Raw genomic sequence first — 57,671 nt, forward strand, 5'->3', positions numbered from 1 at the left:
CATCTTCTACCTGGGCATCAACCTGGGCATGTTTCTGGCCGGACTGGCTGTGGGCTGGGCATCGGACTTTTTCGGCAGTTGGCAATGGCACCAGGGGCAACGGCTTTGGGTACGCAATTACCAGGCGGGTTTCCTGCTGGCCGGAGTCGGCATGTTGCTGGCATTGGCATTGCAATTGACGCTGGCCAGGCGTTGTCTGGGCAGGGTGGGACTTAAACCTGTGGCTGAGCACCCCCTTAGGCGCCAACAAGGGCCAGCCCCTCCTCTTACCGCCACAGAGCGGGACCGGCTTAAAGTGATCCTGGTCATGGGACTTTTTACGGTGATTTTCTGGGCCGGTTTTGAGCAGGCCGGTGGATTGATGAATCTCTTCGCCGATCGCTTTGTCGACCGGGAGATGGGGGGAACCGTCCTCAGTCCGGCCTATTTCCAGTCGCTTAATCCGTTGTTCATCATGATTTTTGCCCCTTTGCTGGCCGGCCTCTGGGCCGGTCTGGGCGCCAGGCAGCCCTCAGCGCCCATCAAGTTCGCCTTGGGGTTGATGCTCCTGGGGCTGGGCTTTGTTTTTATGCTGGCGGCGGTGATGGACCAGCGCCAGACCACCGATGGCCTGGCGAGTCCCTGGTATTTGGTTATGGCGTACCTGTTCCATACCCTGGGTGAGCTGTGTCTGTCACCTATCGGTCTGTCCATGGTTACCCGCCTGTCGCCGCTGAGGATGGCGTCTTTGCTGATGGGGACCTGGTATCTGTTTATGGCGGCGGCTAATAAGCTGGCCGGCAGTCTCGGCGCCTTGATCGGCTCTTCCCGGGGAGGGGAGGAACAGCAGATGCTGGATAATGCCCTGGCCATTTTTCTGGGATTGACGGTGGTGTCGCTTCTTGCAGCCGTGCTGCTGTTTTGGCTGACCGGGCCATTGTTGCGCTGGATGCACCCGGACAGGGCCTCCGACCCTTCCGCGCGGTCTGAGCCCATTCTGCAAAAGGTCAGCTAACCCATTAAATTATATTGTATACAATATAATCTGCTGCTAGTTTGAATATGCCAACAGGCAAAAACAACAAGATAAACTGCAACAAGAAGGAATTACCCATGAATAAGATAAGCCTCCTGTTGACGGGGCTGTTACTCAGTGCCGGTCTGGCTGTGGCCGATGACGGTCCCGGACAGCCACAAGGACCTCAGCTGTTGCGGGCCCAGGAACTGGCCGCAACAAACCGGCTGGCACCCAAACCGCCACGAACGCTGTCGCCGATAGAGTTTCAGCGACAACTACAGCAATCTGCCCGGCATACCCATCATTCGAGCCGGCAAATAGACTCCACGTCGTTGACCAGCCAACAGGTGCTGAAAAGCAATCAGCACGCTGCCGACAAACGCTTGTCGTTCAGTGCCACCACAGCAGGCTGCAGCAGTGCCGCTGAACTTCAGAACCTGGGCGGTGATGCGCTGGTGGAGGCCCTTCGGGCCGGCAATCTGACATCCTGTTTGTATGGCTTGTACGACACGCAGTGGGTCGGGACAGCGCTTTTCTCCGATGCCAATATGCTGGCCGTGGTACAGGCCATTAACAGCATCCTGCCAGGTTTTGACGGCAGTGATGCCAGCGGAGCAGGCGAGTTGGAAAAGCTGGTGACTTACTTGCGGGCCCTGCATTGGGCCGAGACCTCACTGGCTACGGGACGCAGCTACCCGGCAGCCTACCGCAGTGCCTTGGCGCAGGCGTTTACCAGCTATTTCGGTGGTGCCCATTTTGTACGCTTCGACGGCCTAGCCTCACGCAACTTTATGCTGCGCTATGAAATACTGATTTTAGTTAACAGCTCACAGACCGAGTCACTGCCCTACCTGCCACGTTTCGCAGAGGCAATCATTGGCTATGCCACTTCCGTGTCGCGCAATGATGACTGGGGCCTGGGCTATGAAGAGCGCGGTATGACCCAGTTGTTGACCCATTACTTCAATGCGGTCAATGGCGGGGGTGAGGATTTAAAGAATCTGCTGTTGAGTCAGCCGCAGATTATCGACAACTTGCAGGACTTTATACTGAATCAGGGGACCTGGCTGGTGGGTCATACCCGTGAGTATCAATGGTCCGATGCCATCACGGAACTGGCGCGCATGCTGAAGTTTTCCGGCCCCATTGCCCAACGGGTCAGGCCGGCTCTGCAAACACTGTTTTCCACTTACAGCTTTGAGGGAGCGGGAGCAAATGGTTGGATCAACGCCCAATCCATGGTGCTGTTTTACGATGCACAAAACTGTGATCTGTATGGTGATGTTTGTGATTTCGATCTGCAGGCGCATATTCTGTCGGGCCAGCACGCTTGCAGCTCTACCATCAAAATTCGTTTCCAGCAGCCTATTACTGATAACGACCTGGATAGTGCCTGCGCTGAGCTGGCCGACGAGGAGCAGTTATTTCACCACCTGTTTGGCACCAGTTCAGGGACGCCGGTGACCAACGACTACAATACCGACCTGGAAGTGGTGATCTTCAGTTCCTCCACCGACTACCAGAACTACGCCGGTAACTTCTTTGATATAGATACGGACAATGGTGGCATGTATCTGGAAGGGGATCCCAACACCCCCGGCAACCAAGCCCGCTTTATCGCTTTTCAGGCCACCTGGTTACAGCCTGAGTTTGTCGTATGGAATCTTCGTCATGAGTATATTCACTATCTTGACGGGCGTTTCAACAAATGGGGCAGCTACGAAGATCAGGCAGATAACTCTGTATGGTGGGCGGAGGGGCTGGCCGAATACTTGTCCATGGGGGACACCAATGCCAATGCCCTCGCTGTGGCTGCAGACAAAAGCTTTGCGTTAAGTGAGGTGTTCCAGACTACCTATGCCCACAAAGACATCTCCCGCACTTATCACTGGGGCTATCTGGCGGTGCGCTTCATGTTTGAAAACCAGCGTGGAGAAATTGACAACGCCCTGTTGCCGAGTTTTCGTGCCGCCAAATATCTGGTACCGGACACTGAGTGTCAGTTTGAGTGGGGCTGGCAGTGGAAACAAGATGCCATCGACAACAATTGGTATTGGTTATACGACGATAGTGACTGGGCGTCGGGCAACTGGGTATGGACCTGTGGCCAGCAGCAGCCCCAAGGCGGACCCTTGCCGGATTATACGCCCTACGACGACATCCTCCAGAATTGGAGCGATCGCTTCGATGGACAGTTCGACCAGTGGCTGGACTGTTTGCTGGCAGGACAAGGCCAGTGTGAGGGCGGTCCGGCGAGGGCAGGCGATTTGGACGGCAATGGTGCAGTGGACAGTCGGGATATTGAACTCTTTATCAGTCTGCTCCGCCAACGAATTGAACTGGGTCTGGAATACGATTTTAACCGGGACAACCGAATCAACCAGCGGGATGTCAGAGCCTTGATGGCTCTGTGCGACCAGCAAAACTGTGCCATAGCGCCATAGGACAAATCATGAAAAAATTCATTGCTTTACTGATCTTACTGGCCGGCACACAGGCTCAGGCCTCACTGCTAAGTTTTAGCCTGGACAAAAGCCAGTATGCACCGGGACAGACCATCACCGCTGAGCTGTACGTCAGTGACTTTGGCTCCCCCCTGGGCGGCTTCTTTGCCGAGTTGTTATATGACCCTGCACAACTGACGTTATTAGGTTGGGAATTTGGCACCGGATTGGATGGCAACAGCCTGCAATTCGCCAGTCACGATAGATCCCTGGGTAGTCTGATGATGGACGAGTATGCCGACCTTTTTGCCGACCAGAACTGGTTGGCCGGCTTACAGGGTACAAGGTTTATGCTGGCCAGGTTCAGCTTCCAGGCTATTGGTCAGGGGCAGCAAAGCCTTGCACTGGGGAGCTATTACCTGGGGCTGCTCAGCCATGACAATCAGTTGCTGGAGGTGGATGCCCCTGCCATCAGTTTTAAGGTCTCGGCACAGGCAGTTTCCGAGCCTGTCGGGCTGTGGCTGATGTTACCTGCAGGAATGTGGATATTGCGTCGCCGCCTTATCAGATGGCATCAGAAAGAATAGATATAGCTGCCGACAAGGCATGGCACTGAGTCATGCCTTGCTACTATGAACCTTTGCGTTCCTCCTGTTTCAGCACCATTTCAATGATCTCCTCGGCCGCCCCGAGAATGTGCTGGCGAAGCAATGCGCAGGCCTGTTCAATCTTACCCTGACTGCACAGTTTCAGCAGTTTGGCATGCTCTGCCTCCGCTTTGTTTGCCCCCCCTGCCAGCATGAGGTGCACACGAATATAGCGGTCAGCGTTGGTATTAAGATTCTGCACCAGCTCGAAAGTCAGTGGGCGGTTGGCAGCTTCGTACAGGCTCATGTGGAACTGACTGTTGAGGTTGCTCCAATCCCCCGACAGATCATTGGCATGATAGGCATCGGCCATTTTGTGCAGCAGCGCTTCACTCCTGGCTAAATGCGTTTGAGTGAGCTTTGGAATGGACTGGCGCAGCAGTTCACTTTCCAACAGGGCCCGCAACTCGAACAGTTCTGTTACCTGCTCGGCGGAGAGTTTGGTGGCAGTGGCGCCTTTGTGCGCCTCGAACACCACCAGGCCTTCTACTTCCAGTTGCATCAAGGCTTCGCGTACCGGGATCCGGCTGATATTCAGTTCTTCTGCCAGGGCCGCCTGACGTATCTGTTCCCCGGCCTTTATCGCGCCTGTGAGGATTTTTTCCCGGATGGCTTCGGCGGCTAATTGGGTCCGGGTCTTATGTTTTATTGCTGCCACTGTTTATCCTATTGTTATTTTTTTCCGTCGCGCTCGGCCTCCAGCAGTGCCGAAGGTGCATACTGCATCCGACTCAGCCGTACTATTCACCGGTGGAATTGGCATAGGAGAGCAAAGTGTATCAGCATGGCATCGAATTGATAAGCGGCCCAAACATAGCCTTGTCAAACAAAGCCTCTTGCAGAAGATTGCCTGAGCCCATTTAAATGCAGCCGAAAAAGCCGTATGTTGTGGCTGATTTTCCTTATTGGCAAGGGCTGGCATGAACGCACCGATCAGATTAACCCAATTCAGCCACGGCGCGGGCTGTGGCTGTAAGATTTCTCCCCAGGTTCTCGACCAGATTCTGCAGTCCCGGCTGGATATCCCAGTGGATCATAGGCTGCTGGTGGGCAACAGCAGCAAGGACGACGCCGCCGCTTTTGATATGGGCAACGGTATGGCGGTGCTCAGTACCACAGACTTTTTCATGCCTATCGTCGACGATCCCTTTGATTTTGGTCGCATCGCCGCCACCAATGCCATCAGCGATATCTATGCCATGGGCGGCACGCCGCTGATGGCCATTGCCATTCTGGGCTGGCCCATCAACAAGCTACCTGCCGAGGTCGCGCAGCAGGTGGTGGACGGCGGACGTAAGGCCTGCCTGGATGCCGGTATCATGCTGGCCGGAGGGCATAGCATCGATTCCCCCGAACCCATCTTCGGCCTGGCCGTAACCGGCCAGGTGCCCATCAGTCAGCTAAAGCAAAACAATAAAGCCAGCGCCGGCTGTCAGCTGTTTCTGACCAAGCCTTTGGGAGTGGGCGTGCTGACCACGGCGCAAAAGCAGGGCAAGCTGCGTGACGAACACGCTTCCCTGGCCACTGATATCATGTGCCAGCTCAACCGCATTGGCGCAGATTTGGCACGGATCAATGGGGTCAAGGCGGTCACCGATGTGACCGGTTTTGGCCTGTTGGGACACCTGCTGGAGGTCTGTGAAGGCAGTGATCTGCAGGCCAGGCTTGACTTCGAACTGGTGCCCAGACTGCAACCTGTGATGGACTATATCGCTCTGGGATCTGTGCCCGGTGGTACCAAGCGTAATTTTGACAGCTATGGTCACAAGGTGTCTGAACTGACCGATGAGCAACGATCATTGCTGTGCGATCCCCAGACCAGCGGCGGCCTGTTAATCGCCGCCGAACCACATGCCCTGGAGGAACTGCGTCATTTGTTTGAACAATACAATGTGGCCATGCAACCCATCGGCGAGTTGGCTGAGCGCAACACCGGCCCCTGGATTGAGGTCTGTTAGTGGACAATCCTGCACTGTACCGGCAGTTGTTTTTACAGGACACGCCCTTTATCGATTTGCGCGCCCCGGCCGAGTTTGCCAAAGGTGCTTTTCCCACTTCCGCCAGCCTGCCGCTGATGACCGATGATGAGCGGGCCAAGGTCGGCACCTGCTATAAACACCATGGCCAGCAGGCGGCTATTAACCTGGGCCACCGGTTGGTATCCGGCCCCATTAAAGATGCCAGGGTGCAGGTCTGGTCCGGGTTTGCCAGGGCCAACCCGCAGGGTTATCTGTATTGTTGGCGGGGCGGACTGCGCTCGCAGATCACCCAGCAGTGGCTGCAGGAAGCCGGTATCCATTACCCCCGGGTGCCGGGGGGATACAAGGCTCTGCGGCGATTTTTGATTGACGAGCTGGAGCGATTGATTTCGCAGCGGGATTTTGTATTGCTGGCCGGCCGCACCGGCAGCGGCAAGACCCAACTGCTTAATGCCCTGCCAGGCACCCTCGATCTGGAAGGCTTGGCTAATCACAGAGGCTCCAGCTTCGGTGCCCGTCTGGCCGGACAGCCCACTCAGATCGCCTTTGAAAATGCCCTGGCCATTGCATTACTGAAACTGGAAAGTACAGGACACCGGCAGATTCTGCTGGAGGACGAAAGCGCCCATATCGGCTCCCTGATGCTGCCCGCCAGTCTGCGGGACAAGATGCGCCAAGCACCGGTACTGATACTGGAGACGCCGCTTGCTGAACGAATAGCGGCAATTCACCGGGAGTATGTGCAGGAACGTCTGGCAGAATGCAGACGTCATGACAGAGAACAACCCTTCGCCCGATTCAGCCGGGTTCTGCAGGACAGCCTGTTCAGGATCAGAAAACGCCTGGGTGGCGAGGCTTACCAGCGTTTATCGGCATGTATGCAGGCCGCACTTGACTACCAGTCCCGCACCGGAGACGACACCTTGCATCTGAACTGGATCAGGGACCTGCTGGTGGACTATTACGATCCCATGTATGACTACCAACTGACACGCCGACCAAGAAATGTGCTGCGTCAGGGAAGCGGACAATCTATCCGTCAGGCTTGGAAAAGCGGCTGCGCTGTGCCCATAGAGATTAAATAGAGGCAAAACCGAGCTGCAGCGGATTGCACTCCCACCGACCTCCCCACTAGGCTGACGGGAACACTCTGTTTTGTTTGCTGCTATGAACCTGTACCCTCTTTTGGCTCTGTTTTTTTTCTGTACCTTGCTTTCGGGTTGTCAGTTAAATCCGGTACCGTCGATTCCCCTGGCAGGTCAGGAGCAAGCTGAAATGGGCATTATCCGCGGTCATAATGATCCTGCCCGTTACCAGTCACTGACCATGGACAATGGTTTGCAGGTCCTGCTGGTCAGCGACAATGCCCTGGACAAGGCCTATGCCTCCGTATCGGTTGCCGCAGGTTACTTTCAGGATCCACCTGAGATGCCGGGTCTGGCACACTTGTATGAGCATATGTTGTCAAAGGGCTCGGCAAAGTATCCCTCCCCTGGCGAGTACAAAGCCTTTCTAGCAGCTAACAGCGGCCGTTCCAATGCCTCAACTTCCGCTATCCGGACCAACTATTACTTTCAGGTTTCCGCCGCAGCTTTCCCAGCGGCTCTGGATCGATTCGCCTGGCAATTTATTGACCCGCTGCTGCCGGCCTCCCTGATCTACAGGGAACGTCAGGCAGTGGATGCCGAGTTCCGGCTCAAATTTTCAGACGCCTACCGTAGAAAGCGGGAGGTGGTTCGTCAGTACATAGACGGTGACCATCCTTACCGGAAATTCTCAACGGGAAACCTTACTACTCTCAGGGATCAGCCGGAATTGTCCCTAAGCGGTGCCATCAACGGGTTTGGACAGCAACATTACTGTGCCCAGAGAATGGCCCTGGTGCTGGCCGGGCCCTACCCGTTGTCCCGGCTTGCCAAAGAAGCGAAAGACAAATTCTCTGCCCTGCCAACCGGATGTGAACAGCAGGCCGGACTGGCCGGTACTCCCGATTACGGGTCCCATGGGGGCAAGCTTATTCAGATCAGGAGCCTCAGGGACCACAATCGGCTGACGCTGAGTTTTATCGTCGGCCTCACCGAGCCGTTAAGGCAGATGATGGCGACCGCCTACCTGGAGTGGCTGTTCGACAGTTACAATCCCAACGGTCTGGAGGCTTACCTGCAGCAACAAGGCATCATCAGCAGCATGAATGCCTCCCAGGCACTGCTCGACAGACAACATGAATTTTTCAACCTGGAGTTCAGGCTGACCAGCAAAGGTGGGGCACGACAGGATGAGCTAATTGCCGCGACGTTTGATTACCTGGACAGAATTCGTCAACAGACCAATCCGGCAGTCTCTTTCAGTCACTTTGCCACACTTCAGTTGGCCAGATTCAATCACACCAGTGCTCACCCGGAGGCAGATACAGTGCGCAGGCTGGCGGACAAAACGCTGTTTCGTCCCACACAGCATATTCTCACCGATGGGCAGACGCCCACCGGGTTTTACCCGCAGTTATTTGCCCGAATGGTTGAAGAAATGCAGCCGGATAGCCTTTTGCTGATCGCCGAGAATGACGATTTTAAGACAGACCGCCAGGAACCCATTTATGGCACGGGGTATGCCGAGCAGGCTATGCAAATTGCCCGTAGGGACAGTGCGCGCCCTTTGGCCTTGCCCGGGGCTTCGCCCTATGTTGTCGGCCGGACCCCACATCAGGCTTCTGAGTCCAAAGAGCATGAGAAAGGAGACAGGGCTTGCCAGACACACCGGCCCGGCACGGTCCCGGGGGATCCTTTTCGGTCAGTCAGTCTGTATCTGGATGTCGGTCCTTTGCCTCACGACTTTGCCATGCTTAATCCTTTGTTTGCCCAGCGCCTACGCAGACAGTTAAGGCCTGTCATTGAGGGAGCGGAACAGGCACTGATTGGCGTAGAGGTGGAGACGACACCCCAGGGACTGAGTGTTGGATTATCCGGACGGGAGGGCAATTGGTCCCTGCTATTCACTCATCTGCTTGCGGCGCTGGCAGCGCCCCAACTGGACGATGGGAGCCTGAGACAGACGCTCAGGAGTTACCGGGCAGAACTCGCAGGTTTCCAGCGCGACCGACTGAGTGACAGAACCTCGTACTGGTTGAACACTCTGCTGGGTCTGCAGCCGGACCATGCCGACAGGCTGGCCTACATGGATAGATTTGATGAACAACAGTACCGGATATTCGTCGACAGTTATTTGCGTCATGGGCGGGTACGGCTGTTCTACTATGGGGAGGTGGACACGCCGCTGTGTCAGGCGGTGTTGGCGCAGTTGCGTCACTATCTGCCCGACACGCCGGTAGAGACGGCGGTTACAGACGAGCGCTGGGTAGCTGGAGCCCTCCGCACTTTTTATCCGGTGTCGGTGTCAGGTCCGGACTCGGCAGCCCGTTTGATGTTGTTGCCCACGGATGATTCGGCGCAGTCTGCGGCCCTGGTCAGAATGATGGAAGCCCTGCTGGCCGCGCCGTTTTTTCATCAACTGCGTACTCAGGAGCAACTGGGATACTCAGTCAGTGTCCGGGCAAGGGAAAAATACGGCCAGCCCTATCTGAGTTATTATGTGCAATCCGATAAGAAGACCGCCGATGCTTTATTGGAACGAATCCGTCAGTTCAATCAATGGGCTGCGCAAACCATACGGAAGCTGGACAGCAGGACCTTTACCCAGGTGAAGTCGAGACTGGGTGATGTACTCAAGGAGCCCTATCTGAACAGCCACAGCGCCTCAGCCCGGCTGAGGCATCACTACCAGCAAGGCCGGCCGGCCGATTACCCGGACCAACTGGCCCTGGCTCTCAGGGAGATGGACAAGGCCTGGTTTGTCAGCCAGGGGCTGGATATGCTGGAGCAACCTTTGTTTGGGGTGCTGGCAACCCCGGGAGTGCGGACTGAGCCGACGCAGTCGGCCTCAGGGATGTTTGAGTAGCTTAATATCGGACTGATAAAACAGGGTCTTGGTAAACAGGATCTGTTGCCTGGCCTTGTCCAGGGTCAGCGCACTGTCACCGACGAAAGTGCCCCTCGGGGCCCTGAGCAGGACCTTGGTCGACTGCTCCTGCAGGGAATAGTATTGCAGTTCCTGATGCTGGTCATTTTCGCTCAGGTAGTAGATACCCTGGTCTGACACTGTCCAGGCATACCGAACCTGAAACTGCTCCTGGGTCAGTAGCTGAGTCAATTCGCCGGATATCAGTGACAATGCCCACAGACCGTCGCCCCAGGCACTGTATACCAGCTCTCCCCTCTCATTAAGAACCCCATAGCGGCCGCGGTTGTGGGTGAGTCTTTGTGGAGGACGGCCGTCAAGATAAAAGCGGTAGATATCCGCATGATCCTGCGTAAAGGCCGTCGTCAGGATACTTAGGCCGTCGGGCGCCCAGAAGGGTCTGTTATGGCCGGTAAAAGGACTCTCCAGCCTGGTGACCCTTTTGGTGGCAACTTCCACGACGAAGATATGGTCACCGCTGCCGTCCTCATCCGGCGCCAGAAAGGCAATGCGGGTTCCGTCCCTGGACCACTTGGGGTAGCGGGCTGAACGATTCAGGTGGGTCAGTTGCCGGCGGTTGTCACCGTTGGCATCGGCAATCCAGACTTCATAGGCACCGGTTTCATTGGACAGATAGGTGATCATACCCTGTGCGTCTGAGTAATCAGGATATTTGTGGTTATAGCCGGACTGCAGGACCGGAAAGGGACTGCTGTGGACCTGCTGGTCAAGGGGATAGGCGGCAATCTGATATTGTTCGGTTCTGTGCTGGAAAAACAGCCAGGGGCGGGTGCGGGCAAAATTGGGGTAGCTCATTCCGGCAATATCCAGGCGTCGACTGTGGCCGGTTTTCAAATCCAGCAGATATCCAAACCGGGTATCAGCACGCTGAACGCCGTAAACCAGTTCCTGGCCGTTTGGATGCCAACTCAGACCAACGATATCTTCCTCACCGCTGGTCAACTGTTTCTCAGCACCATTGGCTAACTCAACCAGGTAAATGTTCTCGTTGAACTGGTTAAAACGCCGGGTCACTGCCAGGTATTTTCCGTCTGGAGAAAAAGCCATGTCCCGCTCTTTGAAGCTGCAGGCAAGATCACAGGAAAATCGCACCGGACGCGCCTCAGGATTGGTCAAATCGAGCAGGTAGATACCCGACTGGCTTGCCTCTTCCTCATCGCCATAAAAAGCCAGGGTGCCATCATCGGCAGAGATATCGATATAGTGGTAGCCGCCTAGCAGGGGACAGTTGGCGACAAAGTTTTCCTGATAATTTTGCATGTCCATGCGCACCACATGGCATTGCTGCTGTTCTGTGTTTTTGCGGCTGAAGTACAAATACTGCCCGTTGCTGCTCCATACAGAATGTCCTTCGAGCGCCAGATCATAGGTCAGTCGAACCGCGTCCAGCTCAGGTTGCTGAAGATCCCGTTTAAACAGGTCCACCTGTCCGCCGGGACCAATCCATTTATAGACAATAAACCGGCCGTCGGGGGAAGCGGCAGGAAACAGCTCGAGGCCGGGTTCCGTAGTGATGGTTTGCAGTGTCCGTTTGTCGGGTTGGGCCTGGAGCCATGTCAACCAATAGCCGCCCAGCGCCGTGCCAAGCAGCACAATGGCGATGCCTATTACCCTCATCCTCAATCCCCCTGAGACCGGCCGGATGCCAGCCTCGGGACGGGATTCAAGGGCCCGGGGTGCGATCAGCAGCCGGTAACCGGTTTTCCGGATCGTCTCGATAAGTTCATCGCTGGTATCCTGCTTCAGGGCCTGGCGCAAATGCCAGATGGCATTAGTCAGAGCCTTTTCCCCCACGTACTCGTTTCCTTGCCAGACGTGTTCAATCAGTTCCTGTCGTGAGACGACGCGGGGATAATGACTGACCAGGTAGTTGAGTACCTCGATAAACTTGGGTTGCAGGCTTTGCTTTTCATCTTCCTGGTGGTAGATGGCGCACTCCGAAGGTTCGATCCTGCAGTTTCCGAGACTGTACGCTTGTTGCCGTTGCATTGGGCCCGCTTTTTGTTGGTTATCCTGGCTCAGGGGAGAGGGGAGGTAAAAAAACTGTAACGGATACTGGATCCGGGTTCAATGGAAAAGGCGCAGGCGCGCCATATTTCCATTTTCTGGAGAATTTCATAACTGGCTGAAATTAAAATAAAAAATTACGGATAGAGATGGAATAGAGATAGAAGTGGGTAAGAAACGACTCCCCTTGTATTGCTGCGGGCTTCTGATCTCCCTAAAAGAAGAGGTGTCAGACTATCATTGGCGTTCAAAGGGTAGTCGGTAACCACTCTTTACAGGGACAAAAACATGAATAAGAAAAAACTGGTTATTGCCATACAGGCCATTGTGCTGAGCAGCACGTCGGCCTGGGTTATGGCAGAGCAACAGGTCGACGTAAACCCCGCCTCCAACTCCTCTGACTCCCAGAGCAGTAAAAGCCAGGACGTGGAAAAGATCTCCGTCACAGGATCCCGAATCAAGCGGGACAGTTTTTCCATGGCCACCCCAATGATGTCGCTGGACAGCGAGGCGCTGGAAGACTCGGGGCTGGGGGAACTGGCGGAAATTCTGGTCGATGAAATACCTTCTATCAGTGCCGGAGTGAGCAATACCAACTCTCAATCCAGCGTACAGAATACCGGCCTGTCCACTATTGACCTGCGCGACCTGGGAACGGACAGGACCCTGACACTGATAGACGGGCGACGTGCAGTGTCCAACAGTTACAGTGGCAACTACATCAGCCTGAGTACGATACCCGCAGCGATGGTGGACAAAGTGGAGATTATCAGCGGTGGGGCCTCGGCCATATATGGTTCAGATGCCATTGCCGGGGTCGTCAACATTATCACCGAGTCAAACAAGACAGGGTTTGAGTTTGATATCAAGGGCGGGCAGGCCACAGAAGGCGGGGCCAAAGAATTCACCCTGGATACGGGGTATGGGACCAGCTTTAACGATGACCGTGGTTACCTCTATGTCGCGGCGTCCTGGAACCGTGAGTTCGGTTTGCATCCCACCGAGCGCGACCGGGCCAGGTATGAATCCAGTTATGACTACAACACCTCATTGCTCTGCAATGAGATGAACACGGTCGAAGGCGACCAGTGTATGCGGGATATCACCCCGGACGATTGGCGTGAACGCAGCGACAACACCCTGGGAGGGACTTTTGAAGGCAACGACTGGTTTTACCATCCGGAGAATGGTCTGACCGAAGGCTTTGTGGAGGAGCGGGATGGGCTGAACCTGGAGCTGTACGACATGCTCAAAGTGCCCATCGATAAACTTGCCACGGCCATCAAGGTGGATTACGACCTGTCGGATGATCTGCGTGCCCGGTTCCAAGTCCACTACAGTGACAACCATTCGGTTAATGACAAAGCCCCGGAAGGTCAGGACTACAACGACGACGAGCTGCGTGTTGATCCTGTTACCGGCGAATCCAGCCTGGTGATACCCGGTACCATTTCGCCGGACAATCCTTTTGTACCCGATGCCATAAGAGAATCCGCCGGCAGCAGTGTCAGCTGGGATCGCACCTTTGCTGAAGTAGGCAATATCGTCAATGACAACCAGCGCACCACCCTGCGCACCTTTGCAGGATTGCAGGGGATGGCCTTCGATAATGAATGGGAATGGGAGCTGTCAGTGGGTTACGGCAAGTTTAAGCAGGAACAGCGCCGCAGCAATGAGATAAGTATCGTCAAGTTACGTCAGGCCCTGGATGCAGAAGTTGCCGATGACGGCAGCATACAATGTTCAGATGCCCAGGCCAGGGCAGAGGGTTGCGTGCCGGTGAATATCTTTGGCTATAACAGCATTACCCCCGAAGCGGCGGACTATATCCGCGCCAACCCCTGGATCGATACGGATATTACCCAATTGAGCATTGGCGGCTATATGACAGGTGATCTGTTCGAGCTGCCCGCCGGGCCGGTGTCCACCGCCTTTGGTTTTGAATACCGCAAAGACACCCAGGAAGTGAACGTCGATGATGAGCTCAGGAACCTGGCCGTCACCTTCAACGATGTGCCTGACTTCAAAGGCGAGGTGAAAGTCAAAGAAGTCTTTGCCGAAGCGACCATGCCTTTATTGCGTGACGCCGCCATGGCGAAGAACCTGACGCTGGATCTGTCCTTGCGCCTGGCCGACTACAGCCAGAAAAACATCGATCTGATGTCAAGTTACCGGGCAGGCCTGATATGGGAGCCGGTAGAGGGATATGCAGTCCGGGCCAATTATGCCCGGGCCCAGCGAGCGCCGAATATTACCGAGTTGATATCGCCGCCCCGTGGAGACTATGACAGCTTCACCGACATCTGCGATGGAGTGACCCTGACCTCAGACGAGCCCGGTCACGAGGCGTGCCGCCAGGAGCCCGGCGTGATAGCAGGCATCAATGCGTCGGAAGACGGCGTTTTTGTAGATGAAAACAGCGGGTATTCACCCAATGCCGGCAATGAGGACCTGAAGGAGGAGACTGCAGATACCTACACGCTGGGGATTACCCTGGCACCGGCCATGCTGGAAGGATTCAGGCTGGCACTGGATTATTATGACATCACCATCAAAGACGCCATTACCTCCATTCCGAACCAGGACATACTCAGTGAGTGTTACAACTCCTCCGTACCCTTTGGCGGGGACAACCCCTTCTGCGCGGATATCACCCGGGACAGTGAGGGACAGATCACCGAGATCATCCAGCGCCAGTTCAACCTGAATGAGGAAGTGGCGCGAGGCTATGATCTGTCGTTGGCGTACGATTACGATCTCAACGACTTGGGCAGTCTGTCCTTCGGTGTGCAGATGAACCATGTGATCGAACGGTCTGCGTCTTTTGAAGGCAATGACGGACTGGAAACCAACGAGTTCAAGGGGGAGCTCACCAGCGGCATCTTCACCGATCGAGCCACGGCATCCGTTACCTGGCGCTATGATTCTTTGCGCATCCGCTGGAAAACCAAGTACAAGGGCTCCATGGTGGATGACTATGACAGGGTAGAGGAGTGGCAGGAGCTCAAGGCGGAAAACCAGGCACTGCTGGATGCCGGCGACCCGGACGCCATCGCCAACCCGGAGCAGCCTTACTACCTCTACTATGGTTCCTACGTCACTCATGATCTGTCGGTTTCCTACCAGTTGGAGCTGGAGCAGGACAGGGAACTGAAGCTTTACGGCGGGGTGCGTAATCTCTTTAACAACCTGGGTCCCTGGGTGCCCAATACCGGAGACAATCTGGAGACCGGCGCAGGTAACTTCCACAGCGCCTACGGCGGCGGGATTGGGCGCTTTGTCTATCTGGGCGCCGAGGTCCTGTTTTGACGCAGCCGACCGGGTGACCCTTGTCACCCGGTAACAAGGAACCCTTATGAGAAGTATGCTGTTATGGGCTGGGGCAATTTTGCTGGCCGCCTGTTCAGATCCGCAACCCGGTGAGCTCTTTGACGGACCCTATGTGTTTGCCGAAGATGACCAATGGCAGGCGCTGTGGGTCTGTCAGGGCCAGGTTAAGAGCTACAGTTTTCCGCCGCCAGAGGACACCCTGCACATCGAAAAATGTGGCCTGGGCGCTTCACTGCCGGAGGAACAGGCAAGCCGCCCGGATCTGCAATACCAGAATGCCTCCAGGATTGCCGCCATCAGCGATATACATGGCCAGTTCGGGTTGCTGGACCAGTTGCTTAAGGCCCACAGGATTGTGGACGAAAATGGCCGTTGGCACTTTTCAGACGGGCACCTGGTGGTGGTGGGCGATGTATTTGACCGGGGCCCCCAGGTGACCGAAAGTCTGTGGTATTTATATCGGCTCGATTCCCAGGCCAGAAAGGCCGGGGGCAGGGTTCATCTGCTGCTGGGCAATCATGAGGTCATGGTGCTCAATGGAGACCTGCGTTATCTGCATGATAAGTATCAGGAGATAGAAACGCTGCTGGGTAAGACTCAGGCCGAGCTATATGGCGATGGCATGGTGTTGGGGGCATGGTTGAGAACTCGCAACGTGCTGGTGAAGATAAACGACATGCTGTTTGCGCACGGGGGCCTGCATCCCAAACTGGCTGAAGACGGGCTCACCTTAGAACAGATCAATGATGAATTTACTGCACATCTGGTGGAACAGGAGGACTCGCTGCGCCAGGGCCTGGCCCGGTATCTGCACAAGTCAGACGGGCCCATCTGGTACCGGGGGTACTTCGAACCGCCTCAGGCCAGCGAGGCGGAGATAGATCTTTTGCTGGCCCATTTTGGTGTCAAACACCTGGTGGTGGGCCATACCACCCAGGAACAGGTCAGCGGATTTTTTGACAATCAGATTATCGCCGTTGACAGCGGCATAAAGCGGGGCAGGAGCGGGGAGATACTGCTGGTCGGCCCCGATGGTTTGTACAGGGGGCTGCTGGACGGCAGCAAAGTGTCACTTTGATGCCGCTCCAACTTCGCCAGGCAACTGGCGCGGCTTAATCGTAAAAACTCACTTTGCCCATGGTCACATTCGGTATCCCTTCGGCCGGGTTGCTGAAACTGACCTGCCCGCCGGCGACACATTCGTTGGCCAGCACGGCGAACAGCACGGCTTCTTTGGCGTCGGGATGGATACCAAGGTCTTCGGTGGAATGAATGCGCACCTCTGGCAACTGCTCGCGGATATTGTCCATCAGCAGGGGATTGTGCCAGCCGCCGCCGCTGGCATACAGATGATAGTCCTGCAGCTTCCCCTCGCATTGTCTGAGGGCCCCTACAATAGTATCGGCTGAAAAACGATTCAGGGTTGCCATCACATCCTGGTCCGTCAGAGCCTGGGTGTGGCTGCGGCGTTGTGCCTGGTGCAGATAGTCCAGGTTAAACAGCTCTGGTCCCGTGGTTTTGGGCAGTTTCCTGGCAAAAAACGCATGGTCCTTCAGGGCCTCCAGCAGGGGCAGGTTGGTCCTGCCGGCACGGGCTATGGCTGCGTCCCTGTCATAGGTCAGAGACGGGAATTGCTGCTGGACAAAGGCGTCCATCAGAGTATTGCCGGGGCCCACATCGGAACTGAATACCTCACCGGCCTGCATTGAGGCGGGCAGGTAGGTAAAGTTGGCTATGCCGCCCATATTCAGCAAGACCCGGTTCTGCGACTGGCTGGAAAAAATCAGATAGTCCCCATAGACGGCCAGGGGCGCCCCTTCGCCGCCAGCGGCAATATGCTTCTGGCGAAAATCACTCAGGGTGATAATTCCGGCCTGGCAGGCAAGATGATCGCCGTCACCTATCTGCAGGGTGCCATTGGGATAGTCGTCCAGTCCATGTTGTGATCGTGGCGCATGGAAAATGGTCTGACCGTGACTGGCCACCAGATCCACCTCTTCAGCGGGGATGCGCCACCGTTTCAGGGCGTCTTTTACCATCTGGCCATGCAGCCTGCCTATCCAGGGGTTGAGCAGACAGACCTGCTGCAGGTCGACCTCACGCCTGGAAAATACCGAGCGAATCCGTTGCCGGTAAATCTCATCGTAATCCGTGGTGGTAAATTCCAACAGCTCTATCCGGCTGGTGGTGCCCGCCCCCGTTATCCGGCACAGGGCGATATCCAGGCCGTCCAGCGAGGTTCCGCTCATCAGGCCGATGATCAGGCGACTGGAGTTATCGGCCAGTTGATGAAGCTTGCGGATATGTGAGTGCATATAGTTGATTGGTAAGAAAACGCTGTGGGCATTATGCCTCATGTGTCAGGCAAGTACAGGGCACCCCTGATGACTTTCAACTATGCTGAACGAGCGGATACCTGAGGATGCAAACCAGTTTGGACACCGAAACTCGACAGATTAAGCGCTGGATAGCCTCTTTTTTACTTTTGTTGTTCGGGTACAACCCGCCTGTTTTTGCCAATGAGATGTTGTTCTGTCATGAAGCGGAGCATTATCCCCCATACATCGAGTTTAAGGACGGCCAGGCTACCAAGGGGATCCTGATTAAACTGATCAGCCAGGCTGCCAGTCAGACGGGTATCAATGCCAAATTTGTCGCCAGACATTGGCTCAAATGCCAGGAATTGGTCAGGCAGGGACGCATGCAAGCCTTATTTGCGATGATTCAGACCCCGGAGCGCAGTCAGATTTTCCAGTTTCCTGGGCGGGAAAATGGCAGTCAGCCTTATCTGATGCTGTCAGAGTACCCCCTGGTGGTCAGAAGGAATGGACCCTTGCATCTGGATAATCGCCTATCCAGCCTGGTCACCGAGCAGGGGCTGGATGCACAGGAATATGCCAAATACCGCCGATATGGGCTGGGCGCGCCCTCAGGTTATGTGGTGCACGATCAGATGAAGCAGTGGGATGTCCTGGCGGATCTCAACTGGCCGGCGGTCAAAGGCCTGCAGATGGTCGCCCTGGGAAAGCTTGACGGCTACAGTCTGGATCGGCGAATCGGCCGGGCCCTGGTTGCCCAACTGGAGCTGGGTGACCAACTGGTCATGAGCCAGGCCCCTGTCCTGTCGTCGCGCTGGCATGTCCCCTTCAATCGCCAGACCTATCAGAAGCATCCGGCGTTAATTCAACGCTTCTGGCAGGAAGTGGACAGGGCCAGGGCGGCGCAGCAGTTGTCGGCGGCTGATCAGTGAGTCAGGCTGCCACCCGACACCAGTTGTTGATGGCTGATAAAGGGCCGGTTGAGGGCCTTGCCATTTAGTTCGATGGTGGTTGAATCCTCCTCGCGCTTAAGAATTGTCAGCTTGGCCGCTGGATAATAGTCCTGATCCAGATGCAGGATCAGCTTGTCAAATACCGGTTCAAACACCGCATACTCAGGATTGCCGGGCGTAACGGGATACAGGCCCATCATACTGAACACCAGCCAGGCCGACAGGGTGCCGGCGTCATCATTGCCGGGCAGACCCGCCGGCTGGTTGCCATAATGAGCTGCAATCAGTTGTCTGACCCTATCCGCCGTGCGGTTGGCCTGCCCATCCAGGTAGTGATAGAGGAAGGGGTAGGTGATATCCGGCTCATTGGCCATATCGAAATTGTTCGTCTCAAAGGTCGCCTCAAGCTGCTCCAGGAAGCTGTTTTCTCCACCCAGCAGTTCAATCAGGCCAGCAATATCATGGGGTACATAGAACCGGTAATTCCAGGCATTGCCTTCAATATAGCCAGGCGCCGGCTCGAAGTTTCTGCCCTTTTGAGGGTCAAAAGAGCTCAGCCACTGACCATCGCGTTTTTTCGGGCGCAGCATACCGGAGGAAGGATCAAACAGCTTCTGATAGCCCAGTGATCTGGCACTGAACAGCTTATGATCCTGCTCTTTGCCCAGGGTCTTTGCCAGTTGCGCCAAACCGTAGTCCGCCAGGTAGTATTCCAGACTGGTGGAAACGCTGCCGTCATAGGGGCCTTCATCGTCCACCGGCACATAGCCCAGCTTCAGATAATCGGCATTTTCCGGGCGCAACGGATTATCCTGCTCCTGCAGGGCGGCTTTTCTCATCAGTTGATAAGCACTGTCCACATCGAAATCCCTGAGCCCACGCAGATAGGTGTCCGCAATCATCACTGTACCGGGATCCCCCACCATCACCTGGGTTTCCATGCCGTACAGTTCCCACTTGGGCAGCCAGCCGCTCTCCCTGCCATGGGCCACAGCCGAGCGGACCATTTGGGTCTGCAGACCGGGATATAGCAGGCTAAGGAGGGGATGCAGATTACGGTGGGTGTCCCACAGCGAAAACACGCTGTAGCGCTCTTCGACTTTGCTGTTGCCGATCTGATGAGAGCCGGCCACAGGGTAATCGCCGTTCACATCGCTAATCAGGCTGGGATGGATCAGGCTGTGGTAAAGGGCTGTATAGAACAGCGTCTTGTTTTCTTCTGTTCCTTCCACTTCAGCTTTGGACAGCAGTTTGTCCCAGGCTGAGACGGAGTTCCTGCGGGTCTGGTCAAAGTCGAAATCCGGCTGCTCCGCCATCAGGTTGGCCCTGGCGTTTTCGATACTGACAAAGGAAATCCCCACTTTTACCTCAATACTCTCATCCTTGCGGGTATCGAAACTGAACCAGGCACCGATCTCGTCCCCGGCCATTTCCTGGCGGTAGTTGGGATAAGGCTTGATGGTGTTGTTATAGCCAATCCAGTCAGCTTCCACATTGCGGTAAGGGGGCATTTTTTTCCATACGCCGCTTTGCCTGGCCGGTCGGCTGAAACGGGCGACAAAATATACCGGACGCACATCTTCTGCCTGATAGCAGAAGGTGCCAAGGGTGCGCATACCTTCCACTTCCTGATCCGAGACCACTTTGAGCATGCCGCCGGTTTCATTGGTCAGCCCCAGGCCCAGATTAAGCAGGATATGGGACTGGTCCCTGGTAAAGGTAAATCGGCTCAGACCTGTCCTCGCGGTGCTGGTCAGCTCCGCCGTAATGCCGTATTTGTCCAGTTTGCTGTGGTAATACCCGGGGCTTGCCCGTTCATCCGAATAGGTGCTGCCATAGCGGCTGGCATCCAGTTCCAGCTTGCCTGCGGTGGGCATCAGCAGTAACACACCGGCCTCTGGGCAACCGACACCGCTTAAGTTAAGGTGAGAGAAACCGGTCAGATAGCGGTTTTCATGGATATAGACCCGCGAGTTCCAGGCTGCATCTTTCTCGAATTTATTCAGCTCGCCCCCATAGGCCACATTAAAGGGCGACACTGACGCCATGCCGTGGGGATACTGGGCGCCGGGGTGGGTAGCACCAAAATTGGATGTGCCGATAAAGGGGTTTACATATTGGCTCGGGCCACTCGCCAGTGCAGCAATGCTGAGCAGGCTCAGCGATAACAATAGCAGTCGTTTCATGGTGTCGGGCTCATTGTAAATTCCAGTTTGCCACCGGCCATCAACTGCTGGTGGCTGAGGGTAAAGCCCGTCACCGGCTGGCCGTTAAAGCGCACCTGGCTCACATACACATTCTGTGGACTCTGGTGATGGGCGATAATCTCAAGACGCCGGCCATTCTCCAGTGCCAGGGTCGCCCTGTCCACCTGGGGGCTGCCCAGCACGTAGAGCCCTGAGACAGGATCCACAGGATAAAATCCCAGCGCACTGAACAGGTACCAGGCCGACATCTGCCCGGCGTCTTCATTGCCGGACAGCCCATCCGCAGCGGTGTGATAGAGCTCGTCCATAACCTGCCGCACCAGTTTCTGCGTCTTGTGACCCTGGTCCACATACTGGTAGAGATAAGGCACATGATGGCTGGGCTCGTTGCCATGCACATACTGGCCGATGGTGCCTGAAATCCACTCGGGCATCACCTCCACGGACTGGGCGGTGTTGAACAAAGCATCCAGTTTCTCCGTCAACCCCTGCTTCCCCCCATGCAGGGCAATCAAACCCGGTATATCATGGGGCACGAAGAAGCTGTACTGCCAGGCATTGGCTTCGCAATAGTCCTCGGGATGGTAGGCATCGGCATCAAAAGGTTCCCGGAAGTGACCGCGGTGGTCCAGGGCACGCATAAAACCCGTCTGTGGATCAAAATGACGACGGTAATTGCGTGAACGGGCCAGGAAGGCCTGATAGAGATCTTCGCGGCCCAGGGCTTGTGCCAGACGGGCAACAGCCCAGTCATCAAAGGCGTACTCCAGGGTCAGGCTGACGTTCCAGTTGCGTTCCTCAAAAGGCACATAGCCAAGCTTCTGATAGCTGGCCAGGCCAAACGCACTCTGTGTGGCGCTTTGCAACGCGGCATCAAGAATCACCTCCCCCGGGACACTCAACTGGCCTTTCAGAAAGGCATCCACCAGCACCGGCACCGAGTGATAACCCATCATCATATCCGTTTCATTACCCTGGAATATCCACACCGGCAGGCGGCCAGCCACCTGGTAGTGGTCTATCAGACTCACCATCATTTCACTGTTCCGGGCTGGATCGATCAGGGTTTTCCAGGGATGCAGGGCACGAAAGGTATCCCACAATGAAAAGAACTCGTAGCGTGGTGAGCCGGTTGTTTGGTGGATCTCGCCATCCGGGCCCTTATATCGGCCGTCCACATCTGAATAGAGCCGGGGGGCCAGGGCGCTGTGATACAGGGCGGTGTAGAACTGACGTAGGTTGTCCTCGCCGGCCTGCACCTGAATCTTGCCCAGTTCCTGTTGCCAGAGTTCCCGGGCCTGCTGATGCTTTTTATCAAACCCCATGTCAGGGTCTTCGGCATTCAGGTTCAGTCTGGCATTGTCTATGCTCACCGAACTGATGGCGGTATGTACCAGCACAGAACTATCCTGGGTCAGATCGAAGCTGAACTCGGCTGCCAGCTCGATGCCGCTGGCCTGATCGGCCGCCAATGGCTTGCCGTCCAGTTCCAGATGATGGGACTCAATGGGGTGGGAGAAACGACTGACAAAGTACACGCGCTGATCCTTGGCCCAGCCGCTGGACTTACGATAGCCGCCGATGGTGCGTGAATCCAGAATTTCCAGATGGGTGGCGGTAGTCTCGTCCCAGTTGCGGCTGTAGCCCAGATCCAGCCTGACAATGCCGGTCTCCTGGGGCCCGTCAAAGCGGTAGCGCTGCAGGCCGCTGCGTTTGCCCGCGGTCAGTTCCACATTGATCTGGTAGTCATCCAGATAAACCTGGTAGTAGCCGGGGGACGCCTGTTCGTTCGCATGGCTGAAGCTCGACACAATTGTGCCCCGGGCCGGGCCGCCTTCTGTCTGCTGCCGTCGGTAAGGGCGGGTCAGGGGCATAAAGGAGATATCATACAGATCCCCTGCGCCTGTCCCGGATAAGTGGGTGTGGCTGAAACCGGCAATAATATTGTCCGGGTAAAAATAGCCGGCAATCCAGTCCCAGCCGCCACGGCCGTTGTCCGGGCTCAGTTGCACCATGCCATAAGGTACGGTGGCGCCCGGATAGGTTTTACCCTTGCCGTCGGTACCGATAAAAGGATCCACATAGGCAAGGGGATCCAGCTTTTGTTTCTGAACGGCGGTTTGATCGGGCTGACCGGAACAGGCCGACAGCAACAGCACCACCATTAAGGGCCATGGTCGATAGGCTGTGTTTGAAAACCTCATGTTGGCCTCACTTAAGGGCCGGATGACCCAGGTCGCGCAACACTTCCATGCAGGCACCCAGGGTATGGTAGTCACATTTGGCACCCGCGGCGCTTTTCTGGTCACTGGTCTTACTGTTATCCCGGCTCAGCAGGCGAAACCAGGCACCGTACTGGTGATCCACCATGTGCTGCCAGCTGTATTGCCACAGGGCCTGGTACTGCTCAAGGTATTTGTCCTGTCCCGTCTGCCGGTACAGCATGGCTGCAGCGGCGAAGCTTTCGGCCTGAACCCAGAAATACTTGTCATCGTCACACCAGTTGCCATCCGGATCGAAGCCGTACACCAGCCCCCCATGCTGATGATCCCAGGCTTTGTCAAAGGCCCGATCAAACAGCTCCCCGGCCCTTTCGATCAACCAGTCCTGCGGCGCATGACGGTGAAGGATCAGCAGCAGTTTGCTCCATTCGGTCTGGTGACCGGGCTGAAACCCCCAGGGCCGGTACAGGTTCTTGGGATCGTCCTTGTTGTAGTCCCAGTCCGGCTGGAAATCCGTCTTATAATGCTCCCAGACTAGGCCCTGGGTGAAATTGGCCTGACGCACGGCGATATTCCGGGCCAGCAGGGCGGCACGTTGCAGGAACAGGTCATTGTCCGTGACCTCGAAAGCCGCCAGCATGGCTTCGCATAAGTGCATATTGGCATTTTGTCCCCGGTAGGGGCTTAGGACCCCGGCCGCACTGATTTCGTCTGCGTACAGACCGTATTCTGCCTGCCAGAAACGGCTTTCCAGCAGTTCATAGGTATCCAGCAGGGGTTGGTCGCTGTCAATCAGTCCTGCCTTGCGCACGGCGGCATAGGCCAGCAATACAAAGGCGTAACCGTAAGCCTGTTGAGTGGTATCCAGAGGCTGGTGATTGTTCAGGGTCCAGGCATAGGTCCGGCTGTCCGCCTGCCAGTGTACCTGTTCCAGATAGGCCAGGCCGTGGCGGGCAATCCGGCGATAGTCCTCCCGGTCATACAGCATGGCCGCCTGCGCATAGTTGACTATGATGCGGGTACTGGACACCAGTTGCTTGAAATGGGTGTCGAACAGACTGCCGTCATCCAGGTAGTTCTGATGGTAGCCGCCGCTTTCATCCACTACCCGGTCGGTATAAAAATCCAGGATGGACTGGCAATGCTGAATAAGAAAATCGCGGTTATAAAAATTCATTTCAGGCTCCGGAACAGATCAGAAGGAAAGGCGTTCAGGTCATGACCATCAGCCTGAAGAGCGTCCCTGACGGCCGGCAGATCGGGCAGGGCGGGAAAGGCCCCTGGCCGGGTCACGGCAATGGCGCCGCATTGGGCGGCAAAGGCCAGCAAGGTCTTCAGGGTGGCCGGATCATCGAGGGTGGCTGGCGGACTGGTCATGCAGCTCAGGGCATACAGCAGGCCGCCGATAAAGGCATCTCCGCCTGCCGTAGTATCTGCCACCTTAACGGCAGGCGGCTGCAAACTGCCCCTGCCCTGGGTACTGATAAAATCGATACGGTTGGCACCGTCCGTCACCATCAGCAATCGGCAACCGGACGCCAGGCATTGCTGCAGATAGGCGTCTTCATGACCCTGGGCCAGATAATCGAGTTCATCCCTGGAGAATTTCACCAGATGGGCCCGACGGACCAGTTGGTTGACCCGCTGCCGGTCAGCCGCACCCTCTGGCCAAAGGTTATGGCGAAGATTTACATCGAAGCTGACCAGGGCGCCCCGTCCTCTTGCCATCTCAACCAATTGCCCTGTGGTCCTGGCAATCTCAGGGGTGGTGAGGGTGTTACTGCAGATATGCAGCAAGTCGTCTTTATCAAACCATTGGTCCTGCAGTTGCTCGCTGTTAAACAGCAGATCGGCTGTCTCATGCCGATGAAAGGCAAAGCTGCGATCGCCCTGTTCGTCCAGCATGACAAAGGCCAGGGCCGTCTTGGCACTGGGATGCTTGAGCAACAGTCGTGTATCGACCCCATAGGCCTTCAGGGCCTGTTCGAGAAAATCCCCAAAGGGATCGTTGCCCACCTGGCCGATAAACTGCGCCTTGCCGCCCAGTCTGGCCACTGCAACGGCGGCATTGGCCGGGGCGCCGCCCGGATACTGACGAAATTCGGGTAAGGTCAGTGGGCCCTGCCGGGTCTGACCGATATTGAGGAAGTCGATCAGGGCTTCGCCAAAGCAGAGTATGTTTTTCATAGGCTGACGGGCACCTCCATCTGCCGGGCAGGACGCTTCGAGCCCACCAGGGCATACCAGCCGATATACAGATAGGCCAGCATGGGCACGATAAAGCTGAACTGCACCGAAACACTGTCAGCTACCAGCCCCTGAATCAGCGGCAGAATCGCCCCGCCGACAATGGCCTGGCATAACAGGCCTGATCCCCGGCCCGTCAAAGGACCCAGCCCCCGAATGGCCAGGGTAAAAATGGTGGGGAACATAATGGAATTGAAAAAGCCGACCCCAATCACCGACCACATGGCCAGTTCGCCGCTGCTGTTGATGGTGGTAATCAGCAGTACGATGGCCATCAGGGCATTGGTGGCCAGCACATAGATAGGCGCTATCATACGGGTCAGGGCCGCACCGACAAAACGACCGACCATGGCGCCGCCCCAGTAATAGGAGACCATCTGGCTGGCCTGATGCTCGTTGAGACCGGCAATATGGGGTTGGGCAAAATAGTTGACCAGAAAGCTGCCGATGGACACTTCTGCCCCCACGTAGAGGAAAATCCCCAAGGCACCGAATACCAGGGCCTTGTGACTCCAGATACTGTCGTTGGCGTGCACGTCCGGGGTGTCATGGTGTTCGATGACGGGCAGCTTGAGGAACAAAAACCCCACCGCGGTGACCAGCATGGCGCCGGCCAGGATCAGGTAGGGCAACTGCACCGCCCTGGCCCCGACTGCTTCGCCTCCCTGCAGGGCGCCGAAAATCAATGCCGCACCAAACAAGGGCGCCAGGGTATGACCCAGTGAATTGATCGCCTGGGCCAGGTTCAGGCGGCTGGCGGCAGTGCGTTCAGGCCCGAGGATGGCCACATAAGGGTTGGCGGATACCTGCAATATGGTCACCCCGGCTGCGAGGATAAAAAGCCCCAGCAGAAACAGCCCGTACAGGGCGATTTCCGCCGCCGGATAAAAGATTGCGCAACCCAGCGCGATAGTGCACAAACCTGTGATGATACCGCGGATATAGCCGATTCTTTCGATTAGCTTACCGGCAAAGGGCGAGACGATAAAATAGGCGCCGAAGAAACAAAACTGCACCAGCATGGCCTGGGTATAAGTCAGGGAAAAGGCCGCCTTAAGATGCGGGATCAGGATATCGTTAAGGGCGGTGATAAAGCCCCAGATAAAGAACAGGCTGGTCATGGCGGCAAAGGCGAAGTGGCTGGCGTTGCCAGCACTTCTGAGCGGGGGGTGGTTTGGAACGGTAGCCATCGGGATCACCTCACTGAATGTTTGGGTCTAGGGACAGGGAGTAGGGGTAGGCCGAAGCTTCTGCCGCCCAGTCTTTGTCGGGGTTGTCCTGCATCTGGAACTCTAGTTGTCCGCCTGACTGAATCTCGTCATGGGACAGCCAGCTTCGCTCAAGAGGCTGGCCGTTCAGCCAGGCCTGCCGGATATAGGGGCTGTGTGGTCCGTTATCCCGGGCGTGGATCACAAAGCGCTCACCTCCTGGCAGATTGAGAGTCACTTTGTCAAACAACGGACTGCCAATCACGTACTGATCCGTGCCCGGCGTCACCGGATAGAAGCCCATGGCGCTGAACACATACCAGGCTGAAGTCTGGCCGTTGTCCTCATCGCCGCAATAGCCGTCCGGCGTAGCCGAATAGAGCTTGTCCATCACTTCGCGCACCTTGGCCTGTGCCTTCCAGGGCTGGCCGGCATGGTTATACAGGTAAATCATATGCTGGATGGGCTGATTGCCGTGGGCATAGTTGCCCATATCGACGATCTGCATCTCGCGGATCTCGTGGATGGTAAAGCCGTAATAGGAGTCGTCAAACAAAGGCGGCATGTCGAAAACCTGATCCAGCTTGTCGATAAAGGCCTGATTGCCGCCCATCAGTTGCTTAAGCCCTTCGACGTCGTGGAACACCGACCAGGTGTAATGCAGGGCATTGCCTTCGGTAAAGGCATCCCCCCACTTGAGCGGGTTAAACGGCGACTGAAAACTGCCGTCCCGGTTGCGGCCGCGCATCCAGCCGGTTTGTGGATCGAAGAGTTTGCGGTAGTTGAGGCTGCGCTGGTAAAACATCTGCGCATCCTCGTCCTTACCCAGGGCCCTGGCCAGCTTATACAGGTTAAAGTCAGCAAAGGCATATTCCAGGCTGCGGGCGGCATTTTCATGGATACCCACGTCGTAGGGCACATAACCCAGCTCGTTGTAGTAATCCACCCCTTCCCGGCCCACAGAGGTCATAGGCCGGCCCTCATCGACTTCGGCATTCTTCTTAACGGCCTCATAGAGGGTTTCTATATCGAAGCCGCGAATGCCTTTGAGGTAAGCATCGGCAATATTGATAGCCGAGTTGGAGCCCACCATCACATTGCGGTGGCCCGGGCTGGCCCATTCCGGCAGCCAGCCGGATTCCTGATAGGTATTGGCCAGCCCCTGCATTATCCGGCTGTCCAGTTCCGGGTACATCAGGGTGAAAAAGGGGAACACGGCGCGAAAGGTGTCCCAGAAGCCGTTGTCGGTAAACATATAACCTGGCAGCACCTCACCATTGTAAGGGCTGTAGTGGAGTAACTGGCCATCGGCATCGTATTCATAAAACTTACGGGGGAACAGCAGCACCCGGTACAAAGCCGAGTAGAAGGTGCGCACATTGTCCAGGTTGCTGTCTTCCACCCGGATGCGGGCGAGCTCCTGCTGCCAGCTTTGTCTGGCCTGATCCCGGGTAGTGTCGAAACTGTCCTCACCGATTTCACGCTGCAGGTTCAACTCGGCCTGCGCCGGGCTGATAAAAGACGAGGCCACTTTCACATGCACCTGTTCGCCGCGGCGGGTTTTAAAGCCGATGACCGCGCCCACATGGTCCCCCTGACTGTAGTGACTGTTTTCCTGCAGGGACCAGTCTTCATGCCAGGTGTGGGTCAGGTCAAAATCCTTGTCGAATTCAAGGACAAAGTAGTTATGGAAATTGTCCGGCACCCCACCATGGTTGTTGCGGGCATAGCCGATAATTTTGCGCTGCTCTGGCAGTATTCTGACCATGGACCCCTTATCAAAGGCGTCCAGCAGGATATAGGCCTGGTCGCTGTCGGGAAAGGTAAAGCGAAACTGGGCGGCCCGTTCGGTGGGGGTGACCTCCACGCGGGTATCATAGTCGGCCAGGTAAACTGAGTAATAATGGGGGGACACCTGTTCGGCCTTATGGGAGAACCAGGAAGCACGATCTTCTTCCTGGAATTTAAGCTCACCGGTCACCGCCATCAGTGAAAAGGCGCCATAGTCATTAAGCCAGGGACTGGGCTGGTGAGTCTGCTTGATACCCCGGATCTTGTCGTCGTCGTACTTATAGGTCCAGCCATCACCCATGGGAGCGGTCATTGGCGTCCAGAAATGCATGGCCCAGGGGGTGGCGATGGCAGGATAGGTGTTGCCGTTCGACAAACTGAACTTGGAGTCTGTGCCCATCAGGGGATTAACATACTGAACCAGATCTTCTGCGACCAGGTTGACCCGCCCTGCGTCCGGCGCAGGCATCTGACTGGTGCAGGCCGTCAGACTGATCAGTATTGCTGAGGCACAACAGGTTGCTGATTTCATGCTTGGTCTCGGTTTGATGGGGACTTGTTAACGCCAGGTTATATTGCCAGCCGTCCCGATTAACAACTGGCAGGACTGTAATCGATTACATTTGTCTAGTCCACCCAATTTGGACGAATTTCCTCCCGTCAAGATGTAAGTGAGGGTTAAATGGTCGGTTTTTGTGCAAAAGTGCAGGTAATGAAAACGGTTACATTAAGGCTTGCTATTGTTCTAGTTGGATGAAATCATAGGTAAAAGGTATCCTGCTAGCGGTATCAGATCGCTGACCACTCAGCCACAGGGGAAAACTGCGAAACATGACAAATATCAAGAAGGTAAGTGAACTGGCCGGCGTATCTACCGCCACTGTTTCCCGTACCCTCAAATCCCCTGGTCTGGTCACGGAAAAAACCCGCGACAAAGTGATGAAAGCGGTCAAGGAAGCCGGTTATCGGCCCAACTGGCTGGCCACCAGCGTGAAGACGGGCAAGTCCAACTCCATCGTGGTGCTGGTGCCGAACCTGGTGAACCCTTTCTTTATGCGGATTATCGAAGGTATTGAGCAGGCAGCTCAGGAGAGAGGCTACTCAGTGCTGCTGGGGGATACCCAGGGTAAAAGCCAGCGTGAGAACGAATACGCCAGTATGGTGCTGACCAACCGGGCTGACGGCCTGATTCAACTGGATCACTCTTTTCCTTTTTCAGACAATGATGCCGAACTGGCTGAGACCATTCCCATGGTCAGTGTCTGTGAACGTATCGCTAACCGCAAATACCCTTTTATCGAATTAGACAACTACGCTGCCAGCCGGGCCCTGGCACACCATCTGATTAGCTACGGCCATAGCCGTTTCGGCATCATCGCCGGGCAGATCGAGAGCCAGATTTACCGGGACCGGCTGGCCGGCATCAAGAGTGTGTTGCACGAAGAGGGCATTGCCTTTGACGACAGCATGCTGGTGGGCGGCAGCTACCGCATTGAGACGGGGGTGGAAGGCGCACGGCAACTGGCCGGGCGGGAGCAGCCACCCACGGCAGTCATCTGCTTCAATGATGATATCGCTATCGGCGCCCTGCACGAATTCAAACGTCTGGGCCTGACAGTACCGGGTGATATCTCTGTTACCGGCTTCGACAATGTCAGGGTCTCGGCTTATATGGATCCGCCCCTGACCACCATCGATCAGCCTGCCTATGAGATGGGGCGGCGTGCATTTGAAGTCTTGTTGCAGATGATCAGCCGCCAACCCCTCAACCGTACCCGGGAAATCCTGCCCTTTACCCTGGTGGAACGGCAAAGCAGCGGTCCGGCGAAAAGCTGACTGAGTGGCGGACATCCGCTGAAAAAGGCAGAATTTTAACAAATGGCTGCTTCGAATAATCCTTACTAACTCATTGTTCTATAGTTGTTTTTTCCTGAATAACCATTCCTGCTGGTTAAAAAGTTGTAAGCAATCGTCCTGATGTCATTGACACCCTGTGCCGGGAGAGCTAGTATTTTTCCACTAAATGTAATCGATTACATTTTGTGGGTAATCGATTTAGCAGGGAATTGCTTAACAATAAGAAAGTAAATTACTGAATTATAAGGGTTAGATATCCTTGTGGTTGGTTTTGTGTTTACGATTACATTAACGCAAGTGGAGAAGCCAATGGCGACCAGGAACACAACAAGAAAAACCTTTGCATCAAGAGGTTTCACGCGATCGCTGCTCTGTCTTTCCGTGCTCAGCGCCATGGGGCTGGCCCAGGCCCAGGAAGCAGAACAACCGTCAGACACCCAACCAGGGGACACTGAAGTCATTGAAGTGCGCGGCATACGGGCTTCAGCGGCAGAGAACCTGGCAGTAAAACGTCTGTCCAATGCCGTTGTTGACGCGATCACCGCCGAAGACATAGGTAAATTCCCGGATAAAAACGTTGCCGACTCACTGCAACGGGTACCAGGTGTGGTTATCCAGCGTGATGGGGGGGAGGGCGCCACCGTCAGCATTCGTGGCTTGTCATCCGATCTGACCTTTACCCAGCTAAACGGCAATTTTATTGCGTCTTCTCCCGGGGAGCCGTCCCGGTCATTCTCATATGCACTACTGCCCTCCACCATGATCGAGAAAGTGGAGGTCTTCAAGTCGTCAGAGGCAAGACTGGACGAGGGTGGAATCGGCGGTACGGTCTTAATGTACAGCCGCAAGCCGCTGAATATGGAGAAAAACTCAGGGATACTGAATCTTGAGTACACCAATTCGGACATTACCGACAAGAACGAACCCCAGTTCAGTGGTATCTACTCGTGGAAAAATGATGACGAGGATTTCGGTATGTTGCTGGGCTATACCCGCCAGGACCGTACCAATGGCTCGCAGAGTTCGCGGGTCAACATTATCAACAAGAATTTCCTCTATACCGAGCGGGTCGACAATCAGGTCGTTGAAGGCGGGGCTCAGGGCTATGCGCCGCAAAGTATGGTGCAGGAAATCTGGGAAGAGGAACGTGAACGGGAAGGCTTACAGTTTACCACGCAGTGGCGGGTAACGGATAACCTGGAAGTCGGCATGAACTATTTCCGTTTTACGCTCGGCCAGAACGCCGTCCTTAATCAGTTGGAATATCCGGAGTGGAACAATAACGATAATTTCTGGACAGATGTCAGGGTCGATGCCGAAGCCGAATATGTCACCGGCATCGACTATTCAGTAGGGGTATCGGGGAATCAGCGTGTGTCTCCCATTCCCCGGATCAATGGTGAATATATCATTGAGGAATCGACCTCAGACACGTTCGATTTCTACGCCGAATATGAAGGTTCCAACTATAAGGCCAAGCTGACATTCGGCCATACCGAAGCCGAAGGGGGGCCCTCGGAAAAGTACCGGGCCGCCTATTACGCCAATGAAGCCTCTCTTTACTACGGCTACGATCTGTCCGGCCATCGCATGACCACCTATATGGACCCCAATATGATCAATAACCTGGTAGCAGGTGTTGGTGGGGACGCCGATGTGGGCGCTACGGATTCCAGCTTTGTTACCGGCACCCAGGAAGAGAAGTATGCCAGCCTGGATGTGGATTACTTTCTGGATTGGGGCATAGTGGAAACCCTGCGCGTGGGTGCCAAATACCGTAACGGCAAGATTCATCGTGATACCCGCAATACTTTCTATCTGGCGCCGGACTTTGACATCCCTGCCGCCGAAGCTGACGGCGGTATCAACCTGGACGATGACTACTCCCGTAACGGCGGTATACCGGACATTACCAAGGTCGTCAGGTCCGAGTCCCTGGGCAACCTGTCTGATGTAATCAATACCAACCTCTTCCCGGCAGTGGACTGGCACAGGTACCAGCAACACCTGGTGGACAACTTTGTTAAATACACGCGTATAGAGCCGAACTATGTCTACAACGTAGAGGAAGAAATCGCCGCCGCCTATATCCAGGCCGACTATAGCTACAAGAACCTGCGCGGCAACCTGGGTCTGCGTTTTGTAAGCACCACCACCACCTCGGGATCGTCCGACAAGATCCTGTACAGGCTGGACTGGAAAGATGAAAACGGCGAGATGCTCCCCGAAGACGATCAGCGTGTAGAAGACTTTGTGTACATCGAAAAGGAAAATACCGAGAACAAGCTGCTGCCCAGCTTCAACCTGGTGTGGGATATCGACGAGAACTGGGTGTGGCGGGTAGCTGCCGCCAAGGTCATGGCCCGTCCCGAATACGGCGACCTGGGACAATTCCAGACTCTCACCTACACCTCCAATGAGTACTCGGCCGACCGTTCCGCCGCGGACGACTTCGATACGATCCGCGACTCGGAAGGCTGGACGGGGTCGGGCGGCAACTCTTCCCTTAAGCCTCTGGAGTCCACCCAGTTTGATACCTCGTTGGAGTATTACTACGGCGAAGGTTCCGGCTTTGGTATCGCCTTGTTCAAGAAGGACGTGGATAACTTCGTCGTTCCCCTGATCATCGACACCACCCGCAGCCTGCCGGAAGTGCAGTTCACCCTGCCCCATGCTGGCGACAAAGTGGTCAATGCCGGCGGTGACGACCTGCTGGTGCGTAACTTCAGTACGGTCGCCAACGGCACCGACGCCAGCTCCACCGGTACCGAAGTCTTCTGGCAGCACTTCTTCGACAACGGTTTTGGCCTGTATGCCAACTACACCCGCAACAACACCAATCAGGCCAATGTGGAACTGGACGGCGAGAAAGTCGGTGAGTCCCCGCTGATCGGCAGCTCCAAATACCAATGGAACCTGTCGGCCTTCTATGAGGACGACCTGTTCAGCGTGCGGGCATCCTACAACAAACGGGGTCCAAGCGTCGGCGGCTATGTGGCGTCCTGGGAAACCAATTTCTACACGGCGGCTTATGACCAGGTGGATGTAAATGCCAGCTACAACCTGACCGACAATCTGGTGCTGTCGGCCTCAGTGATCAACCTGACCAAATCGGACACTTATGTTCACCTGGGCAACGATACGGATAACCGCTTTATCCAGAATGCCTACAGCGGACGTCGTTTCTATTTTGGTGCCACCTACAGGTTTTAAGGACCAGCCCGCTTAAGGGGGCTGCCATAAAAGATTCAGAGGAATAACAATGAAATATCTAAACAACAAGTTATATGCAGTGGTTGTGCTGGCGTTGGGTGGCCTTTCCGGCTGTGGCGGAGCGGGCGATGCCGACCCCACCGATGTGCCCGTGCAGATCGATCATACTTCCGCCGATATCAGCGGTTCGGCAGTTAAAGGCACTCTGGCCAACGCGCTGGTTAGCGTGTCGCAGTTGAACGGCGCCGACATTACCATGAACTCTGCCGACAGGACGGACGCTGACGGCAGAATCAGCTTCGGTGTGGAAGCCCGGGAAGGCTTTGGCATCAACGGCATGTTCAAAGTCAATGTCACCGCCGATGCACAAACCAGCATGATTTGCGACGCGGTCAGTTGTGCCGGGGTCGGGATGGGTGACCCCCTCACCGGGGAACCCCTCCAAGGCACCCAGTTCACCACTTTGACTTATGTGCAGGTCCCTTACGCCAGCAGCTCTGACGGTGTTGCAGACGCCGGTTTCCAGGCCAATGCCCTGACCACAGTGGCTGCCGAACTGGTTGCTCAACAGGTGGCCGGCGGGCGGAACGTTTCGGTCCGACCCTTGTATGAGCTGGCCCTGTCAGATAATTCCCAAACCCTGCTCAAAGCCCTGGGAGTCGGCGCCAAGGCCAACGTATTCAGTACTGAACTGGTGAGCGCCGAATCCTACGAAAATTTTGTCACCGGCGAGGCTTGTGAAGATGTCCCTGTGGTGGACGAAGACGGCAATCCTGTCACAGACGCTGACGGCAACCCGGTTACCGAACAGCAGTGCCAGGACACCCTGGTGAGCAATGACGTCATCAAGCTGTCGCTGCTCAATGCGGCCTTCGCCAATATCGGCGAGGGTGAAACCTTCAGCGGCCTGATGAGTGACGTATCCGCTGCCATTGTTATAGCCCAGGAAGGGGATGTAACGGTACTGACACCGCTGCGCGAGCGCATGCTGGCGTCGGTGGCGGCAATGCCCTATCTGGATAAGCTGGCGGTCAGCGCCGAGGATATCATTGAGCTGTCCCTGGCATTCCTGGAAAGCGATACCAGTTCGGGTCCGGTCCGTGAAGTGACCACCGAGGCCAATCTGGCTTCGGCGGTGATTACCGGTCGTAACCGCATCAGCGATGCTGAGGCCGAAGCAATGGTCTTTGACGGGGATGTGAACACCAAATGGCTGGATCACAACGAGTGGAAAGGCGCGCCCAGTGTTGAAGACCCTTCCTGGTTGCAGGTACAGTTTGCCGAACCTCAGGCAGTCAACAGTCTGTTCATCACCAGTGCCAACGATGCGCCTGCCCGCGACCCGGAGAATTTCCAGTTACTGGCCTCCAATGACGGGGAGAATTGGATCACGCTGGCCGCATTTATCGGTGAAACCTTCGAGCAAAGATTCGAGCGTAAGGAATTTCGTTTCGTCAACGGCCTGGAGTTCAGCCACTACCGCCTGAATATTACCAAGAACAAGGGCGACGACACCCTGATGCAGATTGCCGAGGTGGAGTTCGTTGGTCCCATCTACACCAGCGCCGATCATACCGACCCGGTTGGCAGTGCCAATATCACCGCCCGTAATCGTATCGGCGATGCCGAGGCCGAGGCCATGGCATTTGACAATGACATCAATACCAAGTGGCTTGATCACAATGACTGGAAAGGCGCGCCGTCCGAGGAGGATCCTTCCTGGGTGCAGATCGACCTGCCCGAGCCCAGGGCTGTGGATACCCTGGTTATCACCAGCGCCAACGACGCCGATGCCCGGGATCCGGAAAATTTCAACCTGCAGGCTTCCAATGACGGGGAGAACTGGATCACTCTGTCACAGTGGATAGGCGAAAGCTTTGACGAGCGTTTCCAGCGCCGTCAGTTCAGTGTGACCAACAGTCTGGCCTTCAGCTCCTACAAGCTGAATATCACCAAGAACAAGGGGGACGATACCCTGATGCAGATCGCCGAGATCGGTCTGGTGGGGCCTAAGCTGCCTGATCTCAACCATGGACAAATGGCTGATACTGTTATCACCGCCCGTAATGCCATCAGTGACGCCGAAGCGGCCACCATGGCGTTTGACGGTGATTACGATACCAAGTGGCTGGACCACAACGACTGGAAAGGTGCGCCCTCTGAGGAAGATCCCTCCTGGGTTCAGGTTCAGTTTCCCACTCCTGTGGCCATCAATAAACTGGGGCTGGTCAGTGCCAATGACGCCGACGCCCGTGATCCGGAAAACTTTAATATTCAGGCCTCCAATGATGGCGAGAACTGGGTCAGCCTGGGCAGTTGGATCGGCGAAGGCTTTGAAGAGCGTTTTGAACGCCGGGTGTTCCCTTTCAGCAATGACCTGGGATTTAGCTACTACCGTTTGAACATCACCAAGAACAAGGGCGATGACACCCTGATGCAGGTGGCGGAAATCGAACTCATTGGTCCCCAATATGTGTCGGTGGACCATTCCTCCTCAGCCGGTGCGGCGTTCACCGCCCGTAATGCCATCAGCGATGCCGAAGCCGCAGCCATGGCCTTTGATGACGACGTCAATACCAAATGGCTGGATCACAACGACTGGAAAGGTGCGCCGTCCGAGGAGGATCCTTCCTGGGTGCAGATCGACCTGCCGCAGGCCCGAATTGTCAGCAGCATCGCCATTACCAGTGCCAACGATGCAGACGGCCGCGACCCGGAGAATTTCAATATTGAGGGATCCAACGACGGTGGCGTGACCTGGACAAGGCTGGGCAGCTGGATTGGCGAATCCTGGGACAACAGGTTCGAACGCAAGCTGTTTGAAATGGGTAACGGTTTTGCCTTCAACACCTACCGCATCAATATCACCAAGAACAAAGGTGACGATACCCTGATGCAGATAGCCGAGATTGAGCTCATAGGTCCGGATCTCTGACCGGGCAGGACGGCCGGTAACGATGCCGGCCGTCGCTCTTTGCTCTGTGCGTCCCGGATATTGGAAAGCGCGTATATTTAGGAGTAACTGCATGGCCGAGGTAGTCATCCAGGAAGACTTGGGACGACAACGGAATCAAATGATGACTGACAGGCTTTTCCTTGGCATCGACGGGGGCGGCAGCCACTGCCGGGCCAGTCTGTTCGACGGACAGGGCCGATGTCTGGGACAGGGACGGGGTGGGCCGGCCAATCCGGTTTATGGCCTGCAACAAACCCATGACTCCATTCTCCAGGCCACCCGCCAGGCTTTGCAACAGGCCTGCCTGGGCGACGATTGCCTGGGGCACCTGGAGGCAGGAGCCGGCCTCGCCGGTCTGCATTTGCCGGCGATGAAACGCAAGATGCAGCAATGGCAGCATCCTTTTGCCAGCCTGCATCTCACCACGGATCTGCATGCGGCGGCTCTGGGTGCCCATGCCGGTCTGGATGGAGGATTGATTATCCTGGGCACAGGATTCAGTGCCCTGGCCATGGTGGAAGGGCAACTGACCCAGATCGGCGGTTACGGTTTTCCAATCAATGCCAATGGCAGCGGCTCCTGGCTGGGCCTGGAGGCGGTCAAGGCGGCGCTGCTTCATCACGACAAGCTGGGGCCGGCCACCGGCCTGACAGACCGGCTGTTGACTGACTGCAATGCCACCCAACTGGCCGAGCAACTGATGCACGCCCAGGCCACCGATTTTGCCCGCTATGCACCGCTGGTTTTCGAACTGGCCGGGTTTGGCGATCAGGTTGCCAGCCTGCTGGTGCGCCAGGCGGCGGATTTTGTCGAGCGGGTGGTTCAGCGGCTCCTGTATCTGGGCGCAGCACCCGTGGCCATCACCGGGGGGCTCAGTCAGCCATTGAAGTCCTGGTTGAGTGAAGATTGTCAGGCCCATCTCTGTCCGGCACAGGCCGGCCCGGAGCAAGGTGCCGTCATGTTTGCCCGGCAACAAGTCCAAACACAGGGGAGTCGTGGATGAACAGCAGACGTTATTTTCTCAAACTGTCGGCCCTGGCCGGGGCGGCCGGTGTGTTGTTTCCAGGGCTGGCCCGTTCTTCCGGCGGGCTGAATAAACCCGTAGTGGTTTCCACCTGGGAACATGGTCTGGCCGCCAACCGTGCTGCCTGGCAGATATTGGCGTCGGACGGCCGGGCCCTGGATGCGGTGGAGCAGGGCGTCCGCGTGCCTGAGGCCGATCCAAGGGTTCGTACGGTGGGCCTGGGCGGTTATCCGGATGCCGCCGGTCAGGTCACCCTGGACGCCTGCATCATGGACGAAAACATGAATTGTGGATCTGTGGCCTGCCTGCACAATATCAAGCATCCCATCTCGGTGGCCCGCCTGGTAATGGAGAGAACGCCCCATGTCATGCTGGTGGGGGAAGGGGCCAGGCAGTTCGCCCTGGACCAGGGCTTTACCGAGGAAAACCTGCTGACCGCCGAGGCCGAGGCCGACTGGCGGCAGTGGCTCAAGGATCGCAAGGTTCAACCCATCAATATTGAAAACCACGACACCATCGGCATGCTGGCCTTGGACAGCGCCGGTAACCTGAGCGGCGCCTGCACCACCAGTGGCGCCGCCTACAAGTTGCCGGGGCGGGTGGGGGACTCCCCCCTGATCGGTGCGGGCCTGTATGTGGACAATGACATTGGCGCCGCCACCGCCACCGGTATGGGTGAGTTAATGATCAAGACCGTGGGCTGTCACCTGGTGGTGGAACTGATGCGCCAGGGCGCCAGTCCCCAGCAGGCCTGCCAACAGGCGGTGGAGCGCATCGCCGCCAAGCTGGGCGACTTTGCCCGCTTCCAGGTGGGCTTTCTGGCCCTGAATAAGCGCGGAGAGTCCGGTGCCTTTTGTATCCAGCCTGGATTTAACTATGCCGTCACCGACAATCAGGGTGAAAAACTGCTGGACGGTCAGAGTCTGCTGACGGAGCAGGCCGGATGAGACTGCTGGTATTGTGGTGCTGCCTGCTGACAGGCCTGGTCCGGGCTGACGAGCTGTCCATCCGTCCCAATCAACCGCCTTTTGCCCTGACTTTGCAGCAACTGGCACACTGGTCACCCGACTCGGAGCTGGCGGATCCAGGCAATGTGTCCCGGCACGCCCTCGCGAGCAGGTTGCCGGCGCCGCTGGCCGGTCAGAGCACAAAACAAAATCCGGCCAGGGTGCTGTATGCCCCCGATGGTATGAACAATTTTGCCAACTACCTGGACGTGCAGCCCGCCTTTAACCTCTACAACTTTACCCACTGGCCGCAAATCGACATTCTCAACTGGTTTGCCGGTACCGCCGAGCATACGGTGCAGATCCCGGCCAGGCCCTGGGTGGAGACGGCCCACCGCAACGGCGTCAAGGTCATAGGCTCTGTGTTTCTCGGTGTGGCGCGCTGGGGGGGCAATCCGGACACTGTGGCGGCCCTGCTCAGACAGGACAAGGACGGACGCTTTGTACTGGCGGACAAGCTGATTCAGATCGCCGACTATTACGGCTTCGATGGCTGGCTGATCAATCAGGAGACGGATTTGACCGCCGTCAAGGACGCCGCCAATCAACTGGTGGAGGAGCAGAACGATCTGGTCCGGGGCCGTGAGCTGGCCGCCGCTATGCTGCAGTTTTTACAGTATCTGACGGCCAATGCCCCCCAGGGCATGGAGATCCATTGGTACGATGCCATGGTGGATAGCGGCGAAGTGCGCTGGCAGAACCGGCTCAACGAGCAAAACAGCCGTTACCTGCAGGAGGGCAAGGTGAGAAGCAGCGACGCCGTCTTCCTTAACTACTGGTGGGACCAGGCCATGGTGGAGGCCTCAAGGGAGCAGGCCCTGGGACTCGGCCGTTCTCCTTATGAGGTTTATACCGGGGTCGATCTCTGGCCGAGTCGCAATGCCCAGCGCGCCTTCAGTCGCCGTCAGTGGCTGGACTGGTTGTTCAAGGACGGTCAGGCGCTCACTTCCATTGCCCTGTTTGCGCCCAATTTCAATTTTAATTTTGACGGTGAATCCCATACGCCGGCCTTCAGCAATTTCGACCAGGATCCCTGCCATGCGCGGGACTTTTATCGAACTGAGACCCGTCTGTTTGCCGGTGATGACCTGAATCTGGCTGAAAAGGATGCGAGAGGCTGGCAGGGGCTGGGCGCCTATCTGCCGGCCAGGACAACCCTGCTCAGACTGCCTTTTGTCACCCATTTCAATACGGGCCAGGGTAAGCAATGGGTGGAACAGGGCCAGAAGCAAGGTGGACCCTGGACCCAGATGGCCTGGCAGGACCCATTGCCCACCTGGCAGTTTGCCTGGACCGGGGAAGGCAAACTCGAACTGGATTACGACTTTGAACGGGTCTACCAGGGCGGCAGCGCATTGTCTGTGCAGGCCACAGCCGATACCAATGCGGTGGCACCCCTATTTGCCACGGACTTTGAGCCAGGTCCCGACAGTCAGTTGACCCTGACCTGGCAGGGGCAGGCGCAGGGAGTCTCGTTGGTGCTGACCATGTTAGATGGGCAGCAGCATGTCTTTTCCCTGTCGTCAGCTTCGGGGTGGAAACAACAGAATTTTTCCCTGCAGGGGCTGGCAGGGCAACGAATCAGGCAGATTGGCCTGAAAGTTGAAAAAGCGGCCCAGGCCAGGGCAGTGCAACTGGGCAGACTGGAGATCAGTCCATGAGGGCGCTGGAGATCTGCATCGGCGCCGATCAGGCCGACCATGCTTATAACGATGTGGCCGCCGCCCGAAAGGGAGGAGCATCCCGTATCGAGCTTTGTACCCAGATGGCGCAGGATGGTCTGACGCCGGATCAGGGGATCATTGGCGCAGCCAGGAAAGCCTGGGGGGAGGGCGCCGGGTTGCTGGTGATGATTCGCCCCAGGGCCGGAGATTTCGTCTACAGCCAGGGGGAAAAGTCGCAGATGGCCGACAGTATCCGCATGGCCGCCGACTGCGGGGCAGATGGGGTGGTGCTGGGCCTGCTCAGTCAGCAGGGTGAAGTGGATGTCCCGGCTCTGACTGAACTGGTTGGGCTTGCCCAATCCCTGTCACTTGAAGTGACCTTCCATCGTGCCTTCGATGCCATCGCCGAACCCCGGTCTGCCCTGGATATCTTGCTGAGTCTGGGCATTGAGCGACTGCTCAGCGCAGGCACCCCCTGGCAAAGCGGTCAGGGGGCGCAGTTCGGGCTGGCCAATCTGCGCCGCTGGCTGGCGCTGGCCGGCGATGATCTGGAACTGGTGGTGGGCGGCGGCGTGGGGCCGCACAACCTGCCTGCCATTACCACAGGACTCAACGGCACCTCAGGACATTACTCCCTGCATAGCCATAGTGCTGTACTTACCCAAGGGCGGGTCGACGCCGACAAAGTGGCCCACCTGGCCGGACTTTGCCGCCGTGCCTCCGGCACCGCCTGCTAATTAGAGACAAATCATTATTATGAGATCTGAACAAGCTCTGCCGCATGCGTTCCTGAATCTGAATGGCGACTGGCAATTCCGGCAGGCCGATGATCCCCGCTGGCACCCCGCCACCGTGCCGGGATGCAACTTTACCGACCTGCTGGCCAACGGGCTGATTGAGGATCCTTTCCAACGGGACAACGAAGCGCAACTGCAATGGATTGAGAAGTGTGACTGGCACTATCGCCGGGAATTCGAGGTGACAGCGGCCATGCTGGCCCTGGATGAGGTTGAACTGGTCTTCGAAGGACTGGATACCTTCTGTGATATCTATATTAACGGTCATTTGCTGGGCCGGGGACAGAATATGTTTGTGGGGCAGCGACTGGTCTGCAAGGACCAACTCAGGCCCGGCAACAACCTGCTGGAAGTCAGGTTTGACTCGCCCCTTCGCCAGGTCCTGCCGCTGCACCAGCACGCCGGTTTCACCTATCCGGCCGAGAATGACAAGACGCCAGAAAAGCTCAGCGTATTTTGTCGCAAAGCGCCCTGTCATTTCGGCTGGGACTGGGGACCCAAGTTTGTCACCAGCGGTATCTGGCGGGACTGTTATCTGCAGGCTGTGGACAAGGCGATAATTCGCGACGTGCATTTTGTCCAGCATCAGCTAAGTCCCGAAACGGCGCAGTTCAGCTTCTTGGTGAGTGTTCACCAACTTTCAGGCGCAGCAGTGTCGCTGGCAGTGGAATGTAAGCAGGCCCCCTGGCTCAACCGCCATGAGCAGCTCCAGAACAGCGGGGAGCACAGGCTGGATTTCAGCCTGGCCGATCCCCGGCTCTGGTGGCCAAACGGCCTGGGGGAAGCGGCCCTGTATGATTTTCGGTTCTGCCTGCTGGTCGACGATCGGCAGGTGGATGTCTGGCAGCGCAGCATCGGCCTGCGGACGCTGGAGGTGGTCAACCAGCCGGATGAAATGGGTGTGAGCTTTTATCTCAAGGTCAATGGTCATCCAATCTTTATGAAAGGGGCCAACTACATCCCCTCCGACAGTTTTATTCACCGGGTTGATGCCGGGCGGCTGGAGAGGGAGTTTGACGCGGTGCAGGCTGCCAATATGAATATGCTGCGGGTCTGGGGAGGCGGGGTCTACCAGGACGACTACTTCTACGATCTGGCCGACAAGAAGGGGATCCTGATCTGGCAGGACTTTATGTTTGCCTGCACCCTGTATCCGGCCGATGCGGCGTTTCTGGATAATGTGCGCCAGGAAGCCGAGTTCAATATAAGGCGACTGCGTAATCATCCCTGTCTGGCCTTGTGGTGCGGCAACAACGAAGTGGATATGGCCATCAAGCACTGGCAGTGGCAGGACAAATTTGGCTACGACGACGCTCTGTATACCCGCCTGAAGCAGGACTATATGGCGCTGTTTGATGGCTGCCTGCCCGGCAAGGTGGAAGAGCTGGACGGGCAGCGCTTCTACCTGCGCTCATCGCCCATCGCCTTCTGGGAAGAGGACGCCGATCATCTGGGCAACCATCATTTCTGGGGGGTCTGGCATGGCGAGCAGCCCTTCAGTGAATACCAGAAACGGGTGCCCCGTTTTATGAGCGAGTTTGGCTTCCAGTCCTTTCCCATGCCCGCCTCCCTGGCTCGTTTTACTGAACCGCAGGACTGGCAGCTGGACTCGCCCGTACTGGCGGTGCACCAGAAGCATCCCAGGGGCAACCGGTTGATTCAGTCCTATCTTGAACAGGAGTATCCCACTCCCAGGGACTTTGCCGGTCTTCTTTACCTTAGTCAGGTACAACAGGCGGAAGGCCTGAGGCTGGCCTTTGAAGCCCACCGGGCAGCCATGCCGTTTTGTATGGGCAGCCTGTATTGGCAACTAAATGACACCTGGCCGGCCGCGTCCTGGTCGGGCATCGATTATTACGGCCGCTGGAAAGCGCTGCATTACCAGGCCAGGCGCAGTTTTTCGCCACAACTTGTCCTGATCATGAAACAGGCCGAGTCGTTAGAGATTAAACTGGTCAGTGACTGCTTACATTTGTCCAATGGTCGGGTGAACCTGACCTTGCTGGATTTTGACGGGCAGATTCTGTGGCAGCAGGAGAAGGCCGTGATTGTACCAGCCAGCCAGAGCCATCAGGTCTGTCAACTGGATCCGGCGGAACTGGTTGCCGGCAAGGATCCCCGTCGACTGGTACTGCAGGCCCGATGGCTGGATCCAGGGGGTGAGTTGCTCAGCGAGAGCCTGTACTATTTCGTGCCAACCAAACAGCAGCGCCTGACCAAGGCCGGCATTGAACTGAGCAGACAGATTGAAGCCGGCAGGCTGACCCTGGATATGCAGTCCGATCAGCTGGTGCGCCAGGTCTATCTGGAGCTTCCCGACGTGCACGACCCACAGGTAAATTTTTCCGATAACTTCTTCGACCTTCTGCCCCACCAGCCCAGACGGATCACCCTGGCATTGCCGGGTATGAGTGCCAGCCAGATCGAAACATTGGCTGCGCAACTCAGCGTTCAGTCCATGTTCGATGTGGCCCTGGAGAGTCAGGCATGAACCTCAGCAGTATCGACCTGCTGGTTATCGTCCTGTACCTGGCCGGTACCCTGGGGCTGGGGCTGTATATTTCCCGTTTGGCCAGCCGGGATATGAACGCCTACTTCCTGGCCGGCAACAAGGTACCCTGGTGGGCGCTGGGGGTGTCCAATGCCTCGGGTATGTTTGATATCGCCGGTACCATGTGGCTGGTGTCCGTGTGTTTCGTCTATGGCCTGAAAAGCGCCTGGCTGCCCTGGGTCTGGCCCATCTTTAACCAGGTCTTCCTGATGATTTACCTGTCCGTCTGGCTGCGCCGCTCCAACGTGATGACCGGCGCCCAGTGGTTGCAGACCCGCTTCGGCAGCGGACGGGGCGCCGAGCTGTGCCAACTGGTGGTGGTGATTTTTGCCCTGGTCAGCGCGGTGGGCTTTATCGCCTATGCCTTTAAAGGCATAGGCAAGTTCGCGGCGATCTTCTTTCCCTGGCAATTGTCGCCGGACCTTTATGCGCTGATCATCTTTGCCATTACCACCTTGTATGTGATCAAAGGCGGCATGTATTCGGTGGTCTTCACCGAGGTGATGCAGTTTGTGATCATGACCATTGCCGCCCTGGCTGTGGGGGTGATCGCCATCAACCAGGTCAGCCCGGAACAGATCCAGGCCGCCACGCCCCCGGACTGGGATAAGCTGTGGTTCGGCTGGCAACTGGATCTGAACTGGCAGGGTCTGATCGACAGCGTCAATGACAAGATTCAATCAGACGGCATGGAGTTGTTCGGCCTGATGGTAATGATGATGCTGTTCAAAGGAGTGCTGTTCAGCATGGCCGGTCCCGTCCCCAACTACGATATGCAGCGGATCCTGGCGGCCCGTTCGCCAAAAGAAGCGGCCAAGATGAGTGGTCTGGTTTCCCTGGTGATGTTCTTTCCCCGATATATGATGGTGGCCGGCCTCACCGTACTGGCCCTGGTCTACCTGGGACCACAGATTCAGGCCGAAGGGGGCGGTTTCGACTTCGAGCAGATCCTGCCCTATGCCATCAACCAGTTTGTGCCGGTGGGGCTGACAGGTTTGCTGATCGCCGGTCTGCTGGCCGCCTTTATGTCGACCCTTGCCGCTTCGGTCAACGCCGCTCCGGTGTATTTCGTCAACGATATCTACAAGAAGTACCTGCGTCCCGATGCCGACAAACGCACCTATGTACGGGTCAGCTATCTGGTCTCCCTGTTGCTGGTGATAACCGGTATGGGGCTGGGACTGATGCTGTCCAGCATCAACGATATTATGCAGTGGATCTTCGGTGCCCTGTTCGGCGGTTATGCGGCGGCCAATCTGCTCAAGTGGCATTGGTGGCGTTTTAATGCCTACGGCTATTTCTGGGGCATGCTGGCGGGATTGATCGCCTCCCTCTGCCTGCCGTTACTGATGCCGGACACCCATCCGCTGTTTGCCTTTCCCTGGCTGTTGCTGGTGAGCCTGGCGGCCAGTGTGCTGGCCTCGTTGCTGACACCGGCGGAACCCGAGGCCGTATTGGGTCGTTTCTTTGCCCAGGTGCGCCCCTGGGGATGGTGGGGGCCCGTCCGTGCCAGGGTATTGGCCGACCAGCCCCATCTGGCGGCGGATATTCATCCTGCCCGCGACTGGACCAACATCGGCGTCGGTATCGTCTGGCAACTGTCGCTGGTGGCCATGCCCATCTATCTGGTTATCCAGCAGTGGCAAGGCTTCTTCTGCGCATTGCTGGTGACCCTGGTCACCTCCTGGATCCTGAAATTTAACTGGTTGAATAAGCTGAAAGAACAATGATGTATAAATCTCTCCTCTTGGGGCTGGCAAGTCTGGCCCTTTCCTGTGCCGGCTGTTCGGCCACACAGACGGTAACGTCTCCGGATCAGGATCCGCTGCAGTATGTGGATCCTTTCATCGGCACCGGCGGCCATGGCCATACCTTTCCCGGCGCCCTGGTGCCCTTTGGCATGGTGCAGCTCAGTCCCGACAATCCTTCACAGGGTTGGGACTGGACATCGGGTTACCATTATTCTGACGATACCCTGATCGGCTTCAGTCACACCCATCTGTCCGGCACCGGGGTGGGGGACATGCTGGACGTGCTCTTTATGCCTTTCAGAGGTGACTACCTGGCCCGGGAGCGGGACGAAAAAGGCCGCATATTTACCCGCTACGGCCATGACAGGGAAAGCGCCAGCCCCGGCTATTACCAGCTCTATCTGCCCCAGGAACAGGTCAATGCAGAGCTGACCGCCACGACCCGTACCGGTTTGCACCGGTACCGCTATGAGGGGCCGCAGGCGGCCAGGCTGCTGGTGGATCTGGGCTACGCACAGAACTATGACAAAGCCGTCGTGACCTTCTTGCGGGTGGAGGACAACCGGACCCTGAGCGGCTATCGCCTGTCTACCGGCTGGGCTAAATTCCAGCCCGTCTATTTTGTCGCCCGTTTCGATAAGCCTTTTACCCACCAGCTCTATCAGGAGGGCAAGGCAGTCAAAGGGGCAAAGTTGCAGGCGGAGCAGGGTCAGATCGTATTGGACTTTGCTGATGCCACACAGATAGAAGCCAGGGTTGGTTTGTCCTATGTCGGCATCGAGGGAGCAAGAGCCAACCTGATGGCGGAGGCGCAGAACCTGTCCTTCGATGAAGCAAGGGAACTGGCCGCCGGGGCCTGGCGCCAGCAATTGAATAAGTTTGCTGTGCGGGACCCGGACCAGCGCAACAAAACCAAGTTCTATACGGCCCTGTACCACAGCTTTGTGGCGCCGCAGATCTTCCATGACACAGACGGTGGCTTCTTCGGCGCCGACGGCAGCGTCCATGCCAATCCGGATTACGGGCGTTATTCGCTGTTTTCCCTCTGGGACACCTTCCGTGCCCTGCATCCCCTGTTGACCCTGAGCGATCCGCAGCGGGTGGATGACATGGTCAAGTCTCTGCTGGGCTTCTATGACGAAACCAGCCTGCTACCCACCTGGGATCTGATGTCCAACGAGACCGATGTGATGATCGGCTATCATGCGGTGCCCGTACTGGTGGATGCCTACCTCAAGGGGCTGACCAGCGCCGATCCTGAACATTTATTCGCGGCGGTAAAAGCGTCTGCCATGCAGGACGGCTTTGGTCTGGATCTGTACCGCCAGTACGGCTATATCCCATCTGAGCTTGAGGTGGAGGCGGTGTCCAAGACCCTCGAATATGCCTTCGACGACTGGGCCATTGCCCAACTGGCCAGCGCTCTTGATAAACCGGATGAATTTGCCTATTTCAGCCGCCGGGCCCAGAGCTATCGGACCTTGTTTGATGCCAGCACCGGCTTTATGCGTGGCAGGGATAAAGAAGGGAGTTGGGTCAGCCCCTTTAATCCCACCTATGTGGAGCACCGCAATACGGACTATACGGAGGCCAATGCCTGGCAATACAGCTTCTTTGTTCCCCAGGATGTACAAGGCCTGATCGGGCTGTTTGGCAGTGAGCAGAACTTTGTCGCCAAACTGGATGAGCTCTTTACCACCAGCTCCGAGATGCAGGGGGACGTGTCCCCTGATATATCCGGACTGATTGGCCAGTATGCCCACGGCAACGAGCCGGTGCATCATGTGGCGTACCTCTATGCCTTTACCGATGACCGCCACAAGATGGAGCAGCGCATCGCCGAAATCCGCGATAGCATGTATCTGGCCCAGCCGGACGGGCTGGCCGGCAATGACGATCTGGGACAGATGTCGGCCTGGTATGTGTTCAGCGCGCTGGGCTTTTATCCCATGAACCCCGTGGGGGGGGACTATGTGCTGGGTATTCCACAATTCGAACAGGCCATGCTCAACCTGCCGGCGGGCAAACCCTTTACCGTGCGCAGAACGGGCCAGGGGCAGGTGGAATCGGTCTGGTTAAATGGCAAGCGGCTGAATCAGCCGGTTATCCGCCATCAGCAGATACTGGACGGGGGCGAGCTGCATTTCCAGCTTGCCCCGCTGACCAATTAATTGGTGTTTTCGTCGGTATCTGTGTCGATGGCCGCCGGCTTGAAGGACTCCTCGTCCGGCTTCATGTCATCCAGGGCCATCAGTTCCTTGGCCTGCTCGCGGCTGATGGGGTAGATGGACTCGATATGGCATTTCAGGTGCGGATAGTCGGGCACAAACACCGCATCAAAATTGGCGCTCAGGCTGTTGTCCATGCTCTGGTCCGTGCCCAGGGTATGGGCAAAGGTCAGATTGGGGCAGCGGGCCTTGAGCTTGACCAGATAAGGCTTAAAGGGCGAGGTACGCAGAATCAGGTGCTGCTCGCCCAGGTCATGCCAGCTGTCCAGTTGGAAGGTGGTGATGCGGCTTTTTGATTCAAGCTGATTGGTCTGGATATAGCTGTCCACCAGGGCGGCATGTTCTGCGTAAGTGGGCTTATTGCCGGCGCAGCCTGTCAGTAGCAGCCAGGCGGCCATGGCTGGCAATATCAGTTTCATTGGCAGTCTCCTCAATCTTGAGTATTTGGGCAGAAGATAGAACAGAGCGGATGAACTAACGCTGAATATTGTCCGCTTCAATCCGCCTGGGCACTCACTTCCACCAGGGTAAAGCGGGTGCCGTAAACCTCATTGTAGAGATCGATATAGGCCTGTTGGTCGAGGGTCGGCATCCAGGCCAGGTGCGTATCCAGGTAGGTCTGTTGGCGGCTGACCTGTTGCAGTAATCCATCGAAGTGCTGTTTCAGGGCCAGGCCCTGCGGGGTTTTGGAACAGATGATATACCCCATGCTGCTGTTTGGGGTTTCCTGCAGGTCAAAGCCCTGCAGTTCGTTTTCCTTACCCAGTTCCCGGGCATAATGATGAGCGCTGTTGGGATGTTCGATGAGGGCGCTGATACGGCCCCTGAGCAACATGTCCACCATCCCGGCGCCCATGTCTGCGGCGGTGCGCCGCCAGATCTGGAATTGCCATTGGGTCTTTGTCAGCAGAGGGTCCAGTTGATCGCCATAGCGCCTTCCGCCCACCAGGCCAAACTGTTTCTCTGACACAAACGCCAGGGCGTCCACCACCGAGATCCGCCCCTGCAGCTCTTTTATCCCGGTGAGATGGTGAGCCAGCCCACTGTTTTTCAGGGTGTAGAGTTTCAGACCGGGGAACAGGGTCTGCGGCAGGTCGCTGTAATAGAATCTGGCCGCCCTGTCTGCGGTTTTAAGCTTGTTGGCTGCGCAGGCATTGGGTAGTTCTTCGAGCATCTGCAGGGCGCGGATATTGTTGGCTACCACCACCTGGGGTTCGGGCCAGTCAGATGCCTGGCGCAATTGCTGGAAAGTGACCCATTTGATGCCCATTTCCTGTATGTTTTTATGGGTTTTACCGGGGGGATCCGGGGTAATCCAGATATAGTCAAACCCTGGGGCCGCAAGGGCTGTCCAGGGCAGATAAAGTACGAATATCCAGGCCAACCTTGCCATCTTGCTCCGAAGTACCTCTCTGCTATCCGGTTTCCAGCCTACCCGCCTGTACGACAAAAGGCCACAGTAAAAGCGGCGGACTGGGATAAATCGTTCATCACTGGTATGGTTGGCAGCCTGTTTCACACTGATACGTTATGCCCCAGCCACAACCTGATAACTTCGCCGTTGATACCGGCTTTATCCTGACTCGCCAAGTGCTGGAAAACAGCAAAGGCCCCTGTCTGGAATACTGGCTGGCCGGTGCACAGGGCCCCGTCCGCCTGGTTACTGAACCCCAGCAACCGGTTTTCTTTTTGCTGGCGTCGGATCTGGCCAAGGCCCAGGCTGCGTTGAACCAGGCCGGGATTCGTTTTACCGCCAAACCCCTCGCCCTGAGAAGCTTTGACCAGCAGGCGACGGCTGGATTGTATTTTACCGCCATGGCACAGGCTTATCAGGCCAGGGACAGGTTAAAAGAGGCGGGCATCACCTGTTACGAGGACGATATCCGTCTGACCGATCGCTACCTGATGGAACGCTTTGTCTGTGCCGGGCTGATGTTCAGCGGTCAGCAGGAACAAAGAAACGGCTTTATCCAGGTTAATGGAGCCAGGGTCAAACCGGCCGACTATCTACCGGACTTTCGTTTGCTGTCCCTGGATATCGAGTGCAGCGAGAAGGGCGAACTCTATTCGGTTGGGCTGGCTGCCGATGATTACAGACGGGTCATCATGATCGGCGACCCGCAACCCGGACCTGAATGGATCCTCTGGGTAGCGGATGAAAAAGCGCTGCTTTTGGCCCTGGTCGGGGAGGTACAGGCTTACGACCCGGATCTTTTCATCGGCTGGGCTGTGGTGAATTTCGATTTCAAGCTGCTGGTGAAACGCGCCCAGTTACTGGGTGTGCCGCTGCGGTTGGGAAGGGACGGCACGCTGGCCACCTGGCGTGACGGCCGCGAGACCAACCAGGGCTTTGTTACTGTGCCAGGAAGGGTGGTGATAGACGGTATCGACGCCCTGAAAACCGCCACCTACCAGTTTGACAGTTTCAGTCTGGAATCGGTTGCCCGGGAATTGCTGGGCAAAGGTAAGGATACCGAAGATGTGGATAATCGCCTGGCTGCCATCAAGCACGACTTTCTTCACAACAAGGTCAAACTGGCCAGGTACAACCTCACCGACTGTGAACTGGTGCTGGAGATTTTCGCCCATACCCGGTTGCTGGACTTCCTGCGTTTGCGCAGTCAGTTGACCGGGCTGGAGCTGGACCGGGCCGGCGGCTCGGTGGCGGCTTTCACCCATTTGTATCTGCCCAGGTTGCACCGGGCCGGCTACGTCGCTCCCAACCTGCCCAACGGCGGCGGCCTGGCCAGCCCCGGCGGCTATGTGATGGACTCCCGGCCCGGATTATATCGCCAGGTACTGGTGCTGGACTTCAAGAGCCTGTATCCCTCCATCATCCGCACCTTTAAGATCGATCCCCTGGGACTGGTGGAAGGCTTGCTGGCCCCGGACAAGGCCATTGCCGGTTTTCGCGGCGCGCTGTTCTCCCGCGAGAAACATTTCCTGCCGGACATTATCACCAGTTTGTGGCAGCAACGGGATGAGGCCAAGCGCAATAAAGACGCCGCCCGATCCCAGGCCATCAAGATCCTGATGAATTCCTTCTACGGGGTACTGGGTTCCGGGGGCTGCCGTTTTTACGATACCCGTCTGGCCAGCTCCATTACCCTGCGCGGCCATGAGATCATGCAGACCACGGCCCGCTGGATAGAAGAGCAGGGCCACCAGGTGATCTACGGGGACACCGACTCCACCTTCGTTTGGCTGGGGGATGAAACCGGCGACAAGCAGGCCCAGATTGCCGGGCAGGAGCTGGAAGCCATGATCAACCAGCGCTGGCATGACAAACTGCGTGACGAACTGGGCCTGGACTGCCATCTTGAAATCGAGTTCGAGACCCATTTCAAACGCTTTTTGATGCCCACCATCCGCGGCTCGGAGCAGGGCAGCAAGAAGCGTTACGCGGGCTTAAAGGCAACCCCGGGAGGCGACAAACTGGTGTTCAAGGGGCTGGAGTCGGTACGCTCTGACTGGACAGCCCTGGCCCGGGATTTTCAGCACTGGTTGTATGAAAAAGTCTTTGCCGGTGAAGACGTGGCTGAGCTTATCCGTCAGTTGATTGCCGATACCCGGGCCGGCCGGCTGGACGACAAGCTTGTGTACCGCAAACGCCTGCGCAGGCCCCTGGCAAAATACCTCAAAAACATTCCGCCCCATGCCAGGGCCGCCAAACTGGCCGACGAGAAAAACCTGGCCGCCGGCAAAGCCCTGCAATACCAGCACAAGGGCTGGGTCTCCTATGTGATTACCCTCACCGGCCCCGAGCCGGTGGAATACCAGACCAGCCCCATCGACTATGACCACTATATCGAGCGGCAGATTCGGCCGGTGGCCGAGGGCATCCTGCCCTTCGTGGGCCTGTCATTTGATGAACTGACCAGCGACCAGTTGGGGCTGTTCTAAGCGGTTTGTTGCTCCGGCTGAAACGCTGCCGGATCCATCCACATGGCTTCCCAGACATGGCCGTCCGGGTCAGCCAGGTTGCGGTTGTACATAAAGCCCAGATCCTGTGCAGGGTTGATATCTGCCGTGCCGCCATTTTCGCTCGCCGCGCTGTTCATGGCGTCTACCGTTTCGCGACTGTCGCAGGACAGGGCAAGCATTACCTCGCTGCAGTTTGAGGGGGGAATCGGACGAGCGGTGAAGGTACGCCACTTCGCATGGGTGAGCAGCATGACGTTGATCGTCTCGCTCCATACCATGCAGGCGGAGGTCTGGTCAGTGAATTGCGGGTTGTTTTCAAATCCAAGGGCCTGGTAGAAAGCCATCGATGCAGCCAGATCAGTGACGGGCAGGTTAATAAAGATCATGTTGGACATTGAATCGTTCTCCTTGTCAGTAAATAAAAGATAACCTTGTCGGTTATCTGTTAGTCGAACAGCAGGGAGGCGTTTCGACAGAGGCTGAAACTTTTTGCCCTGCTGGCTGTAGACCGGCAGGTTTGGCTATACCCCACAGGCGAATGCCGGTGGCACACCCGGTCCTGCCACCCGGCGGGACGATTGGCAGTGGCCAAAAAAAGAAGAAAAATCATAACCCGATCCCTGTTCCGGCCCCAGGGGATATCTGTTAGTTTTTAGTCCGGTTAAATAAGGATATTCTCATGCCAGACACTTCCCGCCGACACTTTATTGGTGCCACCGCCCTGCTGGGAGCCTCTTCGCTGCTGCCAGGCAAAGCCAGTGCCCAACAGACATGTGACCCGTTGCCCAGGTTAATTCATCAGGTGTTTTTCTGGCTGAAAAATCCCGGTTCAACAGAGGACCGCGATAAGCTGGTGGAAGGGCTTAACAGCCTGCGCAGGATCGAGACGATACGAGGTCTGCAGATAGGCATTCCGGCGTCCACCGAGAAGCGCGAGGTGGTGGACAACAGCTACCAGGTTTCCGAAACCATGTTGTTTGATGACGTGGAAGGGCAGAATATCTACCAGGTCCATCCCCTGCACCAGGAATTTGTCGAACGCTACTCGCACCTATGGTCCAAAGTGGTGGTGTACGACTCCTTGGCGCTGTAATGGCCCATGACGACAGTGAAATGCGTCGACTCGACTTTGAATAGATCTGGCTGTTTGCTCAGCGCCGCTGACAGGAGCAGGACTTAGCGAGAGCCGGCTGGATCCTGTTTTGAATTGTCAGGGGTTATCGGTTGTCTCCTGAACCGGCACCAAGAGGTTGGCGTCCCTGAATAGTTTCCAGCGGCCGTCGGTTTTCTTCAGTACGCTGAGGGTATGTCCGGCGCGGACCATTTGAACTGAGCCGCCGGACCTGACTGTTACCGTTAAATGGCTGACCATAAAAGCCCAGTCCCCCGTCACCGTTATCTCCAGTATGTCGCTGTCGCCGTCAATCTCCATCGAAGCAGACGAGGGGTCCTGGGCAGCCTGGGCGAAGGTTTCCTTTCCAAATGGTGGTTGGCCGGGCACCAAGAATTTTGCGTCATCCGCTATCAGTCCAAGGACGGTATCGGCATCGCTCTCCTTGGTCGCTGTCATCCAGGTTGCCACCAGGGCCCGGATTTCTTTCTCGTCAGTGTTCATGGTTCCTCTATTTAGAGTTTGGGTGCGGGTCTGTTAAAGCGACGGACTTAACGTCCTTATCTTAGCGGCTGGGGTTCAGGACTCCTCATTGAGTCAGCGCGCCGGTAGTGCATGGCAACTGCGCCGCTTCTTAGCGGCTTTGCTGAGATCAGCTCGAGCCGTCGGGTGCTGGGCAGGCCACTCTCGTACAGGGTCGGACCATGACCGGCGATCCTGGGGTGGACAAGGAATCTGTACTCGTCGATCAGTTCCAACCGGTCCAACTGCGCCGCGAGCTTGCCGCTACCTAGAAGTATACCGTCGGGGGTCGCGTCTTTGAGCTTCTGAATGCCCATGCAAAGGTCGCCGTCAATGGGGTGGCTGTTGGTCCAGGGGAAGCGCTTTCGTGTCGAGGACACCACGTACTTCGGTTTTGCCTCCAGCTTGACCGCCCACTCGCGCATTGCCGGCGGGGCTTCCATATCGCCCCGGGCGACTGCCGGCCAGTAGCTTTCCATCATCTCGTAGGTGAGCCGGCCCCACAGCATCGCCCCGCTCTCGTCCATAAGGCGAGTGAAAAAGGCGTGGGTCTCGTCGTCGGCGACACCTTCCTGGTGGTCCACACAGCCGTCCAGCGTGACATTGATACTGAAAGTTAAGCGTCCCATGATGTCCTCCGTTTTGGATAGATGCCAAGCCGCATGCCGTCTGACTCCAATGGCATAAGCCAAACGTCCCGGTTTACGAAATGGTTAGAATACTCAGCACCCACTCCTACTGGGTGTATACTGCTGACCGCGATAATACTTAATCTTCGCCCAGACCGAGTTCTTTCTGCTTTTGCTTGGATAAGCCCGAACAAACCAGAAGATACGACTCCTTGATATAGTATTTCAGCTCATCATCTTTCACTTCCAGTTCACCCCACCGCTGAATCCATTTCATGCCTCTAGATGCCATATACGGTGCAGGTCTATACCCTGGTTCGTCTTTTAGAATATTGAAATTGAGATCGGATGCTTTAAAGGTAAATGCCGGATTATCGATCTTCTCCCAGCCACCAATAGCAAATACCTTTCCACCCACTTTCCAAACGTGAGCACCACCCCACTGCACAATATATGTGCTAGCAGTAAATTTGCCGCAGAACCTATTAAATTCTTTGTAAGTCATGCACTTGAGGAATCAAAAACTAAGGAGGCTGTACATTCTAACGCACCGCTAAGCGGCAGTTGTGAGTGTGGTTGGCGAAGCAAGCGGGTCACTGTTCTGAAGGGCTTCTTGCAGCATATACCTAACTGCTTCATTTATTCGCCGCCTTTCTTTTTTGCAGGGAAGAGCTTGAGCCAGAACCCACACTCGAACAAAAATCCAAGAATCACGAACATAAAGACTCCGGTTGAACTCCCTGCACTATACGAAGCTAAGGCTGCCGCCAGAAACACGAAAACCAAAATCCATCGATAAAACTGTTTCATAAAATTCTCTTTCTGTTCGTTCCCGAGTACCTGTTCGAACTACGTGTAGCGCGAAGCTTCAGGGCAGAAACGCATTGAGCCGTCTCAGCAGTTAAAGACTGCTACCACAGCGCCTTGTGTAATGGTCTAAAACAACTGTCAACTTCCTCGATTGCGACAATCACTTTAATCAATCTAAACGCCGGCTCTAAAAGAATTAATTAGAACTATAGTGTACCCGCACCTTAACCCTTGTTAGAAAAGGATGATAAAAATGTTAAAAAAGCGTGTCCCGGTAATTTCTGCGCTGGCCCTTGTCGTGACGATGGCCATGTCCTCCAGCTCAGCGATGGCGGCCGGAGAGGCCAAGCCCAACAGTTTCTGGTGGCCGGATCAGGTCAACCTGAGTCCCCTGCGTCAGCACAGCACAGAGTCCAACCCCATGGGGGAGGACTTTAATTATGCCGAAGCTTTTCAATCCCTCGACCTGCAAGCCCTCAAGACCGATATCCAGGCCCTGATGACCGACTCCCAGGACTGGTGGCCGGCGGACTACGGCCATTATGGCCCGTTTTTTATCCGTATGGCCTGGCACAGCGCCGGGGTGTATCGCACCTTTGACGGCCGCGGCGGCGCCGGGGGCGGACAACAACGCTTCGAGCCGCTCAACAGCTGGCCGGACAATGTCAACCTCGACAAGGCCCGTCGCCTGCTGTGGCCCATCAAGCAGAAATACGGCAGCAAGATCTCCTGGGCCGACCTGATGGTACTGACCGGCAATGTGGCCCTGGAGTCCATGGGCTTTAAGACCTTCGGCTTTGCCGGCGGCCGCACCGATGACTGGGAGCCGGAGCTGGTGTACTGGGGTCCGGAAGCGCAGATGCTGGCGGATGAGCGTTATCAGGGCGACCGCAAACTGGAAAAACCCCTGGCCGCCGTGCAGATGGGGCTGATTTACGTGAACCCGGAGGGCCCCAACGGCAATCCGGATCCGCTGCTGGCTGCCAGGGATATCCGTGACACCTTCGGTCGTATGGCCATGAATGACGAGGAGACCGTGGCCTTGATCGCCGGCGGGCATACCTTCGGCAAGGCCCATGGGGCTCATAAACCGGAAGAGTGCATGGGTAAGGAGCCGGGCGCCGCAGCCATGGAAGACCAGGGCATAGGCTGGAAGAACAAGTGCGGCAAAGGTCATTCTGAAGACACCATCACCAGTGGCCTGGAGGGGGCCTGGTCTGCCAACCCCACGGCCTGGACCAGCCAGTATCTGGATAACCTGTTTTCCTTTGAGTGGGAGCAGACCCGCAGCCCGGCGGGCGCCATCCAGTGGGTGCCCAAGGGGGGGCAGGCCGCTAATCTGGTGCCCGATGCCCACGTGGAAGGTAAGCGCCATGCGCCTATTATGTTCACCACGGATCTGGCGCTGAAGTTCGATCCTGAGTATCGCAAGATTGCCAAGCGCTTCCATGAAAACCCTGAGGAATACCAACTGGCTTTCGCCAAGGCCTGGTTCAAGCTGACCCACCGGGATATGGGCCCGCGGGCCCGTTATCTGGGTGATGAAGTGCCGTCCGAGGTCCTGTTATGGCAGGATCCTGTGCCGGCGGTGGACCATGCCCTGATCGATGACCAGGATATTGCCAGCCTTAAGACCAAAGTGAAGGATTCCGGTCTGTCCGTGCCCGAACTGGTGCGTACGGCCTGGTCGGCCGCCTCGTCCTACCGCGGTACGGATATGCGCGGCGGTGCCAACGGTGCCCGGCTGCGTCTGGCTCCGCAAAAAGACTGGGCAGCCAACAACCCCAAAGAACTGGCCAAAGTGCTGAAGAAGCTGGAATCCATCCAGCAGGACTTTAACAAGGCGCAAAAAGGCGGCAAGAACGTTTCCCTGGCAGATATGATTGTGATTGCCGGCGCGGCCGGGGTGGAAAAAGCCGCCAAACAGGCAGGTCATGATATCAGCGTGCCGGTGGTGCCGGGCCGTACCGACGCCTCCCAGGCGCAGACCGATGTGGCCTCTTTTGCGGTGCTGGAACCCAAGGCCGATGCGTTTCGTAATTACTACCACCAGGACGCCATGTTCTCACCCGTCAATTCGCTGATCGATAAGGCCAATATGCTGACCCTGACTGTGCCCGAAATGACAGTGTTACTGGGCGGTTTGCGCAGCCTGGATGCCAATACAAGTGGTGCCAAGCATGGCGTGTTTACTACCCAACCCGGCACGCTAAGCAACGACTTCTTTGTCAACCTGTTGGATTTGAACACCCGATGGACCCCCTCCGCTAAAAGCCAGGGGCTGTATGAAGGTAAGGACATCAAGACCGGCAAGCTGAAGTGGACCGCCACCCCGGTGGACCTGGTGTTCGGCTCCAGCGCTGAGCTGCGCGCCATTGCCGAGATCTATGCGGCCAACGACGGCAAAGACAGGTTTATGCAGGACTTTGTCAAAGCCTGGACCAAGGTAATGCGGTTGGATCGTTTCGATCTGAAATCCTGAACCAGCCTTTAGCATTAACTTCTTAAAAACGGCGCTTCGGCGCCGTTTTTTAGTTAAAAGCCTTCGGCTGCACCTTTTTGCAAGATGCTTAGCGCCAGATCAAAGCCCTCGGCCAATTTACCGCTAGACTGAAAACACCGATTGAAACAACAGGTTATTTGGATGCTGGTGGCCAATGAGCACAGTCCGGTGGCATTTCTGCTGACCATAGGCGGTATTCTGCTGCTGGGACTTTTTACCTCGACCCTGGCGGAACGGACTTTTCTGCCAAGGGCAACCTTGTTGTTATTGTTTGGCGTGCTGATCGGCGGACAGGGCCTGAACCTGATCCCATCCCCGGTGACAACCCAGTTTGAAATCATTGCCGATATGACCCTGTTGATGGTGGGCTTTCTGATCGGCGGCAAACTGACTATCCATTCACTGCGGCAGAATATGGGCGAGGTGCTGTGGCTGTCGGTGGCGGCCTCTGTGGTGCCCGCACTTTTGGTGGGCTTGTTGTTGTTTGTTTTTTCCCTGCCGCTGCCGGTGGCTATGCTGCTGGGCTGTATCGCCGCCGCCACCGATGCCACGGCGGTGCTGGATGTGGTATCCGAGTCCGGCTACAAGGGCAAGTTCAGTCGCGCCCTGTTGTCCATCGTCGCCCTGGACGATATCTGGGCACTGGTGTTGTTCGCTTTTGGAATGGCGGTGGTCAGCAGTTTGAACGGTGAAGCCCACAATGGCTTTTTTGCCGAAGTGGGTTGGGAGCTGGGCGGCTCAA

At 56.5% G+C, this 57,671-nt stretch carries 39 protein-coding genes (2 of these 39 cut by a window edge); 23 read left to right on the top strand and 16 right to left on the bottom strand.

Going from position 1 to position 57,671, the window contains the following annotated elements; translation table 11 throughout:
- The 3 genes from J0A66_RS08415 to J0A66_RS08425 form a co-directional block, all read left to right on the top strand.
- Window positions 1-994, top strand: the 3' portion of a protein-coding gene (locus J0A66_RS08415) for a peptide MFS transporter (RefSeq protein WP_206573358.1). Its footprint begins 467 nt before the window's first position; 994 of the gene's 1,461 nt are visible here — the last part of the coding sequence; its start codon lies beyond the left edge, outside the window; it ends in the stop codon at window positions 992-994.
- 98 nt (window positions 995-1,092) lie between these two features.
- Window positions 1,093-3,441 (top strand): collagenase, encoded by a 2,349-nt coding sequence (locus J0A66_RS08420; RefSeq protein ID WP_206573359.1) that lies wholly within the window; start codon window positions 1,093-1,095, stop codon window positions 3,439-3,441.
- 8 nt (window positions 3,442-3,449) lie between these two features.
- The gene (locus J0A66_RS08425) at window positions 3,450-4,028 is read left to right on the top strand and encodes a cohesin domain-containing protein (protein WP_206573360.1); all 579 of its coding nucleotides are present in this window, start codon (window positions 3,450-3,452) and stop codon (window positions 4,026-4,028) included.
- A 43-nt stretch (window positions 4,029-4,071) separates the two neighbouring features.
- On the opposite strand, the gene J0A66_RS08430 is transcribed toward J0A66_RS08425, so the two are convergent.
- The gene (locus J0A66_RS08430) at window positions 4,072-4,746 is read right to left on the bottom strand and encodes an FCD domain-containing protein (RefSeq protein ID WP_206573361.1); all 675 of its coding nucleotides are present in this window, start codon (window positions 4,744-4,746) and stop codon (window positions 4,072-4,074) included.
- A 262-nt stretch (window positions 4,747-5,008) separates the two neighbouring features.
- Here J0A66_RS08430 and selD point away from each other — a divergent pair, with 262 nt between their 5' ends.
- The 3 genes from selD (at window position 5,009) to J0A66_RS08445 (ending at window position 10,018) form a co-directional block, all read left to right on the top strand.
- Complete coding sequence (selD, locus tag J0A66_RS08435; RefSeq protein ID WP_206573362.1) at window positions 5,009-6,046, top strand: selenide, water dikinase SelD; 1,038 nt, start codon at window positions 5,009-5,011, stop codon at window positions 6,044-6,046.
- The gene (gene mnmH, locus J0A66_RS08440) at window positions 6,046-7,152 is read left to right on the top strand and encodes a tRNA 2-selenouridine(34) synthase MnmH (protein WP_338143875.1); all 1,107 of its coding nucleotides are present in this window, start codon (window positions 6,046-6,048) and stop codon (window positions 7,150-7,152) included. Before selD ends, mnmH begins: the two co-directional genes overlap by 1 nt.
- A gap of 190 nt (window positions 7,153-7,342) precedes the next feature.
- The gene (locus J0A66_RS08445) at window positions 7,343-10,018 is read left to right on the top strand and encodes an insulinase family protein (RefSeq protein WP_206573363.1); all 2,676 of its coding nucleotides are present in this window, start codon (window positions 7,343-7,345) and stop codon (window positions 10,016-10,018) included.
- On the opposite strand, the gene J0A66_RS08450 is transcribed toward J0A66_RS08445, so the two are convergent.
- On the bottom strand, window positions 10,001-12,088 hold the full coding sequence (locus tag J0A66_RS08450) for a winged helix-turn-helix domain-containing protein (RefSeq protein WP_206573364.1): 2,088 nt from the start codon (window positions 12,086-12,088) through the stop codon (window positions 10,001-10,003). The two genes, J0A66_RS08445 and J0A66_RS08450, sit on opposite strands and share 18 nt — an antisense overlap.
- 306 nt (window positions 12,089-12,394) lie before the next feature.
- Between J0A66_RS08450 and J0A66_RS08455 the strand changes: the two genes are divergently transcribed.
- Both J0A66_RS08455 and J0A66_RS08460 read left to right on the top strand, forming a co-directional pair.
- Window positions 12,395-15,415 (top strand): TonB-dependent receptor domain-containing protein, encoded by a 3,021-nt coding sequence (locus J0A66_RS08455; RefSeq protein ID WP_206573365.1) that lies wholly within the window; start codon window positions 12,395-12,397, stop codon window positions 15,413-15,415.
- Window positions 15,416-15,461: 46 nt separating this feature from the next.
- Window positions 15,462-16,514 carry a metallophosphoesterase gene (locus J0A66_RS08460; protein ID WP_206573366.1) on the top strand — a complete coding sequence of 351 codons (1,053 nt, stop codon included), beginning with the start codon at window positions 15,462-15,464 and terminating at the stop codon, window positions 16,512-16,514.
- Window positions 16,515-16,548: 34 nt separating this feature from the next.
- Here the strand turns inward: J0A66_RS08460 and J0A66_RS08465 are convergent, their stop codons facing one another.
- Entirely contained in the window at window positions 16,549-17,751 is a 1,203-nt protein-coding gene (locus J0A66_RS08465) for an anhydro-N-acetylmuramic acid kinase (protein WP_206573367.1), read from the bottom strand.
- Between the two features lie 107 nt (window positions 17,752-17,858).
- On the opposite strand from J0A66_RS08465, the gene J0A66_RS08470 reads away from it, so the two are divergent.
- A complete protein-coding gene (locus J0A66_RS08470; protein ID WP_206573368.1) occupies window positions 17,859-18,686 on the top strand; it encodes a substrate-binding periplasmic protein in 828 nt (275 codons plus the stop codon).
- On the opposite strand, the gene J0A66_RS08475 is transcribed toward J0A66_RS08470, so the two are convergent.
- The 6 genes from J0A66_RS08475 to J0A66_RS08500 are packed head-to-tail and all read right to left on the bottom strand — an operon-like array spanning window position 18,680 to window position 28,914.
- On the bottom strand, window positions 18,680-20,893 hold the full coding sequence (locus tag J0A66_RS08475; protein WP_206573369.1) for a GH92 family glycosyl hydrolase: 2,214 nt from the start codon (window positions 20,891-20,893) through the stop codon (window positions 18,680-18,682). The two genes, J0A66_RS08470 and J0A66_RS08475, sit on opposite strands and share 7 nt — an antisense overlap.
- Window positions 20,890-23,118, bottom strand: coding sequence for a GH92 family glycosyl hydrolase (locus tag J0A66_RS08480; RefSeq protein ID WP_241264104.1), 2,229 nt, complete (start codon window positions 23,116-23,118; stop codon window positions 20,890-20,892). Before J0A66_RS08480 ends, J0A66_RS08475 begins: the two co-directional genes overlap by 4 nt.
- A 7-nt stretch (window positions 23,119-23,125) precedes the next feature.
- Window positions 23,126-24,313 (bottom strand): AGE family epimerase/isomerase, encoded by a 1,188-nt coding sequence (locus tag J0A66_RS08485; protein WP_206573370.1) that lies wholly within the window; start codon window positions 24,311-24,313, stop codon window positions 23,126-23,128.
- Window positions 24,310-25,323 carry a carbohydrate kinase family protein gene (locus tag J0A66_RS08490; protein WP_206573371.1) on the bottom strand — a complete coding sequence of 338 codons (1,014 nt, stop codon included), beginning with the start codon at window positions 25,321-25,323 and terminating at the stop codon, window positions 24,310-24,312. Before J0A66_RS08490 ends, J0A66_RS08485 begins: the two co-directional genes overlap by 4 nt.
- Entirely contained in the window at window positions 25,320-26,573 is a 1,254-nt protein-coding gene (locus tag J0A66_RS08495) for a sugar MFS transporter (protein WP_206573372.1), read from the bottom strand. Before J0A66_RS08495 ends, J0A66_RS08490 begins: the two co-directional genes overlap by 4 nt.
- 10 nt (window positions 26,574-26,583) lie before the next feature.
- Complete coding sequence (locus J0A66_RS08500; RefSeq protein WP_206573373.1) at window positions 26,584-28,914, bottom strand: GH92 family glycosyl hydrolase; 2,331 nt, start codon at window positions 28,912-28,914, stop codon at window positions 26,584-26,586.
- Window positions 28,915-29,213: 299 nt separating this feature from the next.
- On the opposite strand from J0A66_RS08500, the gene J0A66_RS08505 reads away from it, so the two are divergent.
- The 10 genes from J0A66_RS08505 (at window position 29,214) to J0A66_RS08550 (ending at window position 47,373) form a co-directional block, all read left to right on the top strand.
- The gene (locus J0A66_RS08505; protein ID WP_206573374.1) at window positions 29,214-30,218 is read left to right on the top strand and encodes a LacI family DNA-binding transcriptional regulator; all 1,005 of its coding nucleotides are present in this window, start codon (window positions 29,214-29,216) and stop codon (window positions 30,216-30,218) included.
- Between the two features lie 330 nt (window positions 30,219-30,548).
- Window positions 30,549-33,452, top strand: a complete 2,904-nt coding sequence (locus J0A66_RS08510) for a TonB-dependent receptor (protein WP_206573375.1) — start codon at window positions 30,549-30,551, stop codon at window positions 33,450-33,452.
- Window positions 33,453-33,501: 49 nt separating this feature from the next.
- Window positions 33,502-36,387, top strand: a complete 2,886-nt coding sequence (locus J0A66_RS08515; RefSeq protein ID WP_206573376.1) for a discoidin domain-containing protein — start codon at window positions 33,502-33,504, stop codon at window positions 36,385-36,387.
- Between the two features lie 91 nt (window positions 36,388-36,478).
- Window positions 36,479-37,411 carry a glucosamine kinase nucleotide-binding domain-containing protein gene (locus tag J0A66_RS08520; protein ID WP_206573377.1) on the top strand — a complete coding sequence of 311 codons (933 nt, stop codon included), beginning with the start codon at window positions 36,479-36,481 and terminating at the stop codon, window positions 37,409-37,411.
- Window positions 37,408-38,379 (top strand): isoaspartyl peptidase/L-asparaginase family protein, encoded by a 972-nt coding sequence (locus J0A66_RS08525; RefSeq protein ID WP_206573378.1) that lies wholly within the window; start codon window positions 37,408-37,410, stop codon window positions 38,377-38,379. Before J0A66_RS08520 ends, J0A66_RS08525 begins: the two co-directional genes overlap by 4 nt.
- Window positions 38,376-40,100, top strand: coding sequence for an endo-beta-N-acetylglucosaminidase (locus J0A66_RS08530; RefSeq protein WP_206573379.1), 1,725 nt, complete (start codon window positions 38,376-38,378; stop codon window positions 40,098-40,100). The genes J0A66_RS08525 and J0A66_RS08530 overlap by 4 nt, the downstream gene beginning before the upstream one ends.
- Window positions 40,097-40,840 (top strand): copper homeostasis protein CutC, encoded by a 744-nt coding sequence (locus J0A66_RS08535; protein WP_206573380.1) that lies wholly within the window; start codon window positions 40,097-40,099, stop codon window positions 40,838-40,840. Before J0A66_RS08530 ends, J0A66_RS08535 begins: the two co-directional genes overlap by 4 nt.
- A gap of 19 nt (window positions 40,841-40,859) precedes the next feature.
- Entirely contained in the window at window positions 40,860-43,391 is a 2,532-nt protein-coding gene (locus J0A66_RS08540; protein ID WP_206573381.1) for a beta-mannosidase, read from the top strand.
- Window positions 43,388-45,181, top strand: coding sequence for a sodium:solute symporter family protein (locus tag J0A66_RS08545; protein ID WP_206573382.1), 1,794 nt, complete (start codon window positions 43,388-43,390; stop codon window positions 45,179-45,181). Before J0A66_RS08540 ends, J0A66_RS08545 begins: the two co-directional genes overlap by 4 nt.
- Window positions 45,181-47,373 (top strand): GH92 family glycosyl hydrolase, encoded by a 2,193-nt coding sequence (locus J0A66_RS08550; protein WP_206573383.1) that lies wholly within the window; start codon window positions 45,181-45,183, stop codon window positions 47,371-47,373. Before J0A66_RS08545 ends, J0A66_RS08550 begins: the two co-directional genes overlap by 1 nt.
- Here J0A66_RS08550 and J0A66_RS08555 read toward each other — a convergent pair.
- Both J0A66_RS08555 and J0A66_RS08560 read right to left on the bottom strand, forming a co-directional pair.
- On the bottom strand, window positions 47,370-47,849 hold the full coding sequence (locus J0A66_RS08555; RefSeq protein ID WP_206573384.1) for a DUF6491 family protein: 480 nt from the start codon (window positions 47,847-47,849) through the stop codon (window positions 47,370-47,372). The two genes, J0A66_RS08550 and J0A66_RS08555, sit on opposite strands and share 4 nt — an antisense overlap.
- 77 nt (window positions 47,850-47,926) lie before the next feature.
- Entirely contained in the window at window positions 47,927-48,823 is an 897-nt protein-coding gene (locus J0A66_RS08560) for a hypothetical protein (RefSeq protein WP_206573385.1), read from the bottom strand.
- Between the two features lie 137 nt (window positions 48,824-48,960).
- Here J0A66_RS08560 and J0A66_RS08565 point away from each other — a divergent pair, with 137 nt between their 5' ends.
- On the top strand, window positions 48,961-51,333 hold the full coding sequence (locus tag J0A66_RS08565) for a DNA polymerase II (protein ID WP_206573386.1): 2,373 nt from the start codon (window positions 48,961-48,963) through the stop codon (window positions 51,331-51,333).
- Here the strand turns inward: J0A66_RS08565 and J0A66_RS08570 are convergent.
- Window positions 51,330-51,749, bottom strand: coding sequence for a VOC family protein (locus J0A66_RS08570; RefSeq protein ID WP_206573387.1), 420 nt, complete (start codon window positions 51,747-51,749; stop codon window positions 51,330-51,332). The two genes, J0A66_RS08565 and J0A66_RS08570, sit on opposite strands and share 4 nt — an antisense overlap.
- 284 nt (window positions 51,750-52,033) lie before the next feature.
- On the opposite strand from J0A66_RS08570, the gene J0A66_RS08575 reads away from it, so the two are divergent.
- Window positions 52,034-52,447, top strand: coding sequence for a Dabb family protein (locus tag J0A66_RS08575; RefSeq protein ID WP_206573388.1), 414 nt, complete (start codon window positions 52,034-52,036; stop codon window positions 52,445-52,447).
- A 117-nt stretch (window positions 52,448-52,564) separates the two neighbouring features.
- On the opposite strand, the gene J0A66_RS08580 is transcribed toward J0A66_RS08575, so the two are convergent.
- From J0A66_RS08580 to J0A66_RS08595, 4 genes are all read right to left on the bottom strand, one after another.
- On the bottom strand, window positions 52,565-52,969 hold the full coding sequence (locus J0A66_RS08580; RefSeq protein WP_206573389.1) for a YybH family protein: 405 nt from the start codon (window positions 52,967-52,969) through the stop codon (window positions 52,565-52,567).
- Between the two features lie 56 nt (window positions 52,970-53,025).
- Window positions 53,026-53,616, bottom strand: a complete 591-nt coding sequence (locus J0A66_RS08585) for a dihydrofolate reductase family protein (protein WP_206573390.1) — start codon at window positions 53,614-53,616, stop codon at window positions 53,026-53,028.
- Window positions 53,617-53,755: 139 nt separating this feature from the next.
- Window positions 53,756-54,121 (bottom strand): MmcQ/YjbR family DNA-binding protein, encoded by a 366-nt coding sequence (locus J0A66_RS08590; RefSeq protein WP_206573391.1) that lies wholly within the window; start codon window positions 54,119-54,121, stop codon window positions 53,756-53,758.
- 134 nt (window positions 54,122-54,255) lie between these two features.
- Window positions 54,256-54,426: a hypothetical protein gene (locus tag J0A66_RS08595; protein WP_206573392.1), complete on the bottom strand. Its 171-nt coding sequence runs from the start codon at window positions 54,424-54,426 to the stop codon at window positions 54,256-54,258.
- A 253-nt stretch (window positions 54,427-54,679) separates the two neighbouring features.
- Between J0A66_RS08595 and katG the strand changes: the two genes are divergently transcribed.
- On the top strand, window positions 54,680-56,908 hold the full coding sequence (gene katG, locus J0A66_RS08600) for a catalase/peroxidase HPI (protein WP_206573393.1): 2,229 nt from the start codon (window positions 54,680-54,682) through the stop codon (window positions 56,906-56,908).
- A 141-nt stretch (window positions 56,909-57,049) separates the two neighbouring features.
- Window positions 57,050-57,671: the 5' portion of a cation:proton antiporter gene (locus J0A66_RS08605; protein WP_241264105.1), read on the top strand. Its footprint extends 596 nt past the window's final position; the window shows 622 of its 1,218 coding nt (coding positions 1-622); its start codon is at window positions 57,050-57,052; its stop codon lies off the right edge, out of view.

It is taken from the genome of Bowmanella dokdonensis, from assembly GCF_017254865.1.
In the GTDB taxonomy this organism is placed as follows: Bacteria; Pseudomonadota; Gammaproteobacteria; order Enterobacterales; family Alteromonadaceae; genus Bowmanella; species Bowmanella dokdonensis.

What these genes read in the sequence shown, in the direction of transcription:
- J0A66_RS08420 (WP_206573359.1), top strand. Translation starts at nt 1,093, where the DNA reads ATGAATAAGATAAGCCTCCTGTTGACGGGGCTGTTACTCAGTGCCGGT.
- J0A66_RS08425 (WP_206573360.1), top strand. Translation starts at nt 3,450, where the DNA reads ATGAAAAAATTCATTGCTTTACTGATCTTACTGGCCGGCACACAGGCT.
- selD (WP_206573362.1), top strand. Translation starts at nt 5,009, where the DNA reads ATGAACGCACCGATCAGATTAACCCAATTCAGCCACGGCGCGGGCTGT.
- J0A66_RS08445 (WP_206573363.1), top strand. Translation starts at nt 7,343, where the DNA reads ATGGGCATTATCCGCGGTCATAATGATCCTGCCCGTTACCAGTCACTG.
- J0A66_RS08450 (WP_206573364.1), bottom strand. Translation starts at nt 12,088, where the DNA reads ATGCAACGGCAACAAGCGTACAGTCTCGGAAACTGCAGGATCGAACCT.
- J0A66_RS08455 (WP_206573365.1), top strand. Translation starts at nt 12,395, where the DNA reads ATGAATAAGAAAAAACTGGTTATTGCCATACAGGCCATTGTGCTGAGC.
- J0A66_RS08460 (WP_206573366.1), top strand. Translation starts at nt 15,462, where the DNA reads ATGAGAAGTATGCTGTTATGGGCTGGGGCAATTTTGCTGGCCGCCTGT.
- J0A66_RS08465 (WP_206573367.1), bottom strand. Translation starts at nt 17,751, where the DNA reads ATGCACTCACATATCCGCAAGCTTCATCAACTGGCCGATAACTCCAGT.
- J0A66_RS08470 (WP_206573368.1), top strand. Translation starts at nt 17,859, where the DNA reads ATGCAAACCAGTTTGGACACCGAAACTCGACAGATTAAGCGCTGGATA.
- J0A66_RS08475 (WP_206573369.1), bottom strand. Translation starts at nt 20,893, where the DNA reads ATGAAACGACTGCTATTGTTATCGCTGAGCCTGCTCAGCATTGCTGCA.
- J0A66_RS08480 (WP_241264104.1), bottom strand. Translation starts at nt 23,118, where the DNA reads ATGAGGTTTTCAAACACAGCCTATCGACCATGGCCCTTAATGGTGGTG.
- J0A66_RS08485 (WP_206573370.1), bottom strand. Translation starts at nt 24,313, where the DNA reads ATGAATTTTTATAACCGCGATTTTCTTATTCAGCATTGCCAGTCCATC.
- J0A66_RS08490 (WP_206573371.1), bottom strand. Translation starts at nt 25,323, where the DNA reads ATGAAAAACATACTCTGCTTTGGCGAAGCCCTGATCGACTTCCTCAAT.
- J0A66_RS08495 (WP_206573372.1), bottom strand. Translation starts at nt 26,573, where the DNA reads ATGGCTACCGTTCCAAACCACCCCCCGCTCAGAAGTGCTGGCAACGCC.
- J0A66_RS08500 (WP_206573373.1), bottom strand. Translation starts at nt 28,914, where the DNA reads ATGAAATCAGCAACCTGTTGTGCCTCAGCAATACTGATCAGTCTGACG.
- J0A66_RS08505 (WP_206573374.1), top strand. Translation starts at nt 29,214, where the DNA reads ATGACAAATATCAAGAAGGTAAGTGAACTGGCCGGCGTATCTACCGCC.
- J0A66_RS08510 (WP_206573375.1), top strand. Translation starts at nt 30,549, where the DNA reads ATGGCGACCAGGAACACAACAAGAAAAACCTTTGCATCAAGAGGTTTC.
- J0A66_RS08515 (WP_206573376.1), top strand. Translation starts at nt 33,502, where the DNA reads ATGAAATATCTAAACAACAAGTTATATGCAGTGGTTGTGCTGGCGTTG.
- J0A66_RS08520 (WP_206573377.1), top strand. Translation starts at nt 36,479, where the DNA reads ATGGCCGAGGTAGTCATCCAGGAAGACTTGGGACGACAACGGAATCAA.
- J0A66_RS08525 (WP_206573378.1), top strand. Translation starts at nt 37,408, where the DNA reads ATGAACAGCAGACGTTATTTTCTCAAACTGTCGGCCCTGGCCGGGGCG.
- J0A66_RS08530 (WP_206573379.1), top strand. Translation starts at nt 38,376, where the DNA reads ATGAGACTGCTGGTATTGTGGTGCTGCCTGCTGACAGGCCTGGTCCGG.
- J0A66_RS08535 (WP_206573380.1), top strand. Translation starts at nt 40,097, where the DNA reads ATGAGGGCGCTGGAGATCTGCATCGGCGCCGATCAGGCCGACCATGCT.
- J0A66_RS08540 (WP_206573381.1), top strand. Translation starts at nt 40,860, where the DNA reads ATGAGATCTGAACAAGCTCTGCCGCATGCGTTCCTGAATCTGAATGGC.
- J0A66_RS08545 (WP_206573382.1), top strand. Translation starts at nt 43,388, where the DNA reads ATGAACCTCAGCAGTATCGACCTGCTGGTTATCGTCCTGTACCTGGCC.
- J0A66_RS08550 (WP_206573383.1), top strand. Translation starts at nt 45,181, where the DNA reads ATGTATAAATCTCTCCTCTTGGGGCTGGCAAGTCTGGCCCTTTCCTGT.
- J0A66_RS08555 (WP_206573384.1), bottom strand. Translation starts at nt 47,849, where the DNA reads ATGAAACTGATATTGCCAGCCATGGCCGCCTGGCTGCTACTGACAGGC.
- J0A66_RS08560 (WP_206573385.1), bottom strand. Translation starts at nt 48,823, where the DNA reads ATGGCAAGGTTGGCCTGGATATTCGTACTTTATCTGCCCTGGACAGCC.
- J0A66_RS08565 (WP_206573386.1), top strand. Translation starts at nt 48,961, where the DNA reads ATGCCCCAGCCACAACCTGATAACTTCGCCGTTGATACCGGCTTTATC.
- J0A66_RS08570 (WP_206573387.1), bottom strand. Translation starts at nt 51,749, where the DNA reads ATGTCCAACATGATCTTTATTAACCTGCCCGTCACTGATCTGGCTGCA.
- J0A66_RS08575 (WP_206573388.1), top strand. Translation starts at nt 52,034, where the DNA reads ATGCCAGACACTTCCCGCCGACACTTTATTGGTGCCACCGCCCTGCTG.
- J0A66_RS08580 (WP_206573389.1), bottom strand. Translation starts at nt 52,969, where the DNA reads ATGAACACTGACGAGAAAGAAATCCGGGCCCTGGTGGCAACCTGGATG.
- J0A66_RS08585 (WP_206573390.1), bottom strand. Translation starts at nt 53,616, where the DNA reads ATGGGACGCTTAACTTTCAGTATCAATGTCACGCTGGACGGCTGTGTG.
- J0A66_RS08590 (WP_206573391.1), bottom strand. Translation starts at nt 54,121, where the DNA reads ATGACTTACAAAGAATTTAATAGGTTCTGCGGCAAATTTACTGCTAGC.
- J0A66_RS08595 (WP_206573392.1), bottom strand. Translation starts at nt 54,426, where the DNA reads ATGAAACAGTTTTATCGATGGATTTTGGTTTTCGTGTTTCTGGCGGCA.
- katG (WP_206573393.1), top strand. Translation starts at nt 54,680, where the DNA reads ATGTTAAAAAAGCGTGTCCCGGTAATTTCTGCGCTGGCCCTTGTCGTG.